Here is a 54841-nt window from a genome sequence, read left to right on the forward strand (position 1 = left end):
GTGAAACCTGCCGGGATGCGGTCCCTCGTTCCTCTTGAGCCACTTGAGCCAGCAGGCATTCCGCCTGCGCGGGCCCGCGAACAGGTCAGAACCCGGGCGGCGTGTGGTTAATCCTCGAACGGGTCCTGCGGATAGCCTACGCCGCACAGATACAGCCCCTGCGGCGGGCAGACCGGCCCGCAGGCCGCGCGGTCGCAGGCCTCCAGCGCCTCTTTCACGCGCGAAGGCTCCCATGCGCCGCTGCCGACTTTTTCCAATGTCCCGACAATCGAGCGCACCTGATTATGCAGGAAGCTGCGGGCGCGCAGGAAAAAGCGGAATTCCTGCCCGTGGGGGATGGCGATTTCCTCGATGGTGATCTCGTCGATGGTTTTCACCGGAGATTTCGCCTGACAGATCGAGCTGCGGAAGGTGGTGAAGTCATGCAGGCCGATCAGATGGGAGGCGCCCTCGCGCATGGCCTCCAGATCCAGCGGGTTCAGCACGCGCCAGACCTGCCCCGCCTCATGGGTCATCGGCGCACGGCGCACCACCAGCCGGAAAAGATAGCGCCGCTCGATCGCGCTGAAACGGGCGTGGAAATCATCCGCCACCCGCGCGGCCTTCAGAATGGCCACAGGTGCGGGTTTCATATGGAAATTCAGCGCCTCGGACAGGCGGAAAGGGTCCCAGTCCTTCTCCAGATCGAAGGTCGCCACCTGCGCCGTGCCATGTACGCCCGCATCGGTGCGCCCTGCGGCGGCGATGGTGTGGTCGCGCTTTTCCAGCTTGGCCAGCGCGGCCTCGATGGTGCCTTGCACCGAAGGCTGGTCGGCCTGTCGCTGCCAGCCCGCGAAGGGCTTTCCGTCATATTCGATCTTGAGTGCATATCTGGGCATGGCGCTTTCCCTAGCGAGGCCCGCGTGCCCTTGCAAGCGCCGTGATGGTCAGGGCGCGGTTTGACCGATATGGCGGAACCTGGCCCGACGTTGCGTTGCGTGCTAACCTTACTGTGAGCTAGGGCTGGCAAATGGGGGGAGGATGCCTATCTTTGCAGCGCGACCAGAAGGGGAGGAACCAGACATGAAGCTTAGCCGCATACCATCCGTCAACGAGGCCCTGCCCGGTCGGGAGATGCCGATGCCGGTCACCGAGCCGCATTTTCTCACGGGCCGCAATCTCGAAGCGCAGCGCCCCGAGGGGATGAAAGTCGCCATGTTCGGGATGGGGTGTTTCTGGGGAGTCGAGCGTCTGTTCTGGCAGTTGGACGGTGTCTGGTTGACGATGGTCGGCTATGCGGGCGGCCATACGCCCAACCCGACCTATGACGAGGTCTGCACCGGCATGACCGGCCATAACGAGGTCGTGCGGCTGATCTTCGATCCGGACAAGATTTCCTATGAAGAGCTGCTACGGGTGTTCTGGGAGGGGCATGATCCGACGCAGGGGATGCGGCAGGGCAATGACCGTGGCACGCAATACCGGTCGGGGATCTATACGTTCTCGAACGAACAGGCGCAGGCCGCCGAAGAGAGCCGCACGGTTTATGCCGCGCGCCTTGCCAAAGCGGGCTATGGCGCGATCACCACAGAAATCTATCCCGCGCCGTCCTTCTTCTATGCCGAGGGCTACCACCAGCAATATCTGGCCAAGAACCCGCGTGGCTATTGTGGCATTGGCGGCACCGGTGTCAGTTGCCCGATCGGTCTGGCGGTCTGATCCGGCCATAGGATCGCAACGGGAGGGGCGCGCGGGCGCCCTTTTTCTTTGGCGCTTTCGTGCGGGCCCTGCGGAGCCTGCGCTTGACGGAGGCCGCAAACCCCGCCAAAGCAGGACAAAACCCGCAAGGGGTCGAAAGGAGACAGCCATGCCGACATATACCGCTTTCACCACGCTGGCCGACCGTGCCGAGGCCGATGCACTTGAGGCGCATGTGGCCGAGATCGATCCCGCGCCCTATGGGACAGGGGTTTTCGAGATCGAGGACGGGTCGGGCCGCTACGAGATCGGGGCCTATTTCACCGAAAAGCCCAACGAGGTCGCGCTGGCCATTCTGGCGGCTGTGCATGGCGCGCAGGATTTCGCGGTTTCCGAATTGCCCGATCAGGACTGGGTGGCGCATGTGCGCCGCGAGCTTGCGCCGGTCGCGGCGGGACGGTTCTTCGTCTATGGCAGCCATGATGCCGATAAGGTGCCCGCGGAGGCGATTGCCCTGAAGATCGATGCGGCGATGGCCTTTGGCACGGGCCATCATGGCACGACGCTGGGCTGCCTGCTGGCGCTGGATGCGCTGGAAAAGGCGGGGTTCCATGCCAAGAACACCGTTGATATCGGCTGCGGCACAGCGGTGCTGGCTATGGCGGCTGCCAAGATCTGGCCGGAGACGGTTCTGGCCTCTGATATCGACCCGATCGCGGTCGAAACGGCGCAGGCCAATGTCGACAGCAATGATCTTGCCGGACGGGTGGTCTGCCTAGAGGCGGCTGGTTTCGGCAATCCGAGCTTGGCGCAGGCGGCCCCTTTCGACCTGATCTTCGCCAATATTCTCAAAGGGCCGCTTCTGGCTCTGGCACCCGATATGGGGCGGAGCTGTGCCGAATCGGGCTATGCCATCCTGAGTGGTATCCTGCATGAACAAGCCGATGATGTGATCGCGGCCTATGAGGCCGAGGGCTTCGGTTTGCAGCATCGAAACGAACATGGCGACTGGACGACATTGGTTCTGAAGAAGAGCTAATTGCCAAGAATTTAAGGCGCATTTCTCTAAAAATGCTCGCAATGCTTTAACACAATCTTCATAACTGACTTAGCGGCACAGCGCCGCTTGGCCGGTTATGGAGCGCGTCGTGGCATCGCATGTTTCGAAAGAGTTCGAGGATCGCCTCGGTCGTATCGCCCGCCGCCATAAAGCCGGTGGCGGGTTCGAGGCCGCAGGCGCTCTGGGGCGGCTGGACCACGCCAAACCGCCGGTCCATCGCCGTTTGGCCTTTCCGCTACAGGCCAGCCTGTTCCTGCTTCTGGGCTTTTTCCTGTTCAAGGCCGCGTTGATGATGCAGGCGGGGGCCGATGGCTATGCCCTGCGTCTGACGCATTTGCGGATGGATGGGGGGATTGATGCGGCGGTGGCGGTGCTGATGGAACCCGATGTGATCAGCCGTAACCTCTCGGGGCTTCTCGCGCAGGTTCTGCGCTAAGCATTGCGGGCGCGGGGCGCTTTTTTCACAGACAGTGTTTGCACAGGTTCTGCCAATGGCGTGCCTGATGGCCTGCAGGGCTATTCCGCCGTGGTACAAAGAAAAAAGCCGTGCACTCAGCGTTGCACGGCTTGTCTTTCTGTATCGCTGGCGACCGGCGGGAGGGGGAGCACCCGAGCGGCCATTCTCAGCGGATATTCGAGATATCGATGCGGGTCAGGCCGATATCGTTCAGTTCACGGTCGGTCAGTTTCGACAGTGCGATACGGGTCATGCGGCGGTCATTCCAGTTTGCGACCAGATCAATGATCTGTTGGAAGAAGCCCGGACGGACGGTGCGCAGTTCGATACGGTTGGTGGATTGCAGCGACATGGGTCACCTTTTCTTTTCGTGCTAGTTGTTGATCTTTTCTCTTACGAGGATGCACATAATGTGGGCGGTTTACGAAAACAAACGTAGCTTTGGCAGTCCCGTCATGCGATTTTTGCATGGCAGGAATCCTTCTTTGTAGGCTTTATTTCTTGCCATTTATTGCGTTACGGCGCGCAAGCCCTTCCGGATGTTCCTGTTTCGTGCTAGGAAGTGTAAAAGAATGGTAAAAGGGCAGGCCATGCGGGTGATCGGAATCGATCCGGGATTGCGGAATCTCGGTTGGGGCGTGATTGAGGTGGACGGGTCGCGCCTGCGCCATCTGGCCAATGGTACGCTGCATTCGGCGGGTGATTCGCTTGCGCGCCGGTTGATGGAGCTGCATGCGGGGCTGACGCGGGTCTTCGAGATCCATACCCCCGAAGCCGCCGCCGTCGAGCAGACCTTTGTCAATAAGGACGCGGTGGCCACGCTGAAACTGGGGCAGGCGCGGGGGATTGCGCTGCTGGTTCCGGCGCAGGCGGGGCTGGAGGTGGGCGAATATGCCCCCAATGCAGTCAAGAAGACGGTTGTGGGCGTGGGCCATGCCGATAAGGTTCAGGTGCAGCATATGGTGAAGCACCAGCTTCCGGGGGTCAGCTTTGACAGCCCCGATGCGGCGGATGCTTTGGCGATTGCGATCTGTCATGCCTTGCATCTGCAATCGGCGCGCCGCATGACGGCGGCGCAGCTGTCCCGTGCCGCCACAACGGGCGGGCGGATCAAAAGGAGCGCATCATGATCGGACGTTTGGCCGGAACCATCATCCATCGCGGGTTGGATCAGGTGATGATCGATGTGCGCGGCGTGGGCTATGTGGTGCATGTCAGCGCGCTGACCTCGCAGAGCTTGCCGCGGGTGGGCGAGCCCTGTGCGCTTTATACCGATCTTCTGGTGCGCGAGGATCTGTTGCAGCTGTTCGGGTTTTCAAGCCTGCTGGAGAAAGAGTGGTACCGTTTGCTGATTTCCGTGCAGGGGATCGGCTCGAAAGCGGCTCTGGCGATTTTGGGGACCTTGGGGCCGGAAGCTTTGGGGCGCTCGATTGCTTTGGGGGATTGGTCTGCGGTGAAGGCCGCCCCCGGAGTTGGTCCGAAGATTGCCCAGCGGGTGGTGAACGAGCTGCGCGACAAGGCGCCTTCGATCATGGCGATGGGCGGGGATCTGACGGTGGAGGCCGCGCCGGTGATCGAGACGGAGGAGGGGGCGGTCGCGGTGCCCAAAGCCCCGCGTCCCGCACCGGCGGCCACGCCCAAGACGAATTTTACCGCCGAGGCGCTATCGGCGCTGACCAATCTGGGCTATTCGCCCACCGAGGCGGCAGGAGCTGTGGCGCAGGCGTCGGAGGATCCGGCGGCGGTGGATACCGCCAAGCTGATCCGTCTGGCGCTGCGTCTGCTGGCCCCGAAAGATTGAGGGGCGTGCGATGCTTGCGGGCATTGAGCCCCCTTCGCATCGCGGGCGGCGGGGCCGCCCATGGACAGACCTCCGAGGTTGCGCGAGAATGACGAAATGAGTGATCCAGATCCCACCCTACGCCCCGACCGTCTGCCCGAGGATGCGGATCGCGCTTTGCGGCCGCAGGGGCTTGATGAATTTGTCGGCCAAGCCGAGGCGCGGGCCAATTTGCGGGTGTTTATCGCTTCGGCCAGGATGCGTCAGCAGGCGATGGATCATACGTTGTTTCATGGCCCGCCCGGTTTGGGGAAGACCACGCTTGCGCAGATCATGGCGCGCGAGTTGGGGGTGAATTTCAAGATGACCTCTGGCCCCGTGCTGGCCAAGGCGGGGGATCTGGCGGCGATCCTGACCAATCTGGAAGCGCGGGATGTGTTGTTCATCGACGAGATCCACCGACTTAATCCGGCGGTGGAAGAGGTGCTTTACCCCGCGATGGAGGATTTCGAGCTGGATCTGGTGATCGGCGAGGGGCCTGCTGCGCGCACCGTTCGGATCGAGTTGCAGCCCTTCACGCTGGTCGGTGCCACGACGCGGTTGGGTCTTTTGACCACGCCTTTGCGCGACCGCTTCGGCATTCCGACGCGGCTGCAATTCTATACCGAGGACGAGTTGGACCAGATCGTGACGCGGGGCTCGCGGCTGTTGGGTATTCCCTCTGATCCCGAGGGCACGCGCGAGATTGCCAAACGCGCCCGTGGCACGCCACGGATTGCGGGGCGGCTCTTGCGCCGCGTGGTGGATTTCGCTTTGGTCGAGGGCGATGGCCGTTTGACCCGCGAGATTGCCGATGGTGCCTTGACGCGGCTGGGGGTGGATAACCTTGGTCTGGACGGGGCGGATAGGCGTTACATGATGCTGATGGCCGAACATTACGGTGGCGGTCCGGTGGGCGTAGAGACGCTTTCGGCGGCGCTGTCGGAAAGCCGTGATGCGATTGAAGAGGTGATCGAGCCCTACCTTCTGCAGCAGGGCCTGATCCAGCGCACGCCGCGCGGGCGGATGCTGGGGCAGCGCGCGTGGCGTCATCTGGGGCTGGCCGAGCCGCAGGTCGCCCCGCCCGCGCAAAGCGATATGTTCGAGTGAGGCACTGATGACCGAACCTTTAGCCCGTTTCCCGATCACCGGCCCCGAGATCGACCGCGTTGTGACGGCCTTTTACGCCCGTGTGCGCGACCACCACATGCTGGGTCCGGTCTTTGCCGCCCATGTCACCGACTGGCCCGAGCATGAGGCCAAGGTGGCGGCGTTCTGGAAGGGGTCCATTCTGCACGAAGATGGCTATGACGGCTCCCCCATGCGCGCCCATCGGCAGGCCGGAGATGTCAGACCCGGCATGTTTCCTGTCTGGTTGGGGCTGTTTGATGATACGCTCAGGCGCGAGCTGGACCCGCTGGCGGCGGCTGGCTGGTCGGCGCTGGCGCACCGGATCGGCACCAGCCTGCGGGCGGGTGTGGTGGATCGCGAGAAGCTGCCGGGCGGTATCCCGAAGCTGCGGTGAGACGCGAGAAACAGAAGATGCTGGCGGGAGAGCTGTATCGCGCCGATGATCCCGAATTACAGGCGGATATGGTGCGGGCGGCGCAGGTGCTGGCCGCCTTCAACGCGCGGCTGGATGCGGGTGCCTGTGCCGAACTTCTGGGGCCGCTTCTGGGGGCTTTGGGCGAGGGCACCCAGATCAAGCCGCCTTTCCGCTGTGATTACGGCCAGCATATCCGCGTGGGCGCGCGCAGCTTCATCAATTACAATTGCACCATTCTGGATTGTGCCTTGGTCACGATCGGCGAGGAGGTGCTGATCGGCCCCAATGTGCAGATCTATGCCGCGACCCATCCGCTAGAGGCCGCGCCCCGTCGCGCCATGCTGGAATCGGGCAAGCCTGTGCGTATCCATGACGGGGTCTGGATCGGCGGCGGGGCGATTATCTGCCCCGGTGTGACCATTGGCGAGAATGCCGTGGTGGGGGCAGGCGCGGTCGTCACCCGCGATGTTGCGCCCGCCACATTGGTCGCAGGCAATCCCGCCCGTCTTATCCGTCAGCTTTGATCCTTCTCGCGGGCAAAGAGGCCGGTCAGGCTGCGCGAGAGGATATTGGTGACTTTCGGCTTGCGCAAAGCGGTGAAGGGCATCGGGCGGCAGACTTCCATCGCGGCAATGCCCACACGGGCGGTCAGCGCGCCATTGACCACGCCCTCGCCAAAGCGGCGCGAGAGTTTCGCGGCCAGATGCCCGCCTGCCACCGTCTCGATCAGGTCATCGCCTGCGGCCACAGCGCCCGTGGCCACCAGATGGGTCATCACCGACCGCGCCAGCCGGATGGATCCCAGACTGCCCGCGCGGCCCCCGTAAATCTCGGCAATGCGGCGGATCATCCGCACATTGGCAATCAGTGCCGAGCCCACATCCGCCAAGGCCAGCGGCACCAGCGCCGTGGTGGCGGCGACCGTGCGCGAGGCGGCCTCGATCTCCAGACGCACGGCTTGGTCCAGAGGCTCCATCAGCGTGGTCTCGGTCAGGCCCAGAAGCGTCTGCACATCCAGCTGGTCGGGTGCCTGTTCGGCCAGACGCGCGCGCGACCAGTCCATCTCCTTACGCGCGGCGTAAATGGAGGACACGCGGGCCGAGACCTTGCGGGCGCGGGCCAGATCCTCGGCCTGCAGGCTTTGGGTGACCTCGTGATGCACCGTATCCAGCCGTTTCAGCCGCGAAAAGGCGGCGATTTCGCGCATGGCGACCAGAAGGGCGGCCAGCACGAACAGCCCCAACAGCCCCGCACCGACCCAGCCAAGGAGCGGATTGGCGGCAAAGAGCCCCTCGATAAAGCGCCAAGCCGCAACCGAGGCCAGAAAGCCGATCAGCGCCACCAGTGACCTCCAGAAGAACCGCCCGATCTTTGAGGGCGGGCGTGCCGCAAGCCGTGCCGCAATCTGCATCGCGCGCCCTTCCAGCTGTTCGGTGGTGGCTTCGGGCAGATCCGTTACCGGCGGCGCATCGGCGGGGCTTTGCGGAGCCTCGTCCAGCTCGATCATCACGGGTTTTCTCACAGGCGGTCTCCCAGCAGGAATTCGGCGGCGCGGTCAAGGCGGATATGGGGCGGGCCATCGCCCGGACGCAGGGCCAAGGGGGCAGGGGCGAAGTTCATGATCGAATAATCGCCCGCCAGCCAATCCTCGCGCCCGCGCCGTGCGGCCGACAGAAGCTGCGCGGGGTCTTCAGGCAGCTCCCCCGGATAAAGCGCCACATTCCGCCCGTCGGGCAGCCGCCCGCGCACGGCAGGCAGCATATTGTCACCTTGGGGGATTTCAGCCTCGGTGGTGGCGCGCAGGGCGGCAATGGCAAGCGCCTGCGTCTTGGCGCCTGCGAAATCGGCACGGTCCTTGGCCTCGCGCAAGAGCGCTTGCATGATCTGGCTCAGCCGCGCGTGCTGGCTGTGGTGCAGATGGTCTGCCTTGGTCGCGGCAAAGAGGATACGCTCCACCCGATGCCCGCCAATCAGGCTGGTCAGCCAGCTGGCCCTGCCCGGACGGAAGGCGCCTAGAATATCGGCCATGGTCTGGCGCAGATCCTCCAAGGCGGCAGGCCCCGCATGGATGGCGCTCAGCACATCCACCAGAACCACCTGCCGGTCGATACGGGCGAAATGGTCGCGGAAGAAGGGGCGCACGATCTCGCGCTTATAGGCGTCATAGCGGCGCTCCATCTCGCGGGCCAAAGATCCGCGTGGCGCTTCCGCGGGCGGCAGCGGCGCGAAGGTTAGCGCGGGCGATCCGGCCTTTTCTCCGGGCAAGAGGAACCGCCCCGGAGAGCAATCGGAAAAGCCCGCAGCCTTCGCCGCCTGTAGATACTGCGTAAAACTGCGTGCCAAAGCATCGGCCACAGGCTCGTCATGGCGCTGGTCGGGGTCGGTCTGACGGGCCAGTGCCAGATAGGCCTCGCCCCCGCGCATGGCGAGGCGGTTAAAGGCCTCATCCGCCCATTGTCGGTAGCTCTTTTCCATCAGCCCCAGATCCAGCAGCCATTCCCCGGGATAGTCGACAATATCCAGATGCACGGTGCGCATCCCCCGCATCCCCGCCAGCATCCCGCTGGGCGCGACACGGAAACTCAGCCGCAGCTGCGAGACAGCCCCCGTGCCCTCGGGCCACTGCGGGTCTTGGCCCGTCAGGTCGGCCAGATGGCTCTCATAGGCAAAACGCGGCAGGGTATCATCGGGCTGGGGCTGCAAAAAGGCGGCCCGAATGCGCGACTGTCCGGTTAGCGCGGGCATCTTCCCACGGTCCAGCAGATTGGCCACCAGCGAGGTGATGAACACCGTCTTGCCCGCACGCGACAGGCCGGTCACCCCCAAGCGGATGACAGGTTCGAACAGGCTTTCGCTGACCGAGGACCCCAAGCCATCGATCCGCCGCGTCAGCCCGTCTGCAAGATCGGAGATACCCAAAAATCCGCACCCCTATGCGATTGATCTCGCGTAGATATAGGAGGAGGCCGGAGGGGGTTCAATCGTCGTGGCCCGCATTCCATCAGGCGCTTGCGCGGGACGGGCGGTTGATGGGCGTGCCGCAGGCCGCCCATCCGCGTGCGAGGGGGTTCGATGCCCCCGAGCGCGCGGCTCCCCCTCGCACCATCGCAGCCCGAGGCTCAGCGGCAGTCTCAGTCTGGCAGGCCATTTGCAGACGGGGCCGCCATTTCGGGGGCGGGGGCCTCCTCGGCGGGGGTGCTGGGCTGGGCCGGCACCGCCTTGGCCTCGCCGCCCGCTTCGGTCAGAGTGTTATCCGACCAGCTGCCCGAGGCCGTCTGCCCGTCGGCATATTTCATCACGCCCGCGCCCTGACGCTTTCCTTGCGCGAAATGGCCCGTGTAGACATCGCCATTGGCATAGCTTGCCACACCTTCACCATCGATCTCGCCCTCGCGCCAGTCGCCCTCATAGGTAAACCCGTCCGGCATCGTCAAACGCCCCTTGCCCGAGCGCTGGCCGTTCTCGAACGTCCCCTCATAGACCGTGCCGTCGGCATAGGTCGCGCGGCCTTGGCCCTGCCGTTGCCCGCCTTTCCATGCGCCCTCATAGACATAGCCGTCGGGATAGGTCATCCGGCCCTGACCCTCGTTGCGGGCATTGACGAAATCGCCCTCATAGGTCAGCCCGTTGGCATAGGTGGCGCGCCCACGGCCCTCGATCTGGCCCGCAGCCCATTGGCCCTCATAGCTGGACCCGTCGGGATAGGTGATCTTGCCCTGACCATAGGGCAGGTCATTGACGAAGGCGCCCTCATAGACTGACCCGTCGGGATAGGTCACGCGGCCCTGACCCTCGATCCGGCCCTCGACCCAATCGCCCGAGTAGACATAGCCATCCGTCCCGCGAAAGGTCCCTTTGCCCTGACGGCGGTCCATGACGAAAGTCCCCTCGTAGACGTCGCCATTGGCATAGGTCACCTTGCCCTGACCATTGCGCCGCCCGTTCTCCATGCCGCCTTCATAGAGATCGCCATTGGCCTGTGACAGATGGCCCGTGCCATTCATCTGGCCCGCTTTCCACATGCCCGAATAGCTCAGCCCGTCAGCCATGGTCAGCGTGCCCTGACCGTCGCGCTGGCCCGCCTTCATGCCGCCCTCATAGGTGGCACCATCGGGATAGGTGATCTTGCCGGTGCCTTCCTTGACGCCATTGACCCAGTCGCCCTCGTAGCGATAGCCGTTCTCGCCGGTCAGCACACCTTTGCCATCATGGCGGGCATTCCTGAAATGGCCTTTATAGGTTGTGCCATTGGCATAGCGTGCCACACCCTCGCCGGTAATCTCGCCTGCCTGCCACTGGCCCTCATAGGTGCCACCGTCGATAAAGGTGATCTTGCCGGTGCCATCGGGCTTTCCGGCGGTGAACTGGCCTTCATAGACCGAGCCATTGGGAAACCGCGCCCGACCCTCGCCCTGAATCTGGCCGGCCACCCACGCGCCTTCATATTCATAGCCCGAGGGCAGGCTATATGTTCCGTGCCCGTCCTGTTTGCCGTTGCGGAAGGTCCCCGTATAGATGCCGCCATCGTCATATTCCTTGGTGGCGACATCGCCTGCCTCTTCCTGTGCCACCACCACGCTGGCCGTGCCAAGACCGATCGCGATGACAAGGGCAAGATTGCGAAGCTGGGGCAGGGTCATGGAAGCGGCTCTCCTGAAGATAGGCGTTCGGGTGGTCTGTTTCCCGACCGGCCTGCCCAAACTACGTGGATGTGCATGGTGAGACAAGGGCAGGCGCGGCCTGCAAGCCATTGTGATTTTGCCCCATACTCTTTCCCGATGCTCTTCCCCTTGCGCGCGCTTCCCGATACACCATCCCCCGTACTTTATGAGGATCTGTCCTATGGCCGCGACCTTCCGTCTGACCCTTGCCCAGCTGAACCCCACGGTGGGGGCGCTTGATGCCAATGCCGCCAAGGCCGTGGCCGCTTGGGAGGAAGGCCGTGCCGCAGGGGCCGATTTCGTGGCGCTGCCCGAGATGTTCCTGACCGGCTACCAGACGCAGGATCTGGTGATGAAGCCCGCCTTCATTGCCGATTGCATGGCGCGGATCGAGGCTCTGGCCGCCCGTCTGGCCGATGGTCCGGCTCTGGGGATCGGCGCGCCCTATCAGGACGCGACCGGCCATTATAACGCCTATTGGGTGCTCAAGGGCGGGAAGGTTGCGGCGCGGGTTCTCAAACATGACCTGCCGCATAAGGAGGTCTTTGACGAGCATCGTATCTATGATGTGGGTCCGATCTCCGGCCCCGTGCAGATTGGCCCTGCGCGTATCGGCCTGCCGATCTGCGAGGATGCATGGCATGCGGATGTCGCCGAGACGCTGATGGAGACCGGCGCGCAGATCCTGATCGTGCCCAATGGCTCGCCCTATCATCGCGGCAAGCACGAGGTGCGGCTGAACCATATGGTGGCGCGGGTCGTGGAAACCGGCCTGCCGCTCGTCTATCTGAATTCGGTTGGCGGGCAGGATGATCAGGTGTTTGACGGTGCGACATTCGTTCTGAATGCCGATCGTTCGCTGGCGGCGCAATTCGCGCCCTTCGACGAGATCATCGACCATATCACCTTTACCGAGACCCCTTCGGGCTGGGTCGCCGCCGAGGGCCGCTTTGACCCGCAGCCCGACGCTTGGGAGCAGGATTACCGCGCGATGGTGATGGCGACCCATGATTATCTGGCGAAATCGGGGTTCAAAAAGGCGGTGCTGGGCCTGTCGGGCGGGATCGATTCCGCGATTGTCGCCACCATTGCCGCCGATGCTTTCGGCCCCGAGAATGTGCATTGCGTGATGCTGCCCTCGGAATATACCAGCCAAGGGTCTCTGGATGATGCGGCGGAACTGGCGCGGCGCGTGGGCACGAAGCTTGATGCCGTGCATATCGAACCCGCGCGGGACGGCGTGACCAAGGCGCTGGCCCATGTGTTCGAGGGCATGGCCCCCGATGTGACCGAGGAAAACATCCAGTCGCGACTGCGCGGCACGATCCTGATGGCGATTTCCAACAAGTTCGGTGCCATGCTGCTGACCACCGGCAATAAATCCGAGATGGCCGTGGGCTATTGCACGATCTATGGCGATATGAACGGCGGCTATAACCCGATCAAGGATCTCTACAAGACCCGTGTGTTCGAGACCTGCCGCTGGCGCAATGCCAATCACCGCCCGTGGATGAAGGCGCCCGAGGGCGAGGTGATCCCGGCCGTCATCATCGACAAGCCGCCCTCGGCAGAGCTGCGCCCCGACCAGAAGGACGAAGACAGCCTGCCACCCTATCCGGTGCTGGATGATATCCTTGAACGTCTGGTCGAGGGCGATCAATCCGTGGCCGAGATCGTGGCGGCAGGGCATGACCGCGAGACGGTCAAGCGGATCGAGCATCTGCTGTATATTTCCGAATGGAAACGCTTCCAGTCAGCGCCTGGCACCAAGCTGACGCGCAAAGCCTTCTGGCTCGACCGCCGCTATCCGATGGTCAACCGCTGGCGCGACCAGTCGGGCCAGTAGCCGACGGACAGCAGGCGATAGGGTGCGCGCCTGCGCGCCCTGTCCGCTTCGGGTCTGCTGCGCGGTGCAGGCGGATGGCCGCTAGAGGGCCGATACCTCCAGATCCAGAAGCGCCTCGACATCCGTGCCACGGCAAAGCTCCGTTGCAGGGGTCATCACAGCGGCCGCTGCGGCTGCGGCACCATATCTCAGGGCGTCGGGCAGGGGGGCCCCGCGAGATAGCGCAAGGGTGAAACCTGCCACGAAGCTGTCGCCCGCGCCGACTTTCGACACGACCGGCACCTTTGGCGCTGTGGCAAACCAGCGATGGCTGGCCGTTGCCAGCACATTGCCCTCTGCACCACGGGCAATCAAAACCGCATGGGCCAAGCCCTTGGCCACCAGGTGTTGTGCGAAATCTGCGGTATCCGTGCGGGCGGGAAGGGGGTGGCCTGCAAGGTCTTCGGCCTCCAGATCATCCATCCGCAGCAGATCCGCTGCCTGATGCCGCCCGTCCAGAAGCTGGCGCAGGGCAGGGCCGGAGGTATCCAGAAACACGCGCGCATGATGTGGTGCAACCAGCGAGGCAAGGCGGGCGGGAAAGTCCTCGGGAAAGCCCGGCGGTTGGCTGCCCGACAGCACGATAATGCCGCTCTCGGGCATGGCTCGGGCGATCTGTTCCAGCACCTGCCCCACATCCGCCGCCGACCAGTCCGGCCCCGGCATGACAAAGCGGTATTGCTCGCCGGTGCTTTCATCCGTGACCGTCAGGCTCTGGCGCGTTTCCCCCGGCGCGGCAAAGGGCACCAGCCCGATGCCTTGTGCCGCCAGAAGCGCGGCGACCTTCGTGCCGGTTGCCCCGCCAAGCGCGACAAAGGCCGTGCTCTGGCCGCCCATCGCGGCAATCGCGCGGCTGACATTGATGCCGCCACCCCCCGGATCTTCGGCAGGGTTGGTGCAGCGCAGCTTGCGTTCGGATTGCACATGGGCCGTGGCGATGGACAGATCCACGGTGGGGTTAAGCGTCACGGTCAGGATCGGGGTCATGGCAATTTCCTGATGATTGAAGCGTTTACCTTAAAACAAGAAAACCCTCTGGGAAATGGGGCGATTCATAGCTGAGCTTACCTTGCGAAAGCAAAACTTAAGAGTGTGTGGTTTACATGGCGGCATAAGGTTGAGGAGAGACGTTATGATCCCTGATACGAATGACCCGCGCTGGAAGCGCGTTCTGACTTCCGAGTCCGATTTGTCTGCGACCTCGTTGGCGACCCGTCTGATGGTCTCGCGGTTGCGTCGTGAAGTTGCCGCAAGTCCCGCTGCTCTGGCGGCCAAAATCGGGGAACTGCGTGATTTCGTCGCGAAGAATCCCTTTGCTACTGCCGATATGGCGAAATTCTGAAGCTGGAGCCTCCCATGAAAAATGAAATGCTGACTGTGGCGGATGTTGCCGCACGGATCGAAGACGGTGCCACGATGGTCATCGCCGGGGCGGAAGAGCTTCTGCGCGAGTTGCCCAAGGGGAATTGGATCGGCGGGACGACGGTGTATTTTGTCACCGATCAAGGCGGCGCCGTGGTGCGTGACAAGCTGTTCTGCACAACCTTCGATCGCGCCGCCGAAGTGGCTGTGCGCTATGTCGGGGTCGACGGGCTGAACACCATTGCCGAAGGCTATAAGCCCAATGGGTTCACGATGATCATGATTCCGGCCTTCTCGGTGGCGCATTCGAACTTTGCCGTCGAAGGCCAGACCTATGACAACCTGTTCAACCAGCCTCTGGCGGGCTGGATTACCGGCGTGCATCTGGATGATCTGGGCAAGAAGGCCCCGATGATTTTCGATGGTAGGACGGGTAAGGGCTATGACGAAGGGGCGGTGCTGCTGCATGTGGGCCTGCCGGCGGATGCCAAGGCCGATCTGGATATCCTCAATATCTTTGCGCAAGGCGACCAGAAAGACCTGACCTTCCGCTTCCAGAAAGACGGGTTCTCGGCGGTAACCGCTGAGGTGAACGGTCAGCAGGTCGATTTCGCGCAATATATCGAAGACAATAAAATCGATACCCGTCTGCCTCTGGTGGCCAATTATTCCGGTGCGATGGTCAATGTCTCGATCCAGTCGGTCGATACGCAAAGCGGCGAGGTGAAGTTCTACGCGCCGGTGGTCGAAGGGGTGGAATACCGTATGGCCAATGCGCTTGGCAGCTATGCGCAGGCCTTTGCCGATGGCGCGGGCAATGCGGGAGAGGGGCAGTATTCCTGTAATTGCATCCTCAACTATCTCTATGGCGAGCTGGAAGGCCAGCGCACCGGCAATTTCACCGGTCCGGTCACCTTCGGCGAGATTGCCTATATCCTTCTCAACCAGACACTGGTGCGTATGGATATCACCGATACCGACGCTGCCTGAGAGAAAACGTAAAGAAGGCCCGCCGGACTGGCGGGCCTTTCGCATTGGCTCCTGAAGTGCCCCTTACCTTTCGAGCGGGGGATTCCGGCCCATAAGGCTGCCCCCAAGGCCATCGGGTTCAGACGTCCTTCGGCAGGTTGAACTGGTAACTCGCAGGTACGAATTCGTAGCCTTCGTCCTTGGGGTGTAAAAAGCCCAAGCCGGGGAAGGGCATGTGGTAGCCGATAAACGGGACACGGGCTTCGGCCACGCGTTTGAGCAGCCGGTCACGGGTTTCTTTGGCCTTTTCCTTGTCCATATCAAACCGCACCTCCCAGTCGGGGCGTTGCAGGGACCAGACATAGTGATTGGCCGTGTCCGCCGTCAGGACAAGCTGCTGCCCGCCGCTGGTGATCCAATAGGCCAGCATTCCGGGCGTATGCCCGTAGGCGTTGACGGCCTTGAAACCGGGCAGGAATTCATCGTCAGGATTGATGAACTGGAAGCGATCCTCTAGCGGGCGCAGCTTTGCATCAAATCCGGCATTTTTGGTCTGCGACCAGTAATCCCATTCGACCTGACCGGTGATATGGGTTGCATCGGGGAAGGTCGGTCCGTCTTCTCCCATCAAGCCGCCGATATGGTCGCCATGCATATGCGTGATCACCACATGGGTGATGCTTTGCGGTGCAACTCCGGCGGCCTTCATGGCGCCGGTCAGGCCCTCGGCGTCCAGCCCCGTGTCAAACAGGATCTTTGCATCACCTGTTTCCACTACGACCGGCGTAAAGCTGTTCAGCGCGCGGTCCGTGGGCAGGAAATTGGCTTCGGACAGGGCGGTGAATTCCCCATCCGAGGCATTCAGGCCGAAGGTGCCATGCGGCTCCGGCAGCAGCTTGGTGCCTGCCAGAAGCGTGGTGACGGTCAGATCGCCGATCACGAAGCGGCGATAGGCCGGAATGGCCGCAGGTTGGCTGGGCATGCTGGCCTCGTCTGTCTGGGCAAAGGCTGTTGTGGAGGTGAGTGTTGCACCAACAACCGGCGCTACCGCGACCGTCAGCAAGGCGTTGCGGCGTGTCAAATGGGTGCTCATGGGTCTTTTCCTTCAAAACCAGTTGCATGACCAACTTAGAGGCGCGGCGCTGAATTGCGACTCACGCCTGCGTGACGCATTCAAAAAGGCGAAGCCTTTCCGGAGCGCTTAGCCCTGGGTGGTCTGGATGTCTGTTAGGGCGTGGGGCGCAGGGCGGGTTTGAGCTATGGTTTGTCTTGAGGATATGGACAAATTCGTACTTTTATGGAAGACGGAGGCCGCATCAGGAGACTTTGAATGACCGTTACACGTTTCGCCCCGTCGCCCACCGGCTATATCCATGTCGGCAACCTGCGCACCGCGCTGATGAACTATCTCATCACCCGCAAGCAGGGGGGCACGTTCATTCTGCGCCTTGATGACACCGATCAGGAACGGTCCAAACAGGAATATATCGATGGTCTGAAAGAAGATCTCGAATGGCTGGGCTTTACCTGGGACCGCGAGGAATACCAGTCCAAGCGCTTCGACCGCTATTATGCCGTGGCCGAAGAGCTGAAGGCCGCAGGGCGTCTGTACGAATGTTTCGAAAGCCCGACCGAGCTGGACCTCAAGCGTAAGAAGCAGCTCAATATGGGCAAGCCGCCGGTTTATGACCGCGCGTCGATGAATCTGACCGAAGCCGAGAAACAGGCCTATCGTGACGAGGGCCGCCAAGGCTATTGGCGCTTCCGGTTGGATCTGGAACGCATCGAATGGCATGACGGCATCTTGGGCGATCTGTCGATCGACGCGGCGTCGGTCTCGGACCCGGTGCTGATCAAGGCCTCGGGGCAGATCCTTTATACGTTCGCATCCTCGGTCGATGACACCGATATGCAGGTCACCGATATCGTGCGCGGGGGCGACCACGTCACCAATACGGCGACGCAGATCCAGATCATCCGTGCCATCGGTGGCACGCCGCCGAATTTCGCGCACCACTCGCTGCTGACCGGTCCGCATGGCGAAGAGCTGTCCAAGCGTCTGGGCGCGCTGTCGATCCGCGATCTGCGGGCATCCGGTGTGGCCCCCGAGGCGCTTCTGTCCATGATGGCGCGTCTGGGCTCCAGCCAGCCGGTCGAGTTGAAAATGTCGATGGAAGAGCTGATTGACGGCTTCGATCTGAGCCATTTCGGGTCGGCACCGACGAAATTCGACAGCGCCGATCTGATCCCGCTGACCCGCGCCCGCAATCAGCAACTGCCCTTTGCGGATGTGAAGGACCAGATCCTTGCGCTGGGCATTCCTGCCGAGCAGGCTGAGCAGTTCTGGAAGGTCGCCTCGCAGAATATCGACAAGCTGTCCGATCTGGCGGGTTGGGCGGATCTGTGTCTCAACGGTGCCGAGCCGATGATTGCCGAGGAGGATCGCGCGTTCGTGGCCGAGGCACTGGCTGAACTGCCCGAAGGCCCCTTCACCGAGACCACTTGGAAAGAGTGGACCGGCGCGATGAAGGAGAAATCGGGCCGGAAGGGCAAGGGCCTCTTCATGCCGCTGCGCAAGGCGATCACCGGCATGGATCATGGTCCCGATATGGGCGAGCTGATGCCGCTGCTGCACAAGGTGCGCGCCCGCGCGTAAGCGTAACGACCGCATGGATGTTTCTGAAAGCCCCCGAACAGGTTTCGGGGGCTTTTGCATGTGCTACGGCCTTGTGCATCGGGCGGGTCCCGTTCGGCCAAAGCCGAAAGGGGCGATGTTTCAAACGGGGCACGAAAAAGTGACAGGCGCTCTGATCCTGTGTCGTGCTGGTGATGCGCCGCGTGGAACCCTGGCGTGTTCCGTCAGGCGGAGAGGTGGCGGATTCGTCACAGGCGAATCGGCAAGCTTTTGAAGTTTCATAAAAAAACGATTCGGTGGTTGCGAATCCCCCGCGAGTCAGGCGATCCCTAGTCCCGTGAAACATTCCGGAGAAGGCCGCGTGGAGTTATCCACAGGTTCGCACCGGGATTCGTCCAGATATGCGGGGGGTAAGGGTTTTTATCCCCAGATATCGTAGGCGGAGCAGAAGTTATCCACTACTATCTCGTTTACACCCTGTTTCACACAAGTCACGATATCTGGTATGAATAGGAAACGGCCCCGCCGCTTCTAGTATGCACGACAACCCGTTGCGGTTCATCGCAGGGGAATGAACAAGAGCAGAAGGACCAGACATATGGCACTCAGCGACGATTATATCGGCGACGACGCCCACCCGATCGATGTGGTCGAGGATCTGGCCGAGGCCCATGCCTGGGAATTCAATCGTGTGACGGATGACCAGATCGCAATGGTCGTCGAGGGCCAATGGCGCAGCTATTCGCTGACGCTGGCATGGTCCGATCAGGACGAGATGCTGCGCCTGATCATGACCTTCGAGATGGACCCGCCTGCCGAGCGTCTGCCGGTGCTTTACGACATGCTCAACCGTGCCAATGATCAGGTCTGGTCGGGGGGCTTTGTCTATTGGCCCGAACAGCGTCTGATGGCATGGCGCTATGGTCTGGTGCTGACCGGCGGGCAATGCGCCTCGATCCAGCAACTCGACGAGATGATCGGCACCGCGCTGATGTCGGCCGAGCGTTTCTATCCGGCCTTCCAGTTGGGGTGCTGGGGCAATCGCACGGCGGCAGATGCCATTCAGGTGGCCATTGCAGAGGCCTACGGACGCGCCTAATCTTTGCCCCGATAAAGAAGGGGGCAAAATGGATTTTTCCGATATTTCCGAACGTGGTCTGGTGCTTCTGGGCTGTGGCAAGATGGGGTCGGCCATGCTGGCGGGCTGGCTGAAAGGCGGGCTTGATCCGCAATCGGTCACCGTGATCGCGCCGCGCCCTTCGGACTGGGTCAAAAGCACCGGTGTGCGGATCAATGCGCCGCTGCCGGCCGCGCCCGCCGTGGTGCTGCTGGCGGTGAAGCCGCAGAAGATGGGTGAGGCCTTGCCGCAACTGGCCGCGCTGGGAAATGGCCATACGCTGTTTCTCTCGGTCGCGGCGGGGCTGACCTTGGCAAAATATGAGGCGATTCTGGGGGCGAAGACCCCGATCGTGCGGGCGATGCCCAATACGCCTTCCGCCATCGGGCGGGGGATCACCGCGATTTGCGGGAATGCGATGACGCAGGACGCCGATCTCCGGATTGCCGAAGGGTTGCTCGGGGCAATCGGGCAGGTCGTCCGGCTGGAGAGTGAGGGGCAGATGGATGCGGTGACGGCTGTGTCCGGATCCGGTCCGGCCTATGTCTTCCATCTGATCGAAACGCTGGCGGCGGCGGGGGTGTCGCAAGGGCTTCCGGCGGAGCTGGCCATGACGCTCGCCAAGGCAACCGTTGGCGGGGCAGGGCAACTGGCAGAAGACTCGCCCGAGGATCCGGCCCAGTTGCGGGTCAATGTGACCTCGCCGGGTGGTACGACGGCGGCGGCTCTGGCTGTGTTGATGGACGAGGCGCAGGGGTTTCCGGCATTGCTGGAGCGGGCGGTCAAAGCCGCTGCCGACCGTGGGCGGGAACTCGGCGCATGAGCGCGACCTTCGACGATTTTCTGAAGCTTGATATCCGTGTGGGGCAGATTACCCGCGCGGAGCCTTTCCCCGAGGCCCGCAAGCCCGCGATCAAGCTCTGGATCGATTTCGGGGCAGAGCTCGGGGAAAAACGGTCTTCGGCGCAGATCACCAAATATTACGAGCCACAGGATTTGGTCGGCAAGCAGGTTCTGGCGGTTGTCAATTTTCCGCCGCGCCAGATTGGTCCGGTGAAGTCGGAGGTGCTGGTGCTCGGGGTGCCGGATAAGGAGGGCGGCGTGGTGCTGATCGGGCCGGATCTTGCTGTGCCTCTCGGGGGGCGTCTCCACTGATCTTTGGCTTCGAGTGCATGGTCTGCCAAAGGGTTGCGCGCCGCGAAGCGGCGCGCCCCGGGGCGCGCGAGGCGCGGCTTCGCCGCGCTCGCGCGCAACCTGCCGGAGGCGTTTGTTTTATTGGCCCATCTTTTCGCGCCAATGGCGTCGGCAGAGGGAGACATAGGTTTCGTTGCCCCCGACCTGTACCTGCTCGCCGCCCTTCAGCGCCTGTCCATCCGGTCCCATCCGCACCACCATCGTCGCCTTGCGCCCGCAATGACAGATTGTCCGGACCTCGCGCATGTCGTCGGCCAGAGCCAGCAATGCAGCCGAGCCCGGGAAAAGCTCCCCCATGAAATCAACGCGCAGTCCGTAGCACATGACCGGAATGTCAAGATCGTCGCAGGCGCGGGCCAGTTGCCAGACCTGATCGCGGGTAAGAAACTGCGCTTCGTCAAGAAAAACGCAGGCACAGGGCCCCTCTTCGAGGCGGTCGCGGATCAGGGTGAACATGTCGGTTTCGGGCGTGAAGCAGGCGGCATCCGCGCCGATGCCGATGCGGCTGCCAATACGGCCCTGACCTGCGCGGGTATCCAGCTTGGCCGTTACCAAGAGCGTCTGCATCCCGCGTTCGACATAATTGTAGGAGGCCTGCAGCAGCATCGTGCTTTTGCCGGCATTCATGGTTGAATAATGGAAATACAGCTTGGCCATAGTTGGGGGATAGCCCTGTGGGGGCTGCGGGGCAAGAGGACGCAGGGCGGTGCCGGGCGGCGGATGCGGGGCCGCGCGGGTATCGAACCCCCGCGGCCCCGCCACATCCCTGCAGGGATGTGTGACCCGTGTGGCGTGTTTCAGCCGCGATCCGCCGTGTCGAGCCAGATGGTAACGGGTCCGTCATTTGTAAGGCTGACCGCCATATCGGCGGCAAAGATGCCGTTTTCCACCGGCAGCCCCAACGCGCGCAGTGCCTTGCTGAAATGTTCGTACAGATGTTTGCCGGTGTCGGGGGCGGCTGCCGTCGAAAAGCCCGGGCGATTGCCTGTGCGTGTATCGGCAGCCAGCGTGAACTGGCTCACCACAAGGCAGGCCCCGCCGATATCGCTGACGGAACGGTTCATTTTGCCCGCCTCGTCCTTGAATATCCGTAGCTTGGCGACACGCGCGGCCAGTTTCTCGGCCTGGATTTCGCCGTCCCCCTCCATCGCGCAGACCAGCACCAGCAGGCCGGCCCCGATTTCGCCGGTGATCCGGCCTTCCACTTCGACTTTGGCTTGGGTGACACGTTGCAGCAGGGCGCGCATGGGTTTGACCTTCATATAGGTGTGTTCTGGGATATACTGCAGGGCGCGCGCCGTCACGCGTGCCCTGCATGCGGCATTCGGCAGCCGGATGCGACAGGCTAGCGCGAGAAATAGAGCACCAGCCCCGCAATCACTGCAACCGCGACGGCCGCAAGCGCGATTTTCCACACCGACCACGGCCGGTCGCCCGAGACGCATCCGGTTTGGCCATTGACGATGAACCGGTAGCTTTTGCCTTGGAACCGGTAGGCGGCGGACCAGATTGGCAACAGGATATGCTTGAAGGTCTCGTCAGAGAATTGCGGGTCCATTGCCGCGATCCTTTGTGTGTCACCGCCGATATCGCGACGGATATCGCTCTGGATCACCTGCAGCATCTTTGCTTGGGCCTGATGATGCGCTTCCGGCACTTCGACGGTATAATTCTCGGCAGAAAACCCCGCCAGAAAGCTCGCATCATAGCCTGCTACATGCGAGAGGTTCCAAGGCATCAGCTTTCCCACATGCGGGGCGGGCAGGGAGCGTGCCGCATAGACCAGCACGTCGTCGAAATCGCGCCCCACCTGACCGGCCACCGGTGTCCAGCGGATACGGCGCTCCTGTTGCTCGCGGCGCACGGTCTGGCCGTTCTCGTTGACGGTAACTAGACGGGTCTCGTAATAATAATCGCCGCGTTGTCCGGAATAACGGGTGCGGGTGCGGGCATCGAAGGTCCAGAACGGCGCGTAGACGCCGGTCATCTTACGCCCTTTTCGCGCAAATTCGGCCAGACCATTGGGGGCAAACCAGCGCCCCTTCAGCCATTTGGTCAGGGCTGCGCGGGCTTCCGTTTCGGTGACGGCAAAGGGCAGGACCCCCTGTGGGCGGAATTGTCGGATATCGCCGGCATCCGTCACGATCGGGGTCGCGCAGAACGGACATTCCGTGGCGTGCTGGTCCGGCCCCAGCTCGATCTGGGCCGAGCAGTTGGGGCAGGACAGATGGCGGCTTTCATGGCTTTGGGTTTCGGGCAGACCATTGGCCAGCACCGGTGCCAGCGGTAGCTCACGAAGACCGCTCTCCCCGCGATGGAGAATGGCGGGAATGTCCTGCATGTGGCCACAATGGTCACAGACCATCCGTGTCTCGCCGGGATTGAAGCGCAGATCCGCGCCACAGGCCTCGCAGGGATAGATCTGGGGGGGCTTTGCACGCGGCTTGTCTGCCGTCGGGCGGGCCACTCGGGGCAGTTTCATCGGCTCGGGCCTTTTCTCTTGGCAGGACGTTCGCTCAGTGACCGGGCGGGGGAGGTGGCGGCTCGATCGTGAAAAGCTGCGCCAGTTCGGCGATCTCTTCTGCCGTTTTCCAACCATCCTGTCCGGGGGCCCAGACAAGCGAGCTGCGTGAGAATTGTCCGTCCGTTTTCATCTGGGCCAGCTGTCCGCGCCCGTAAGGCCCGAGTGTCTGTCCGTTGACGGCCATATGCCACACCTTCTCTACGGCGGGAGGTGGGGGCGGAGGCGGCGCGGCGACAGCCGCGCCGCCTCCGCCCTGGGGCGCGCGGGCTTGCCCGGGCGCAACCCCTTGCTGCGATACTGGCATCTGGCCCCACGGCCCCGTTTGTGTCTGCGCCGGCCCTGCCTGAAGCTGCCCGGCCTGAAGCTGCCCTGCCTGCCCGTATCCCCAAGGTCCGGCCAAAGGCTGGCTGCCCAGTTGCTGGCCCATCGCTATGCCCATTCCCGCGCCAAGGCCCGCCCCCATGGCCGCGCCCATGCCGCTTGCGGCCCCCGAGCCCGGCTGCCCCATCGCCTCGGCCGCGTTAAACTGCATATAACGGTTCAGATCGCCCACGATGCCCATCGAAGTCCGCTTGTCGAGCACCTTCTCCACTTCGGACGGCAGCGAGATATTCTCGACATAGAACTCGGGCAGGCTCAGCCCGTATTCGGCAATGGTCGGGGCAATCGCCTCGGCCACAAGCTGGCCCAGATCCGCCGTATTGGCCGCCATGTCCAGCACCGGAATATTGGACCCCGCGAGTGCGCGCGAAAACTCCTGAACGATGATATTGCGAAGCTGATAGCTCACCTCGTCCGAGGTGAATTCGCCATCCGTCCCCACGATCTCGGTGATAAACTTGCCCGGATCGCTCACTCTGGCGGCATAGGTGCCGAAGGCGCGCAGCCGCACCGGCCCGAATTCGGGATCACGGGTGATGACAGGGTTCTTGGTGCCCCATTTCAGATCGGTGAAACGGGTCGTATTGACGAAATAGATCTCGGACTGGAAGGGTGATTTGAACCCGTGATCCCAATGCTGGAGCGTGGTCAGGATCGGCAGGTTGTTGGTTTCCAGCAGATAGAGACCGGGGGTGAAGACATCGGCCAGCTGGCCTTCATGGATGAAGACGGCGGCCTGTCCCTCGCGCACCGTCAGCTTGGCACCATATTTGATGGCATGGCCCTGACGTTCAAACCGCCAGACCATCGTGTCGCGGGTGTCATCCACCCAGGAGATGACATCGATGAATTCGCCGCTGAGGAAATCGAGAATACCCATTATCCGGTCTCCGGTTCATAAAATCGACGGGGCGGGCGAACGGCCTGCCCCGATAGGTCAGTCATTCGGGGTCAGCTCTGCCGCGATCTCGCGGATGGCGGGCATCGCCTCGTCCTGTGTCATGCCCGGTCGTAACCGCGGGTCATAGAGCATCTTCAGCATCAGCTCGTCCTGATGGGTCAGCCGTGCAAATTCCTCGTCATCATTGAAAATCGAGGGACGGGCGCGGGGATAGTCATTGGCCAGCCCCAGGCCCTGCGCAAGCTCTTCGTCAAAGCAGCTCTCGCGCAGCGCATCGGGATGTTCGCCGCGGATGATGGCCACTGCGCGCGAATAGGCGGATTTGTCGCCCTCGGAAAAGGCGAAGACCACGCAGAAGGTGGTGGTGGGCAGATTGGTGATCGCATTGACCGAACTGTCATCAATGCCCGGCACCATCTTGCGCAATAGCGCGGCAGAGCCCTCGCGTTCGTCCTCGTTCAGCACCAGCACCGAGAAATTGCCCCGATCGGGCACAAGGCTGACCGGATGGCGGGTGATCTGCGCCAGCTTTCCGGCATAGGCGCGCACGGTGGCGGTGTCTTTCTGGCGCTGCGCCTCGGGGATCGAGGCCCCGAAATGCAGATCCATCCGCACCGGTTCTTCCCAGCGGCGCAGCTTCGAAGCGGTCTGCTTTGCAACAAAGGCGCCATTGCGATGCTCGTATTCATCATAAAGCGCGATATTGACAAAATTGTCGATCAGCTGCCTGCGGTGGAACGGGGCATCGCGGGGGGCCACATCGGTGCGCATCAGCCCTTGTGACAGCAGATTGTCCTGCACCTGCTGGAAATAAGCGGCCAGCGCGATGCTGTCGGGGGACCGCGGGGCGACCTTCGCGCCGTTCAGGTCCTGCGGGGCGGTTTGCGGGCGGGGCGTCTTGCGCGGGCTCTGCGCGGCAGGGCCGGAAAAGGGTAGGGTCGAACATCCGGCGACGGCCAGCAGGCAAAGCCCCACACCCATCGCCCGCAACATGCGGCTATGGCGCGAAGAGACCACCGCCCCGAGCGGATGGGGCAGGCGGGATAGGGCACCGCGCCGGAAGGTCTCGCTTGCGCCGCCGGTCATTCTTAACGCGCTCCCTGTTGCGCGGCGGGACGCGGGCTGCGGGCCGAGGCCAGCGTGTCACGCAGACGCCCCTCCATCTCCACCAGTTCCCGTTCGGCCTCGGCGCGCTGGCGCTTGCCCTCATCGGCAATCGAGAGGCTGTCCTCGATGGTGGCAATCAGGGTCTCGTTGGCCTGTTTCACGGCCTGAATGTCAAACACGCCGCGTTCCATTTCCTGCCGCACGGTCTGGTTGGCCTGACGCAGGTTCTCGGCATTGGCGGTCAGCAGGTCATTGGTGAGGTCATTGGCGGCCTTCACCGCGCCTGCGGCCTCCGCCGAGCGCTGGATCGTAACGGCCTGTGCCAGTTGGGTTTCCCACAGCGGCACGGTATTGACCAAGGTCGAGTTGATCTTGGAGACCAGTGCCTTGTCGTTTTCCTGTACCAGCCGGATCGAGGGGAGCGACTGCATGGTGACCTGACGGGTCAGCTTCAGGTCATGCACGCGGCGCTCCAGATCATCGCGTGCGGCACGGATGTCGCGCAGCTCCTGGGCACGGATCAGCTTGTCGCCCTCGGCGGCCTGCGCCACTTCCGCCTCTTTGGCGGGAATGATCGTGGCATCGGCCTCGGCCAGCTTGGCTTCCCCGGCCGCGATATAAAGCGCCAGTTCATCATAGAATTTCAGCGTTTTGGTATAAAGCAGATCAAGCGATTTGACATCCTTGAGCAGCTTCGTTTCATGCGAAAGCAGCACATCGCTGATCTTGTCGATCTGGCTTTGCACCTGTTCATAGCGCGCAAGGAACGAGGCAAAGGGCGCCGCGCGCCCCATCAGCCGTTCCCACCAGCTTTGCTTGCGGCGCACATCCAGCTCGCTGACCGAAAACCCGCGCAACGTGGTGACGATCTGGCGCAGGCTATCACCGGCAGGGCCGGTATCCTTGTTTTTCACATCCACCAGCATCGCCTGACTGATCTCCTGCAACTCCGACTGGGCGCGGGTGCCAAAGCGCAGAATGGTGTTGGAATCGGTCAGGTCGACCTCGTTCATCCGTGACCGGATCTCGATGGCGGTGGGGGCCTCGGCCTTGTCGAGCGCCAGACCGACCTCTTGCGGATCGGGGAGGCGCAGGGCCGCAACCTGTTCGATCTCGCTGATATTCTTGGCGGCCGCTTCGCGGGTCGTGTCGCTCATCTTATCGGTCTCCTTGGCAGGACGTAATAGCGTCAGTCATGATGTCGGGAAAAGGTCGGGGCGATGCCGTCGCGTTCCAGCCGTTCGCGCAGCACGTCGATCTCGATCTCCAACCCTTCGCGCCCGCTTTCGATCAGCTGGCGCGATTTGGCCGTGAAATTGCGTTCGAGATCGTCGAGCAGGCTCTCGTAGCGGCTGCGGGCGGCGGGATCGGGGCTTTGGGCGTAGAGATCGGCAAAGCGGATGGTCGCATCACGTGCGCCTTCCAGATAAAGGGTCAGGTAGCGGCGTGCGGCGCGCAGATCGTTGGGGTCTTCCTCGACCGCACGGAACAGATCGCGGGCGCGGGTGGCAAACATTTCCACACGGGCCTCAAGCTGGGGGGCATGGGCGCGGGCAATGGCCGCCCGCATGGCCGCCAGATGCTCCTCGCCAATCGCCACCGCCTCGGCGGCGCGTTCCTGCTGGAACGGGTCTATACCATCCATGCCCTTGTTTTTCAAAGGGTCCAACCCGAAAGCCACGATCCCCAGCGCTGTGCCGATAAGGCCGCTGCCAAGCGCACCCAGCAGGCCCATCTCCTGCGCCCCGAGCGCCAGACCCAGCCCGATGCCCATCGCGCCAAGGATCTTGCGCGGCAGGGCGGGACGGCGGGCCACACGGCGCGCCTCATAGGCGGCCTGCGCCCGTAATCCTTCGCGGATCAGGAACGCGGCGCCTGCACATAGGCCGAATGCCATGATCGCGCGCGCCAGAGCCACAGGCCCCGCCCCGAATGCCCCGAACAAAAAGGGCAGGGCGCAGATGGCCACCCAGAACGGACGGCCCTCATAGGGGTGTTCCGGTCTGGGCAGGCGCTCGGTCGGAATGTCTTCCTGCCCGTTCAGACGGTCGGGATGGTGCGGGGCTTCGGGGCTGTATTTGCCAGAGAAACGGCGGGCCATCGTCAGACGCTGCCTGTCATCGCAATTTTCAGCGTCAGCGCCAGCATCAGCAGGAATGCGATGCGCTGAATGGCTTTGTGCGACATAGGGCCCCCTTTTCTTCGGTTCAGCAGGTTCGGTCAAGCGATCATCAGCGACGCTCATCTTAAGCGAAGAATAGGTATAATGGCACGGCTCTGCCAGAGGGGGGTGGCAGAAAAGCGCGTATCGGGGCTGCAAGAAACCGGCATTGCGGCGTGGCCCCAGCGCTTTGTCTCAAAAGAACCTGCGCTTTGCCCAAAAAGAAACGGCGCCAAATCGGGTTTGGCGCCGTAACAGGATTATTCGCTACGCGGTTTGCGCGGCCCTTTGGGGCCATCGCCGCGCTGGCCGTCGCGTTTGGGGCCGCCCTTGAAGCCACCCCCCGACTTGCCGCCAAATTTGCTTGCGCCCGGCTTGCCACCGAAGTTGCGCTCGCCGCGCTGGCCGTCACGTTTGGGGCCGCCCTTGAAGCCGCCGCGCTCGTTGTCGCCGCCGCCGAAGCTGCGCGGCTTGTTGCCACCATCGCGGTTGCCGTCACGGCGCGGACCACGGTCGTCGCCGTTGTCGAAACGCGGTTTGCGGGGCTTGTCCCCGAAACGGGCCTCGCCTTCTTCGCGACGCGGCTTGCCAAAGCTTTTGCCATCGCCGCGCGGGCCACGATCCTCAAACGTCTTGTCGCCAAACTTGCGCTCGCCGAATTTCTTCTCACCGAAGCTGCGGCCTTCGCCTCCGTCGCGGCGCGGGCGATCCCCGAATTTCTTGTCCCCGAATTTCTTGTCGCCAAACTTGCGATCGCCGAACTTGCGGTCATCGCCGTCGCGGCGCGGGCGGTCGGCGCGGTCTTCGCGCGGTGCGTTCCGCTCTTCCTGCCGCTTGTCGGGAGACCAGCGCTGCTTGCGGGGACGGTCTTCCCCTTCGGCCCGCAGGCCACGGTCCGCGCGTTCGAAACGGTCGCCGCGCTCGGGGCGGTCCCCACGGGCGCTGAAATCTTTCTGGCGGCCAAAGCTGCGTTCGGGTTTGCCGCGCCCGTCGCCGCGCCCGTCTTCGTTGTCCCGCGGTGCACGGTCGAAGCGTTTGCCACCCCGTTCCCCGCGATCGCCCCGCTCCCCGAACCGGCCACGCGGGCGCTCGCCGTCGTCGCGGCGGCCTGCGGGCTTGTTGCGGTCGGCAGGTTGTGCGCCGGGCGTATCCTCCAGCAGGCTGCCCAGCTGGTCATGCAGGACGCGGCGTTTGATTTCCATCACATCGCCGGGCTGCATTTCGTTGAGGCGGAAGGGGCCGTAGCTGACGCGGATCAGGCGGTTCACCGTCAGGCCGATTTCGGCCATGGCGCGGCGGATCTCGCGGTTCTTGCCTTCGCGCAGGCCGACGGTCAGCCATGCATTCGCGCCTTGCTGGCGGTCAAGCGTGATGTCCATCGGCTGGAATTCGGTGCCGTCGATGGTGATCCCCGCGCGCAGCGGGTTGAAGGTGTCGGGCGTGGGGCGTCCATTGACCCGCACGCGGTATTTGCGCAGCCAGCCGGTTTCGGGTAGTTCGAGGCGACGTTTGAGCGCCCCGTCATTGGTCAGCAGCAGCAGGCCTTCGGAGTTGAGATCGAGGCGGCCGACATTCAGCACGCGCGGCATGCCTTCGGGCATCTCGTCAAAGATAGTGCGGCGGCCCTGCTCGTCTTTCTCGGTGGTCACCAGACCCAGCGGCTTGTAATAGAGCCAGACGCGGGTTTCCTGCGGTGCATCGATCGGCGTGCCGTCGATGGTGACCTTGTCTTTGGGGGTGACATCCAGCGCCGGAGATGCGGCCTGTTTGCCATTGACCGCCACACGGCCTGCAAGGATCAGTTTTTCGGCATCACGGCGCGAGGCGACGCCCGAACGTGCGATGACCTTGGCAATACGCTCGCCCCCAGAGCTTGCGGCAGAGGGCGTATTGTCCGGTTTCGGCGTATTGTTGGAATCATTGGTCATGGCAGGCGGCTCCCGAGGCGGTCTTGAAGGCGCCTCTCTATAGTGTCTTATCTCCTGTGGGAAGAGCCTTGCATATAAGAAGCTTCGCGTCCAAGAGGAGATATGTTCAGAAGTTTCATGGATCAGGCGCTGGAAGAGGCGCGGGCGGCGGCTTTGCGTGGCGAGGTTCCGGTGGGAGCCGTGATCGTTTCGCCTGCGGGCGAGGTGGTGGCGCGCGCCGGAAACCGCACGCGCGAACTCTGTGACCCTACCGCCCATGCCGAGATTCTGGCTTTGCGCGCGGCCTGTCATGCCGTCGGGTCGGAGCGGCTGGTGGGGTATGATCTCTATGTCACGCTGGAACCCTGCCCGATGTGCGCGGCGGCGATTGCGGCGGCGCGTGTCGGGCGGCTGTATTATGGTGCGGCGGATGTGAAATCGGGCGGGGTGGCGCAGGGCGCGCGGGTGTTCTCGCATCCGCAATGCCATCATGCGCCCGAGGTTTATGACGGGATTTCGGCGGCACCCGCAGAGGCGCTGTTGCGTGCTTTCTTTGCCGCGCGGCGATAGGGGGCGGGGCAAGGGGCTTTGCCCCTCTTCGACTGCGTCGAATTCACCCCAGGATATTTCGGGCAGCTGGAACGCAGGCGGTTTTGCTTGACGCTGTTGCGCGATCCGGCATATGGCGGGCTTGCGCAGGGGGTCGGATGACCGCGGCGATTACGTAGCTCTGTATCTGCAGACAGCCGGATCGCCGAGGAAAGTCCGGACTCCATGAAGTGACGGTGCCGGGTAACGCCCGGCGGGGGTAACCCTAGGGAAAGCGCCACAGAGAACAGACCGCCCTGCTTTGGCACGGGTAAGGGTGAAACGGTGGGGTAAGAGCCCACCGCGGGACTGGTAACAGGACCGGCATGGCAAGCCCCACCGGGAGCAACGCCGAATAGGGATCGCGTGCCGCAGGCATCTGTCTGACGGTAGGGGAGCTTCGCCCCGAGTGATCCGGGTTGGCAGCTTGAGCCTGCAGGCAACTGCAGGCCTAGAGGAATGGTCATCGACGGGGGTAACCCCTGAACAGAATCCGGCTTATAGACCGCCTGCGCAAATTCTGCCCTTTTCCGCCGTCTGCCAGAGGGGGCATGTCGTGAGAGAGCGGCTTTGGGGATGTGTTATGTCGAATTTCGGGAAGATCGCGCATTTGGCTGTTGACTCTGGGGTGAGTCTGACTAAAAGGCGGGCTTCAAGGATTTCGATGGTGGTCGCGCGATGCTGGCTGCCTGGCTCAGGAGATGAAACATGGCGAAGCCGACGACGCAAAAGATCCGTCTGACCTCGACGGCGGGCACCGGGCACTTCTATGTGACCAAGAAGAATGCCCGTACCATGACCGAGAAAATGGTCGTGAAGAAATACGACCCGGTTGTGCGTAAGCACGTCGAATATAAAGAAGGCAAGATCAAGTAAGATCTGTCTTTCTGACGAAGCGAAGGCCGCCCTCGGGCGGCTTTTTGCTGTTTGGCGGGGCGGGGTCTTGCGGGGGCGGGCCTTTGGTCCAGTCTGGCAGGATGCCCGACGCCTTTGCGCCATTTTCTGGATGCCCGTAATGCGTGTGGCGCGGCGCGGGAGCCGATTCTATCGGCGCTGGTGCAGGCCGAGGCGCTTTTGGCACCATGCGGCCGGTTTCTTCGGCGGATGTCGTCATGCGTGTGGTTGACTGGCTGCCGGAGCGATTCCGTTGCAGTGGCTTTGCTCCGGCGTCCGGTCTGATCGAGGTCTATCTGCATCCCCAAGTGTTACAGGATCCTGCGGCCTTGCGGGGCGATCTTTTGCGGGTGCTCTTGCATGAATATCACCACGTCCGACGCGGGGACTGGTCCGGGCTATGGCCGCAGTCTGGAGGAAGCTCTGGTGAGCGAAGGGCTGGCGCAGCTTTTCGTGCATCAGGTGCTGGATGTGCTGCCTGCGCCGTGAGAATTTGCAGTGAGTGAGGCCGAGCAGCGACCCTATATTCCGCGGGAACTGGAGGGGTTTGGCCGTGCCTATGATCCTTCGGAGTGGTTCATGGGGAGGGGGCTGCCGCGTTGGCTGGGCTAGGCTTTGGGACGGCGGATTGTGGCGGCGGGGCTGGGCCATGCCACGCCCTACGAGGCACGACCTCGGGGGGCAGGCACATTCCGTCCGGAGGTGCTGGCGCTTCCCGAGTAAAATAATCGGATTTACAAAGCTGACAAAATAGGTCACTTATGCGTGAAGTAGAAGTTTCACTGATATGAGGAATCCTATGTCCTGTCGTCTGCACGCGCTGATCACCAGTACTGCTCTTGTTGTGGCCCCTCTTATGGCTCCGGTGACGGCCTATGCGGACGCGCCAAGCGCGGAGGCGGTGATCAAGACCTATGCCGATATCGCACAGGCGGGCTATGAAGACAGTTTGTTGACGGCTCAGGCATTGGAAGCGGCTGTGGACACGCTGGTCAAGGCCCCCACGCAGGCGCATCTGAGCGCCGCGAAAGAGGCGTGGATCGCCGCCCGTAAGCCCTATCAGCAGACCGAGGCCTTCCGTTTCGGCAATGCGCTGGTGGATGACTGGGAGGGCCGTGTGAACGCCTGGCCGCTGGACGAGGGGCTGATTGATTATGTCGATGAGGATTCCGCCGCCAATAACGAGGAAAACGATCTGGCGCTGGCCAATGTGATTGCAAATAAATCGCTGACCATTGGCGGGCAGCCGGTGGATGCCAGCACGATCTCGCCCGAATTTCTGGCCGAGACCCTGCAGGAGGCCGAGGGCGTCGAGGCCAATGTGGCCACCGGCTATCACGCCATCGAATTCCTGCTTTGGGGGCAGGATCTGAACGGCACCGAGGCAGGGGCCGGTGCGCGCCCCTATACCGACTATGTTCAGGGCGAGGGCTGCACGGGGGGGAATTGCGACCGCCGTGCCGATTATCTGCAGGCCGCTTCCGCCTTGCTGGTCGCGGATCTGAAAGAGATGGTCGGTCATTGGGACGAGGACGGGGCGGCGCGCAAGGCCCTGACCGACGATGCCGAGGCGGGGATCACGACGATTCTGACCGGCATGGGGTCGCTGTCTTATGGCGAGTTGGCGGGCGAGCGGACCAAGCTGGGCCTGATGCTGCATGATCCGGAAGAAGAGCATGATTGCTTCTCGGATATGACCCATCTGTCGCATTACTATGATGCTGTCGGGATTCGTAACGTCTATACCGGCCAGTATACCCGCGTGGATGGTTCGGTTGTGGAAGGGGCATCGCTTTCGGGGCTGGTTGCGGCCAAGGATGCGGATGTGGATGCGCAGCTGACCAAGGATCTTGATGCGTCGGTGGCGGCCGCTGCCGCGATCAAGGCCAAAGCCGAAAGCGGCATGGCCTATGACCAGATGATCGCTCTGGGCAATGACGAGGGGGCGGCATTGGTGACCGGCCTAGTGGATGCGCTGGTTGCCCAGACCCGTACCATCGAACGGGCGGTGACGGTGCTAGGGGCCGAGGTCGAGATCGAAGGGTCGGACAGTCTCGATAATCCCGATGCGGTGTTCCAGTAAAAGGGCAGGGTTGCCGGAAGATAGGCCCATATTTTCCGGCATCACGGTCCTGAATGTCCCGCGGCAGCGATGCCGCGGGCTTTTGTGATGTGAGGGTCATGATCAGGTCTTTGTTGTCCGCTTTTATTGCACCGGCCGTGCTTGTGCCCGTTCTGTGTCTGCCGGTGGCCGCCTGTGCGGGCGGGACGGAGGCGATATCGGTTGTGCAGCCTGTCCGCCAGTTCACGACCGCCGAGCGTTACGAGGCCAATCCGGGCGGGGCGGGCAGCCTTGCGACCCGCCGTTTTGACAGGCCTGCAGCCAGTCTGCCCGCTGCGCAGCGCATGACCTTCACCTTGGGCGAGGCGCTGTTTGAAAAGCTCTGGGTGCCCGCGCCCTCCAGCACGCGCGCCTCGGACGGGCTGGGGCCGCTGTTCAATGCCCGCGCCTGTGCCAACTGCCATCCGGGCAACGGGCGGGGCCGCCCCGAGGACGGGCAGGGGATTTCGGGCATGGTGCTGAAACTCTCGCGGCGTTACCGCGCGGAAGACGGGGCCTTCGGGGTCGAGGGCTGGCACGGGATGATCCCCGATTATGACTTCGGCTGGCAGTTGCAGGATCGGGCGGTGCCATCGCTGCAGCCCGAGGGGCGGCTGGAGCTGGAGTGGATCGAGGCCCACGGCCTGCGCTATCCCGCGCCGCGCATTGATCTGCCGCCCGAGGTGCTGACCTCGCTGCGGGTGGCACCGCAGATCATCGGCTTAGGGCTGCTGGAGGCGATCCCCGAGGCGGATATTCTAATGCATGCCGACCCCGAGGATGCCGATGGCGACGGGATCTCGGGGCGGGCGCAATATGCCCCTGGCCCCGATGGTGCGGTCCGGTTGGGGCGGTTCGGGCATAAGGCAGGCATGGCGCGGCTGGTGGATATGACGGCGCAGGCGTTCAGTCAGGATATGGGGCTGTCGAGCGTGCTTTTCCCCGAAGGCTCGGGCGATTGCACCCTGACGCAGACGGACTGTCTGGAGCTGCCCGACGGCATCGATGTGGGTCTGCGCGACAATGCCGAAGTCTCCACCGAGGCGCTGCGAGCGGTCACTGATTACGTGACTTGGCTGGGGGTACCCAAGCGCCGCGATGTGGCGGACCCGCAGGTTCTGCGCGGCAAGCAGGCCTTCTATCAGGCGCAATGCCATGCCTGCCATGTGCCGAAATTCGTCACCGCGACCAGCGAGGATCCGGTGACCTCTCATCAGCTCATCTGGCCCTATAGTGACCTGCTGTTGCATGACATGGGCGAGGAGCTGGCCGATCACCGCCCCGAAGGGGTCGCCTCGGGGCACGAATGGCGCACGGCCCCGCTTTGGGGGATCGGGCTGACACAGGAAAATACCGGCCATGCGCCGCGCTTTCTGCATGATGGCCGTGCGGCCACATTGGACGAGGCAATCCGCTGGCATGGTGGCGAGGCAGGGGCTGCCCGTGATAGATATCTGGCGCTGCCTGCCGCATCCCGCGCCGACCTGATCCGTTTTCTGGAGACCCTGTAATGCGTTCTGTCCTGCTTTCCCTGCCGTTTCTTGCCTTGGCGCTGCCTGCTGTGGCCGATGTGCGCGCGACGGTTACCGATGATGTGCTGCCCGCATATGCCGCGCTGTCGGATGCGGCGGTTGCCCTGCAGAAAGGGGCCGAGGCGGATTGCTCGATTGCGGCGATGCAACCGCTCTGGAACACGGCCTTCGATGCATGGATGGGGGTCAGTTTCCTGCGTCTGGGGCCGGTGGAAGAGCAGGGGCGGGCGCTGGCCTTTGCGTTCTGGCCCGATGCCAAAGCCACGGGCCGCCGCCAGCTTTCGGCGTTGATCAAGGCGCAGGATCCGCAATTCACCGATGCCACCGCCTTGGGCAAGGCCTCGATCGGGGTGCGGGGGTTCTTCGGGTTGGAACATCTGCTTTATGGCCCCTTGGCAAGCGATGAGGCGTATACCTGCAAGCTGCGCGCCGCGATGGCCTCCGATCTGGCGCAGATGGCGATCGACACCGAGGTCGGCTGGCAGAACGGCTTTGCCGACGAACTGCTTACCCCCGGTGCCGAGGGGCACAGCCTGTATCTGACCGAATCCGAGGCGCGGCAGGCGCTCTATACCCAGCTGGTGACGGGGCTCGAATTTGACAAGGATATCCGCTTGGGGCGTCCTTTGGGCAGCTTCGAGCATCCGCGCCCCGAACGGGCCGAGATGCTGGCCTCGGGGCGGTCTTTGCGCAATGTGATCCTGTCGCTGGAGGCGCTCAAAGGTTTTGCCGATAAACTGGCGCAGGGCATGGGCGAGACCCCCAAGACCGATGCGGCCTTCGCAAGGGCGATCGAGCTGGCGCAGGATCTGGATGATCCGGTTTTTGCCGGTGTGGATGACCCGATGACGCGGCTGAAGGTCGAGATCGTGCAACAGCAGATCGGGCTGACGGTCGATGCCATGCAGGCCGAGCTGGGGCCTTTGCTGGGGGTGAATGTGGGCTTTAACGCAGCGGATGGAGACTAGGATGAAACGGCGTCATTTTCTTGCAAGCCTTGCCGCAGCGGTGAGCGTTCCACGTCTGAGCTGGGCCGATGCGGGCAATCCCGCCTTTCTGGCCGCCGCGAAATCGCCCGATGGCAGCTATGCGATCTGGGGGCTGACGGCAGAAGGCGCACCGCTTTTCACGCAACCGCTGCCCGGTCGTGGTCATGCCGCCACCGCCCATCCCGACCGCCCCGAGGCCGTGGCGTTTGCCCGCCGTCCGGGGACCTTCGCGCTGGTGATCGACTGTGTGACGGGCGGGCTTGTGGCGCGGCTGACCCCGCCCGAGGGGCGTCAGTTCAACGGTCATGGGGCGTTTTCGGGGGATGGCTCGCGGCTTTATACCTCCGAGGTGGTGGCCGAAGGCTCCGCAGGACGGATCGGCATCTGGGATGTGGCGCGCGGCTATGTGCGGGTGGGGGAGTTCGCCTCGAACGGGATCGGCCCGCATGAAATCCTGCGCCTTCCCGGCCAAGAGGTTCTGGTGGTGGCCAATGGCGGGATCCAGACCGACCCCAGCGACCGCACGCCGCTGAATATCGACACGATGCGCCCGAACCTGAGCTATCTTTCGCCCGAGGGGGAGGTGCTGGAGGTCGTCGAGCTTGAGCCCGAGCTGTGGCAGAACTCGATCCGCCACCTGTCGGTGCGCGGTGACGGGCGGGTGGCGTTCTGCATGCAGTGGCAGGGCGATCTGATGGAGCCGGTGCCTTTGCTGGGCCTGCATGACCGCGGCCAGAAGGTGGTTCTGGCCGACCCCCTGCCGGGCGAGGAATTTGCCATGAAGGGCTATGCCGGATCGGTGGCTTTCGGGCAGGGCGGGCGCGAGGTGGCGATCACCAGCCCGCGTGGCGGCATGGTGCAGGCCTATTCGGCGGAAGGCGAGGCGCTTTGGTCGGTGCGCCGTGCCGATGTCTGCGGCCTTGGGGTCTGCAAGCAGGGCGGGTTCACCGCAACCGATGGCGCGGGGCTTGTGTCGCAGATCACCGCTCAGGGTATCGTGCCGCTCAAGCGCTCGGATGTGGCATGGGATAACCACCTGATCCCGATCGGGGTCTGATTACAGCTTGCGCTCGAATTTCAGCGAGAGGTGGATCTGGTCGGTCAGATCCCCCTCGACCCCGTCCAGCCCGATGCGGGTGCTCAGATTGCCCAGCCCCTTGCGGTCCAGATCCAGCCCCAGCTCGACGCGCGAGGTAAACCAGTCGGTCGAGGGGTAGGCCTCGTCCAGCAGACCGGTGCCGACACTGTGCTGGGCCACAAGCGCGAATTGTCCGGTCAGCCCCATCTTGGCCCAGTTGCTTTCGAGCGGATGCGAGAACTCCACCCCTGCCGAAAGCTGTGACAGGGACAGCCGGTCACCATCCACTAGCGCACCGCTGGCAATCTTGAACTGGTGGGCCACCTCATTGACATGGCTGGCGAAAATATTCGGCGTCAATTCTGTTGTGCCCATTTCAAAGCGGCCTTCCATACGGGCCTGAAACAGCGTGCGTTCGGCGCGGGCACGGCGCTGGATCGAACCGTCGGGCGCGAACTGGTTGTTGGTGGCCCCGTGCAGCAGCCGCATCGACCAGTCCAGCTCGGTCTGTGGCACCTTGCCCGCCAGATAGGGGCCGACCAGAAAGCCATAGCCTTCGCCCGAGGCCCCATCATCGATACGGCGCTCTGCCGCATCCAGCTGGGCCATCGCGCCGACATAGATCTGCTCGTTCAGCTTGGTATGCCCGCCAAAGGCGACAAAGCTGTATTGCAACGCGGTCTCATCGCTGCGGGTCCAGTTGGACTCGACCACCGCCCAGCTGCGCTGCCCCTTGGCGGTATTGAATTTCAGATTGCCGAGATCATCGGTCAGATGGGCATCGAAGATCCGGTCCTTGCTGTTTTCAAACATGAAATCCAGCACATTGGGCTGGCGCGCCAGAAGCCTGTCCTGACGCATCTTCTGCAATCCCGCAAGCGCGACAGAGGTTTCGCGCGCCGTCGGCCAATCGGCCTCGCTGGCTGTCGCCCCGAAAGGAGCAGCCATGATCCCGAATATGATCGCGGGCAAAAGAATGCCGCGCGCAAGCGTCCGTCCGTTCATGGAACGCCTCACTGGTTGCTTCGTGCCTGATAACGGATTGCGCAGGGCATGATGCCGAAATCTCTGCCACGCGCATGGCAGATCTGCGGGTCCGTTTTGTTATCGTCTTTTGGTATAAGCAGAAGGTAACAAAAACTCGGGGTAGGTGGCAAGTTTTCGCCGGACCGGAAGGGAAATTGTGATCGCGGCTGGTGATCTTTTGGGCGCGGCGTCGCATTTTCTGCGATGATTCACGTGAAATGGCCGCACGGCACCGCCGCACGGCCTGACAGGTTGATCTGCCGTTGCTCAGGCCCTCAGGCCTTCAGGCGTCAACAATGACATGCCCGCGCGGATTGGAGCAGCAGGCGAGAATGTAGCCTTCGGCAATATCGTCTTCGGTGATGCCGCCATTATGGACCATATGCACCTCGCCCGAGACCTTCTTGATCTTGCAGGTGCCGCAGACGCCGAAGGTGCAGCCCGAAGGAATATTCAGCCCCGCCTGACGGGCAACCGCCAGAACCGTATCGGTCTCGGCGCATTTCTGTGTCACGCCGGAGCCGGAGAACTCGATTTCGGCGGTGGCCCCTTCCTCGGGCAGCTCGTCTTCGGGGATGTCGCGCACTTCCTCGATCGGGGCGCTGAAGCTTTCCTGATGGTAGTGGTCCATATCGAAGCCAAGGCCCGCCAAGGCTTCGCGCACGGCGGTCATAAAGGGTTCGGGGCCGCAGCAGAAGACCTCGCGTTCGAGATAGTCGGGCGCCATAAGGCCCAGCATCAACTGGTTGAAAAAGCCCTGATATCCGGTCCAGGGTTCGTATTTATCCGCCCCTTCGACAACCCATTTCAGGTCGATCCCGTGTACCCGCGAGGCCATATGTTCCAGCCGTTCGCGGAAGATGATCTCTGACGGGCGGCGGGCGCAATTCACAAAAACAATGTCGCAATCGCGGCCAAGGTCATACATATGCGTGGTCATCGACATCATCGGCGTGATGCCCGAACCCGCCGAGATAAAGAGATATTTTTCGGCAGGGTAATTGGCGTTGGTAAAGCTGCCGGTGGGGCCGATCGCCTTGATCCTCATCCCCGGTTTGAGGTTGTCGAACATCCAGCGGGTCCCGATGGACTCGGGCTGGGCCTTGACCGTCACGGTGATCGACATCGGCCGCGAGGGCGAGGACGAGATCGTATAGGTGCGGTACAAAGGCCCACCCGGCACCGGAATTTCCAAGGTCAGGAACTGGCCGGGCTGGTAGTCGAAGATCGCCCGTGAAGGTGCCTGAAAACAGAAGGTCATCACATTGGGCACCTCGGGCAGCACCGAGACGCATTCCAGCTCTTCTGAATCGTTCCAGATCTTGATCGCGGTTTCGCCGGGGATGAGGGTCATTAACTTACTCCGCTGCGAGCTTCACGGGGCCCACCCGCGAAGTCATGGTGTCACAATACCAATTCACGAACTGGATCACGCCATCCTCATGGGTTGGCGAATAGGGGCCGGGCTCATAGGCGGGCGAGTTGATGCCCTGCTGGTTGTCTTCAACCACGCGGCGATCCTCGTCATTGGTATGTTCCCAGACGGTGGTGAGGTTCTTGATGTCATAATCCTGCCCCTCGACCGCATCTTTATTCACCAGCCAGGTGGTGGTGACCTCGGTCTCGGTCGGGCTGATCGGCGTCACGCGGAAGGTGATCGAATGGTCCGACAGGAAGTGGTTCCACGTGGTGGGGTAGTTGAACAGCAGCAAAGTGCCCGCATCCAGCACCGGCACGCGGCCCAGACGTTTTTTCACGGCGATCTTGCCATTCATCGTATAGCTTTCGGCACCATCCAAGAGCGGCATACGCGCCACGCGATATTCGCCGTTATCGGCCATCTTGAAGCGCGAGGGCGCACCCATGCCTTCCAGACGGTTGAAGTGGTTTTCAACCTTCTCTGGGAAGGTGCCATCGGCGCTGACACCGGTGATCGAGGGATCTTCGGGATAGGTGCGGCACAGGTCGGGATGGTTGCCCGCGCAGTGATAGCACTCGCGGTTGTTTTCCCACACCAGCTTCCAGTTGCCATTCTCGATGATGGTGGACTGGAAGGCGACCTTGGCATTGGACAGGTCATGCACCTCCAGATAGGGGGTGACGGTCTCGGCAAACGTGTCGAAATCGGGCGCATTCTCGGCCAGACAGATATAGATCAGCCCCGAGACCTCACGGCAGTTGACGGGCTTCAGCCCGTGTTTCGAGGCATCGAACTCCGGCCCCATATCGCGCGCCCATAGCAGGCGGCCATCCAGCTCGTAGGTCCATTGGTGATAGGGGCAGACCAGCTTGGCAGCGGTGCCCTTCTTGTGCTGGCAGATCACCGAGCCACGGTGGCGGCAGGTGTTATGGAAGGCGCGGATGACATCATCCTGACCACGCACGATCACCACCGTATAGGCGCCGACCTTATGGGTGACATAGGCGCCTTTCTTCGGCAGCTCGGCGCGCGAGGCGGTAAAAAGCCATTCCTTGTACCAGATCTGGTCGAGATCGGTCTGGAAGATCTCGGGAGAGGTGTAGAAGGCCTGTTCGAGCGCATGGCCGGGTTTGCGGCGGGCGAGAAGCTCGGGAAGGGAAGCGGAGGGTTGCATGGCCTTGTCTCCATGGCACGCTAGTGCTGCGCGGCTGTGGGTTTCAATGGACCCAGAGTAGTCACGATTAAGATTTGGCGAAGGCGCATTTGCGACCCCTGCGACGGGGATTTGCGACATAAGGGAAAAACTTGTCGTAAAAATTGCAGGATCGACCCTGTCGGGCAGGGGGCTGGCACGTGCCGCCGACTCAGGGGGGCGTCGCCTCAAGCGGTTGAAGTTCTTGGAAGAACAGCGGGCCGCAAAAAGCCGCGCAAAGCGGGGCTTGCGCGGCTTTGTCGTTTTGAGAGCGGGGTCACAGACCCAGCGCGTCTTTCACAACCGGCAGGCCCTCTTTGCCGTCAATGGTTGTCACGCCGTCCAGCCACGGGGTGACGACATCGGGATGCGCTTTCAGCCATGCCGGAACCGCCTCGTCGGGGTCTTTGCCGTCATTGAGGATCGCCCCCATGATCTCGTTTTCCATCGGCAGGGTGAAGGTCATGTTTTTCAGCAGCTTGCCGACATTCGGGCATTCGGTCGCATAGCCTTTACGGGTCACGGTCTGCACCGTGCCTTCGCCGCCAAAGAAATCCTCGCCGCCGGTCAGGTATTTGATGTCATAGGTCGAATTCATCGGATGCGGGGCCCAGCCAAGGAACACCACCGCCTTCTTTTTCGGATAAAGACGCCCCACCTGCGCCAGCATGCCCTGTTCCGAGCTTTCGACAATCTGGAACCCCTCCAGAACCTTGCCTTTCTCGGTCAGGTCCATCAGGTAGCCATTGCCTTCATTGCCCGGCTCGATGCCGTAGATCTTGTGATCCAGCTCGTCGGCGAATTTCGGGATATCGGCATAGCTATGCAGCCCCTTGTCGTAAAGATAGGTCGGAACGGCCAGCGTGTAGTTGGTGCCGGTCAGGTTGGTGGTGACCACATCGATCGTGCCTTTGTCGAGATAGGGGCCGATGGCGGCCTGCTGCGCGGGCATCCAGTTGCCAAGGAAGACGTCGATATCATTCGAGGCCAGCGACGAGAAAGTGACCGGCACGCCGAGCACATCGACATTGACCTTATAGCCAAGAGCGGTCAGCACTTCTTTCGCGGTTTCGGTGGTGGCGGTGATATCCGTCCAGCCGACATCGGAAAACCGCACGGTGCCACAATCGGCAAAAGCGGCAGCGGCATTGAGGGCGATGACAGAGGCGGTCACACCGCCCAGAAATTTGGCTTTCATTGTTACTCCCGGTTGCTTTGTGTTTTTTTGATTGACGAGTCAATTAGTGCATTCCTACCCTAACATGGCAATCCGTTTTTGTCATGCACATGGGTGGAACTGCGCAATCCGGTCAAAGAAAGCCGGTTCAAGCCTGCTTTCTGGGCAGGTCTGATGAGATTTTCAAATCAACGAGGAGTGGCCCCCGCGATGTCGCAACCGAATATCCTGATCTTTATGGTGGATCAGCTCAACGGCACCCTGTTCCCCGATGGTCCGGCCGAGTGGCTGCATGCGCCGAATCTCAAGAAGCTGGCGGCACGGTCGGTGCGCTTTGCCAATGCCTATACGGGCTCGCCGCTTTGCGCTCCGGGGCGGGCGGCCTTCATGTCGGGGCAGCTGCCCAGCTCGACGGGGGTCTATGACAATGCCGCCGAGTTCCGCTCGGATATTCCGACCTTCGCGCATCACCTGCGTCGGGCAGGCTATCAGACCTGCCTGTCGGGCAAGATGCATTTCGTAGGGCCTGACCAGCTGCATGGGTTCGAACAACGCCTGACCACCGATATCTACCCCGCTGATTTCGGCTGGACGCCGGATTACCGCAAGCCGGGCGAGCGGATCGACTGGTGGTATCACAATATGGGCTCGGTCACTGGCGCGGGCGTGGGTGAGATCTCCAACCAGCTGGAATATGACGACAATGTCGCCCATGAGGCGAAGATGAAGGTCTATGATCTGGCGCGCGGGTTGGACAACCGCCCGTGGATGCTGACCGTCAGCATGACCCATCCGCATGACCCTTACGTGGCGCGCAAGAAATACTGGGACCTCTATGAGGAATGCGAGCATCTGATGCCCACGGTCCCCGATATGGGCTATGACAATCAGGACAACCACTCCAAGCGCATCTTTGACGCCAATGACTGGCGCAATTTCAACATCACCCAAGAGGATATCCGCGACAGCCGCCGCGCCTATTTCGCCAATATCTCGTATTGCGACGATAAGATCGGCGAGATCATGGAGGCGCTGGAAAGCACCGGCCAAGAGGCGATCATCCTCTTTGTCTCGGACCATGGCGATATGCTGGGCGAGCGCGGGTTGTGGTTCAAGATGAACTTCTACGAGGGCTCGGCGCGGGTGCCATTGATGATGGCGGCCAGCGGGGTCGAGCCGCGCTTGGTCGAGACGCCTGTCTCCACCATCGATGTAACGCCGACGCTGTGCGATCTGGCGGGGATCGACCTGCAGGAGATCGCGCCTTGGCTGGATGGCGAAAGCCTGCTGCCCTTGGCCAAAGGCGGCACGCGCGAGACGGCGGTGAAGATGGAATATGCCGCCGAAGGGTCCTACGCGCCGCTGGTCAGCCTGCGGCAGGGAGATTACAAGCTGAACCTGTGCAAGCTGGACCCCGACCAGTTCTTCAACCTTAGCGCCGACCCGCATGAGCTGGTGAACCTAGCCGAGGACCCCGCCCATTCTGAGGCCTATCACGCGATGAAAGCCGAGGCTGAGGCGCGCTGGGATCTGGACCGCTATGACGCGGATGTGCGGGCCTCTCAGGCGCGGCGCTGGGTGGTCTATGATGCGCTGCGTCAGGGCGGCTATTACCCGTGGGATTACCAGCCGCTGAAGGATGCCTCCGAGGCCTATATGCGCAATCACATGGACCTCAATGTGCTGGAAACCAACAAGCGCTTCCCGCGCGGCGACTAGGCGTCTGAAGCCAACGTGAAGGCGAAGGGGCGGCGGACCGCCCCTTTTTCATGGCGCTCGGGGCGCGCAGGCCTATCCTGAGCATAGGACACAGGAGGATTTCCCGATGACGCAATTCTTTACCGCCGCCGATGGTGCGAAACTGGCCTATCGTGACGAGGGGCAGGGGGTGCCGGTACTGGCGCTGTCGGGGCTGACCCGCAATATGGCCGATTTCGACTATGTGGCGCCCTATCTGCTGGACATGGGCGTGCGGTTGATCCGCATGGATTACCGCGGGCGCGGGCAGTCGGAGTTTACGGGGGCTACCACCTATACCGTGCCGCAGGAGGGGGCTGATGCGTTGGCGCTTCTGGACCATCTGGGGCTGCAGAAGGCGGCGATTCTGGGCACCTCGCGCGGGGGGCTGATTGCGATGTATCTGGCGGCTGTCGCGCATGACCGGCTGCTGGGGGCCTGCCTGAATGACGTGGGGCCAAAGCTTGAAACGGCGGGGCTGAATGCGATTTTCGACTATCTCGGGCGCAATCCTGCTGCGAAGACCTATGATGCTATGGCCGCGCGTCTGCCCGATCTGATGGTGGGCTTTGCAAATGTTCCCGCCAGCCGCTGGGCGCAGGAGGTGCGTCACCATTATCTGGAAACCCCCGAAGGCCTGCGCCTGCGTTACGACCCTGCGTTGCGCGAGCCTTTCCTGAAGGACTTCAAAGGTGATCTGCCCGAGGCTTGGCCGTTCTTCGAAGCTTTCGCAGAGCTGCCGCTTTGTCTGATTCGCGGAGCGAATTCGGTGCTGTTGAGCGCGCAGACCGCAGCAAAAATGCAGCAGCTCAGGCCGGATATGATCTTCGCGGAAGTCGCGGATCGGGCGCATATTCCGTTTCTGGACGAGCCAAAATCGCTTGCGGCGCTATCAACATGGGTTGCCAAGCTGGCTTAACGTAACCCTGATAAGTAACTGAAAATTAAGCATTTTAATTGTTTTAATTTTACAAAACTTGTTTGCAGATGCTAAAACAAACATGCCTCGGAAATATATCGGGGCGGCGGCGGAGGCAATGTTTCAAGTGTTAACGAGTAACGCCTCCGCCGTGTGTCACGAGTAGACCGGTATATGTGTATGTAGCCAGTGCAGGGGAAGATATCGCCCCTGAAGGTTAAAGCTGCTCGAGCGTGCGAGGGCAGCGGCTGCCATTGTAAAAAGTGACAAGAACACGAGTGAATATGGCACCGCTGTCCGACTTTGCGTCGGTTTCAGCCATTTCGAACAGCGTCATGCAGGAGCGTAACTTGCGCGCATCGACCGTTCCTAGAATGTCGTCTATATCTTTTTCTGGATGTTGCAGCACGGCTTTGCAAGCGGCGCTGAGCCGTGTTTGCAAAGTCTGGTTGTCCAGATAGGCGCGGGCTTCCGACATATCGGCCAACCCGAATTCCTTTGATCGCGGCGATATGCCCAGACTGGCCAGTTGCGGAAAAATCCACCACATCCAGTGGCCGCGCTTGCGACCGGCCTGCAATTCCGAAAGCGCGACCGGAAAGTCGCGCTCCTGTTCTTTCAGAAAGCGTTCAAGCCCCGCCATCAGCCCCAGATGGCTTCGAATTCGCGCCATTCGCCTTTGGACATGCCCGAAGTCTCGGCGGTGACGGTTTCGCCCGCAAGGCGGCGCTTGAGCACCTCGACCGCGCGGCCAGACAGGTTGACCCCGCCCAGACGGTAATCCTCGAAGGCCTCATAAGCGGCAGGTACCCAGTCCTTGACGATATCGCACATGGTCTCGGCATAGACGCGGATCTCATATTGCGCATGGGCATCGGCACGCAGGCGCAGGAAGTGGAAGAGATTGTGCAGATCCACCTTCCAATACCATTGGGTATAGATATTGGTGGGCAGGTTCATCCGCGCCAATTCGCGCGCCAGCCCCTGTTTGCCGGCGTCCTCATCGGCGGTCAGCATGTCCTCATAGTGGTCGTAGGACCGCATCGCATCCTCGCGCAGCATGTCCAGCACGCGTGCTGCCTCGGCCCCTTGCAGAACCGCGCCACGGCCCTGATGGTTGACGGTGGATTGCGCCGCCAGCTGGTCGGGCTCGGGGATATAGAACTCGCGGTCGAGGATCGAATAGCGCGCCGAATATTCATTCACATTGGCAGTGCGGTGGCGGATCCACTGGCGCGCGACAAAGACCGGCAGCTTCACATGGAATTTCACTTCGCACATTTCGAAGGGGGTCGAGTGCCAGTGGCGCATCAGATAGCGGATCAGCCCGCGGTCATCCGAGACCTTCTTGGTGCCACGGCCATAGCTGACGCGCGCGGCCTGCGTGATAGCATTATCATCGCCCATATAGTCGATGACGCGGATCAGCCCGTGATCGAGCACCGGATGCGCGGTATACAGGCGCTCTTCCATTCCCGGCGAGACCGCGCGGCGGGTCGGCTGCGACAGCGCGCGCTGTTCCTCGATATCGGCAAGCTGTTCGGGGGTAAGCGTCATGGCGGTCTCCGTAAACTCTACAGGCGGATTCGATTGGCTCTCTGTATCGCGGGAAAAGCCTCGGGGGGCAACTGCTTGCTCTTTCAAAGCTGTGGATTACCTTGCATCCAAACGAAAGGAGGCCGCTATGAAGGTCGAATATCTGCACACTATGGTCCGCGTGCTGGATCTGGAAAAGACGATCGGGTTTTTCAAACTTCTGGGTCTGATCGAGCGCCGCCGTGTCGAAAATGAAAAGGGCCGTTTCACGCTGGTCTTCATGTGCCCGCCGGGCCAAGAAGATGGCCGTGCCGATGTCGAGCTGACGTGGAACTGGGATGGTGATAGCGGTCTGCCCTCGGACAGCCGCCACTTCGGGCATCTGGCCTATCGGGTCGAGAATATCTACGACATGTGCGCCAAGCTGCAAGAGGCGGGTGTGACCATCAACCGCCCGCCGCGCGATGGCCATATGGCCTTTGTGCGCTCGCCCGATAATGTGTCGATCGAGCTGCTACAAATGGGCGATGCCCTCGCCCCCGCCGAGCCTTGGGCAAGTATGGAAAACACGGGTCATTGGTAAGTTTACACTCAAGGCCTCCGGATGTTGCGTCGGAGGCCTGATATTCGGGGGCTATTTTCAAATACGATGTTCGTGATTAATTTTCATTGGTGACATTAGGTATGTGAACTTCTTCGGGAATAAGTGTAGTTCGTCGAGCCTGTTTGCAAACGCTCTATGCCGACTTAAGAGGATTAGGTATCGGCTCCCGTCCCCAAGTATCTTATCGTATTGCGAGGCTGCTAAAAAAAGGGTCACGTAGCCAGTAGATAGCTTCGTCGCTGCCTCGACTAGGGCAAGTTGGGAGGCCACTTCCCTTGGCGTGCCGGATATTTTTTCAGTTGGACCTTTTAAAAGCGCTGGTGAATTGCTGAGAGAAGCTCGAGCTAATTCCTTGGCAAGCGTTGTGTCCAGAGGCTCTTTGCTGTTCGCAACAAATATTTTGTGGTTGGCTGATAAAATGGCTTCAACATGCAATTCGGCGTTATTAAGAAGATCTTTCGCTTCTGAAACTGCCTGAGCCTGTTTCAATGAAAGCCAAGCGAGGATGCCCGCAATCAGCGTGGCCCCTGCGCCGATGAAGGTTGCCCATTGAGAGAAGAGTTCTGACTGGAAATGGCTATCTGCCAGCGCATAGGTGGTGATGGCCAGCAAAAAGCCAATCAGAAGTCCGCTGACAAAGGGCGGGGTGTCTTTCAACGCTTTGAGAAAATGCACTTGGAGCGATCCTTTTTTCTAACTGCTCCGAGCATAGATCAACGGCAGTCCTTGTCTGAGGACTATCTCCCGAACTTGTCTTTCAGCTTTTCCAGCGGCGAGCGGGTGTCTTCCGGCGCGGCGGCAGGTTTGGCGGGGCGCTCGGTCTGGATCTTTTCGGGGCGTGTGCCCGTTGAACTGCGGGGGGGCGCAGTGCGCAGGCTGACGGCGTTGAGGAATTTCTGCCCGTCGCCCGAGGCCAGAGCTGTGGCGCCGTCGGAGAGGCCGCGCATCAGGTCATCCAGCATCTGCTCTTCGGATTTGGCAAAATCGGCCAGCACATAGCCCGCCACGCGGTCCTTATGGCCCGGGTGGCCGATGCCCAGCCGCACGCGCTGGTAATCGGGCGAGAGATGCGCATGGATCGAGCGTAGCCCGTTATGGCCTGCATGGCCTCCGCCCTGTTTCAACCGGCATTTCCCCGGGGCAAGGTCGAGTTCATCATGGAAAACCGTCAGATCCGCCACGGTGAATTTGTAGAAATCGGCTGCCGCGCGGACCGACTGGCCGGAATTGTTCATGAAGGTCTCGGGCTTGAGCAGCACGATACGCTCGGAGCCCAAGCGGCCCTCGCTGATCTGGCCTTGGAATTTGGATTTCCACGGGCCGAAGCCGTGGTCTTCGGCGATGCGGTCAAGCGCCATGAAGCCGATGTTATGTCGGGTTCCGGCATATTTCGCACCGGGATTTCCGAGGCCTACCCAGAGTTGCATGTGTTCTGTCCTTCGGTTCATGCGGCCCGTTGCCGTGGCGGGGCTGGGGGCTCTGCCCCCTCTGGCGCGGTGCCCGCGCCATTCACCCCCGGGATATTTCGGGCAGCTGGAAAATAAGCGTCAGGCGCTTTCTATCTGGCCGAAGCGCTGACGCCAAGTGGCAGGGGCCACGCCATAGCGTTTGCGGAAGTGGTGGCGCAGGAGCGCGGCGGAGCCGAAGCCGCAGCGCTCGGCGATCTGGTCGATGCTTGGGGTGGGGGCTTCGAGGAGGAGGGCGGCCTGTCTGAGACGCTCTTCGTTGAGGAAACGGATCGGGGTGGTGCCTGTGGCGTCGAGGAAGCGCCTGAGGAAGGTGCGCTCGCTCATGGCGCAGGCGTTTGCGAGGCCGCTGATGGTGGGGGTATGGGTGAGGTTCTGGCGCAGCCGGTCCAGCAGGGGCGCAATCCTGTCGGCCTCGGTGGCGCGCGGGACAGGGCGGGGCAGGAACTGGTTCTGCCCGCCATCGCGATGGGAGGCGATGACGAGGCGGCGGGCGACCGAATTGGCGGCCTCCGCGCCGAAATCCTGCCGTACGATATGCAGCCCCAGATCCAGCCCCGCCGCCGAGCCCGCAGAGGTATAAAGCGGGGCATCATCGGTATAGAGATTGTCGGCCCGCAGGGTGACATCGGGATAGCGGGCCGCAAAATCTTTGGCATAGCGCCAGTGGGTGGTGGCGCTGTGGCCGTCGAGCAGCCCCGTCTGGGCCAGCACAAAAGCGCCCGAACAGATCGTGGCAATCCGCGCGCCGCGCGCATGGGCTGCAATCAGCGCGGCTGTCAGTGCGGGCGGGGCGGGGGTATGCGCGCCGCGCCAGCCGGGGATGACAATCAGGCCTGCCTCCTCCAGCAGTTCCAGCCCGCCATCGGTACTGACCCTCAGCCCGCCATGCGCGCGGAGCGGGCCCGGCTCGATCGCCGCTGTGCGGAACCGGTACCAATGCGGGCCCATCTCGGGACGCGGGAGGCCGAAAATCTCGGCGGTGACACCGAATTCGAAGGTGCATAGCCCGTCATAGATCAGCGCCACGACACGGTTATTGGCGATCGGCTGCAAAGGCAGAAGTGGCAGGATATTGTCTTGCGTTGTCATTTCGCCATCTTACGCGATGGGGCAGGGTCTGGCAATCTGGCCTTATCGAGAAAAGGAGTTTCGAAATGAATGCTGTTCTGTCCCGTCCGCCTGTTGCTGCCGCCGATGTCGTGGCGCTGCTGGAACCCCAATGCGCGCTGCATACCGATTGCCATGATGTGCACGACGCCGATGGCGGCTTCGTCCTGTTGCATGTGATGGGGATGCCGGACACCTATGCCCGCCGCCATATCCCGAACGCGGTGTTCATGCCGCATCGCATGATCACGGCAGAGCGGCTGGCTGACTGGCCGCAAGACACCCTTTTTGTGGTCTATTGCTCTGGTCCGCATTGCAATGCAGCCGAGCAGGCGGCGCTGGCGATTGCGCGGCTCGGGCGGCCCGTGAAGATCATGCTGGGCGGCTTGATGGGCTGGGAATATGAGGGGCTTGCCTTTGCGGGCGAGGCAGCGCTGGCCTGATCGCCTTCTCTTGCAATGCAAAACGCGGAGCCATTGGCCCCGCGTTCCGTCAGACAGATGTCTGCGCGCAGATTATTCAGCTGCGGCTTCGCCTTCGGCTTCCTCTTCGTCGTCACCACCGCCAAGGCCTTTGGGCGCTGCGATGTTTGCGATGACGAAGTCGCGGTCGATGGTCGGTTTCGCGCCATTGGGCAGCGAGACTTCGGAGATGTGGATCACGTCGCCGATTTTCTTGCCGGTCAGATCGACAACGATCTGCTCGGGGATATCACCGGCCAGAACTTCCAGCTCGACTTCCTGACGTACGATGGTCAGAACGCCACCGCGCTTGAGGCCCGGTGCGGCTTCGTGGTTCACGAACTCGACATGCACGAAGAGTGCGATGCGCGAGTTGCGGTGGGTGCGCATGAAGTCGACGTGGGTCGGCAGGTCTTTGACGACGTCTTTTTGAACGCCGCGGCAGATCACGCGGACGTCTTCCTGACCTTCGACCTTCAGGTTGAACAGGGTCGACAGGAAGCGGCCTTTGCGCAGACGGGTCAGAAGCGGGTTGAACTCGAGGTTCAGTGCCAGCGGTTCTTTACCATCGCCGTAAACGATTGCAGGTACTTTGCCCTCACGACGTGCTGCGCGAGCGGCCCCCTTGCCCGTCCCCGAACGCACGACGGCTTCGATCGTTTCGATCTCTTTTGCCATTTTGCTATCTCCGAATATGGAATGTAAAAGGGCCGCCTCCAAGGGTGCGACCCATGAGCGCCTGCCATTAGGCGAGAATGCCCTTTATGGCAAGCCCCAAATCGGCCGTCTCAGGCGTATTCGTCCAGGAAGCCCGTGGGCAGAAGCACGTTGTGACGCCCCAGATCGTGCACGTTCTTCTCGCCGCACAGGGCCATGGTGATATCCAGCTCCTTGCGGATGATCTCCAGCGCCGTGGCCACGCCCTGCTCGCCCATCGCGCCCAGCCCATGAATGAAGGCGCGACCGATGAAGGTGGAATTGGCCCCCAAGGCCAGAGCCTTGAGCACATCCTGCCCCGAACGGATGCCGCTATCCATAAAGATTTCCATCTCCGGCCCTACGGCCTCGCGGATCTTCGGTAGCATACGGATGGCGCTCAGCGCCCCGTCCAGCTGACGCCCGCCATGGTTCGACACGATCATCGCATCGGCCCCGAAATCGCGTGCCAATCGGGCATCATCCTCATCAAGGATCCCCTTCAGGATCAGCTTGCCGCCCCATTGGTCACGAATGCGGGCGATTTTCGACCAGTCGAGCTTGGGGTCGAACTGCTCGGCGGTCCAGCTGCCAAGGCTCGAGGCATCGCTCACGCCCTTCGCATGGCCCACGATATTGCCGAAGAAGCGCCGCTTGGTCTGCAGCATCTCGAAGCCCCATTGCCATTTTGTGGCCAGATCCAGCAGAACGGGCAGGGTCAGTTTGGGCGGGGCGGTCAGACCGTTTTTCAGATCCTTGTGCCGCTGGCCGAGGATCTGGAGATCCAGCGTCAGCACCAGCGCACTACAGCCCGCCTTTTTGGCGCGCTCCAGCGTGGCATCCACGAAGTCTTCGTCCTTCATCACATAAAGCTGGAACCAGAACGGATCGGTCGTATGGGCGGCCACATCCTCGATCGAGCAGATCGACATCGTCGACAATGTGAAGGGGACGCCGGCCTTTTCCGCTGCCCGGGCCGCCTTGATCTCGCCATCGGCGCGCTGCATCCCCGTTAGCCCGACAGGGGCCAGGGCGACAGGCATCGCGACATCGCGCCCGATCATTTTGGTCGCGGTCGAGCGCCCCTCCATATCTACGGCCACTTTCTGGCGCAGACGGATCTTCTGGAAATCGGTGGTGTTCTCGCGAAACGTCTGCTCGGTATAGGAGCCGCTCTCGGCATAATCGTAAAACATCTTCGGCGTGCGGCGTTTGTGAAGACGTTTAAGATCGTCGATGCAAGTGATAACGGCCATGGAAAACACTCCGAAAGTTAATTTTGCTCATGGCTTAGCAATGCCGCTCGGAGATGGCAATTGAACAATGCTGCATGGCAGAGATGTTGCGAAAGGGGGCTGTCTGCCCCCTTCTTGCGGCTGAAGCCGCAATTCATCCCCCGAGGATATTTCGGGCAGCTGGAAACATTAGGGTAAATTTAAGACTATTGTTTCAAAGTTGAGAGGCGGAACAGGCGGGGACGCCGATGGCCGTGCAGATGGACAGACGGGAGGCGCATGGGATTGCACCGCCGATATATCAATTAGGCGGCCGATACGCCCATGCGTCTTTCCTGTTTTCCAGCTGCCTGAAATATCCCGGGGGAGGCGCCGTCAGGCGCTAGGGGCAGAGCCCCCTTTTCCGACGCGATGGATCAGGCGGAATGGGCACCCGCAGCGAGCGCTGCGACAAATGTTGCGATGTCTTCAGTGCCTTTGCCCGCGGCAACTTCCTTGACAATAGCTGAACCGACCACACAGCCGTCTGCAATAGCGGCAATGTCGCGGGCGGCATCGGGGGTGTTGATGCCAAAGCCCACGATCACCGGCAGATCGGTCGAGGCTTTGATGCGGGCCACTTCGGGGGCTACGTCGCGCGGTTGGGCTGCCGCGGCACCGGTGATGCCGGTAACCGATACGTAATAGACAAAGCCGGAGGTGTTCTGCAGCACTTTGGGCAGGCGCTTCGCGTCAGTTGTGGGGGTGGCCAAACGGATGAAGTTGATCCCGGCTTTCTGCGCCGGAATGCACAGCTCTTCATCTTCTTCGGGCGGCAGGTCCACGACGATCAATCCGTCAATCCCTGCCGCTTTGGCGTCGATCAGGAACTTGTCCACGCCGCGCGAATAGATCGGGTTGTAATAGCCCATCATCACGATCGGGGTGGTATCATCGGTTTTGCGGAATTCCGTTGCCATATCCAGCGTTTTCTGCAGCGTCATGCCGCCATCCAGCGCGCGTTGGCCGGCAAGCTGGATGGTGGCCCCATCCGCCATCGGATCGGTGAAGGGCATGCCCAGTTCGATAATATCCACGCCGGCGGCGGGCAGGGCTTTCATGACCTCGAGAGAGTGTGCCATATCTGGGTCGCCGCCCATGATATACGCGACAAAGGCTTTCTTCCCTTCGGCTTTCAGGGCCGCGAACTTGGTATCGATGCGGGTGGTGGTCATGACATGCTCCCTAAGCTTTGCGCCTCTTTTCGCGCAAGGCGCGGGGCTTGTCTAGCGCCCGCAAGGCCGGATTGCCTTCAAGCGCGGGTCAATCTTGCATGAAATGCGCCTGCGCTTTACTAGGGGGCGAGAATTTCAGGACCGTTTTGCCAAGGAGAGCGTGATGGGCTTCAAGATGGGTATCGTGGGTCTGCCGAATGTCGGCAAGTCGACCCTGTTCAACGCGCTGACCAAGACGGCAGCGGCGCAGGCGGCGAATTTTCCGTTCTGCACGATCGAACCGAATGTGGGCGAGGTCGCAGTTCCCGATCCGCGTCTCGATAAGCTGGCCGAGATCGCGGGGTCGAAAGAGATCATCCCGACCCGTATGACCTTTGTCGATATCGCGGGTCTGGTGAAGGGCGCGTCCAAAGGGGAAGGTCTGGGCAATCAGTTTCTGGCCAATATCCGCGAGACCGATGCCATTGCGCAGGTGCTGCGCTGTTTCGAGGATGACGATGTGACCCATGTCGCTGGTCGCATCGATCCGGTGGCCGATGCCGAGACCATCGAGACCGAGCTGATGATCGCCGATCTCGAGTCGATCGAGAAGCGTCTGGCCAATCTTGTGCGCAAGATCCGCGGTGGCGATAAGGAAGCGAAAGAGCAGGAGAAACTGCTGCTGGCCGCGAAAGAGGCGCTGGAGGCGGGCCGTCCGGCACGCACGGTGCAGGTTTCGGAAGACGACCAAAAAGCGTGGCGCATGCTGCAGCTATTGACCTCGAAGCCGATCCTCTATGTCTGCAACGTGGAAGAAAGCTCGGCCTCCACCGGCAATTCTCTTTCAGCCAAAGTGGCCGAGATGGCCGCGGCACAGGGCGCGGGCACGGTGGTGATTTCGGCCAAGATCGAGGAAGAGATCAGCCAGCTCGAGGCCGAGGAAGCCGAGATGTTCTTGGGCGAAATGGGGCTTGAGGAAGCGGGTCTCGACCGTCTGATCCGCGCAGGCTACGAGTTGCTGGGGTTGCAGACCTATTTCACCGTTGGGCCGAAAGAGGCGCGTGCATGGACGATTCCGCAGGGCACGCTAGCGCCGCAGGCGGCGGGCGTGATCCACGGCGATTTCGAGCGTGGTTTCATTCGTGCCGAGACCATTGCCTTTGATGACTATGTCGCGGGCAAAGGCGAGGCGGGGGCCAAGGAGGCTGGCAAATTCCGCGTCGAGGGCAAGACCTACGAGGTCAAGGACGGCGACGTTCTGCATTTCCTTTTCAACGCCTGAGTGAAGTGCGCTGGCGGTTGGGCGATCGTCCTTGTGAAATCACCCGCGTAATTTTGCCATTCGGGGGTTTTCGGCTGTCACTTGACGGGGTCTGCTCTGTCATCGCTGGCGAAGCTATCGGTTTCGGGTGAACCAGAAAACGCCGCTCCGGTTGGGGCGGCGTTTTGCTTGAAGGCGATCTGTGTTGGCCACGCCCGCCTGAGGGCCATTGGTCCGTGCTGGGGGCAGAAGGAGAAGGCCGGAGATGTTCCGGCCCTTTGGTTCAATGGGCCAGCATATCCTGCACGATCTGCGCACCGCTGAGCGCGGTGGGATAGTAGGTCGGCCAATTTGTCAGCTCCTTGAGGACGCTGGCGCGGTCATTGCCCCAGAACAGATGGAAATGGACCGCGTTCTGCGGTGCAATGGCATGGTCGGAAAACTGGATGTAGTCAGGGGCTTGCATATCACCTGCGGCTTTCTTGAAAATGAAGCGCACACCGCGATTGCCCTTTGCATAGGTCAGGGTTTCATGCCCATCGGCGCGATAGGTGCCGCTATAGGACGAGGTGCCGGTATGGAAGGTCACGGTGTCGCCCTTGATATCAATTTGTTCGACGTCGGTCTTATAGCCTGTATCGTAATAGGCGCGGTATTCGGCGGCGGATTTATCTCCGCTTTCGGCTTTATGGGCAATGACGGGATCCAGTGTGCCATCCTTGAGATAGGGGTAAACCGATTGCCAGCTTCCGTCCCAGTCCGAAAGATTGCGATCTGCAATTTGCGAATCCTCGAAATAGCCATGATAAATATCATCCGAGGCATGGGTATGCATATGGCTCTCGGCGGCGGCTGTATGGGCAAGGCCCAAGGCGAAGATGCCAGTGAGGGCGAGGCGGAAGAGGGTCATGAAAAGCTCCGTTGGTCAATATTTTGCAATGTAATTACATTACTAAAATTTGACGTAAGGATCCGCAATGTGCAAATAGTGCCAAGGCGTGCTTTGCTATTGTTTTCATAGTGGTGAGAGTGAAATGCGCTGGCAGCCCGTAGGGGAATCGAACCCCTCTTTCCAGGTTGAAAACCTGGCGTCCTAACCGATAGACGAACGGGCCACTCTGGCGTGTTCGGCGGTGTCAGTGGCAGCCCGTAGGGGAATCGAACCCCTCTTTCCAGGTTGAAAACCTGGCGTCCTAACCGATAGACGAACGGGCCATTTCTGACACGCCTGCGTTGCAAGTGGCAGCCCGTAGGGGAATCGAA

Annotated in this window: 55 protein-coding genes, 3 tRNA genes and 1 other RNA gene (1 of these 59 running past the window's edge); 28 read left to right on the top strand and 31 right to left on the bottom strand. The window is 61.9% G+C overall.

Annotated features, from left to right (window positions below; all coding sequences use genetic code 11):
• Positions 1–107: 107 nt before the first annotated feature.
• Positions 108–878 (bottom strand): tRNA pseudouridine(38-40) synthase TruA, encoded by a 771-nt coding sequence (truA, locus tag WDB86_RS13525; RefSeq protein WP_339107986.1) that lies wholly within the window; start codon positions 876–878, stop codon positions 108–110.
• Between the two features lie 184 nt (positions 879–1062).
• Here truA and msrA point away from each other — a divergent pair, with 184 nt between their 5' ends.
• From msrA to WDB86_RS13540, 3 genes are all read left to right on the top strand, one after another.
• The gene (msrA, locus tag WDB86_RS13530; RefSeq protein WP_339107985.1) at positions 1063–1698 is read left to right on the top strand and encodes a peptide-methionine (S)-S-oxide reductase MsrA; all 636 of its coding nucleotides are present in this window, start codon (positions 1063–1065) and stop codon (positions 1696–1698) included.
• 148 nt (positions 1699–1846) lie between these two features.
• Positions 1847–2716 (top strand): 50S ribosomal protein L11 methyltransferase, encoded by an 870-nt coding sequence (locus WDB86_RS13535; protein ID WP_339107984.1) that lies wholly within the window; start codon positions 1847–1849, stop codon positions 2714–2716.
• Between the two features lie 109 nt (positions 2717–2825).
• Positions 2826–3173: a hypothetical protein gene (locus WDB86_RS13540; protein WP_339107983.1), complete on the top strand. Its 348-nt coding sequence runs from the start codon at positions 2826–2828 to the stop codon at positions 3171–3173.
• A gap of 187 nt (positions 3174–3360) precedes the next feature.
• Here the strand turns inward: WDB86_RS13540 and WDB86_RS13545 are convergent, their stop codons facing one another.
• Positions 3361–3546, bottom strand: coding sequence for a DUF1127 domain-containing protein (locus tag WDB86_RS13545; protein WP_339107981.1), 186 nt, complete (start codon positions 3544–3546; stop codon positions 3361–3363).
• Between the two features lie 238 nt (positions 3547–3784).
• On the opposite strand from WDB86_RS13545, the gene ruvC reads away from it, so the two are divergent.
• The 5 genes from ruvC (at position 3785) to WDB86_RS13570 (ending at position 7083) form a co-directional block, all read left to right on the top strand.
• Complete coding sequence (gene ruvC / locus WDB86_RS13550; protein ID WP_406736150.1) at positions 3785–4324, top strand: crossover junction endodeoxyribonuclease RuvC; 540 nt, start codon at positions 3785–3787, stop codon at positions 4322–4324.
• Positions 4321–4995 carry a Holliday junction branch migration protein RuvA gene (gene ruvA, locus WDB86_RS13555; protein ID WP_406736151.1) on the top strand — a complete coding sequence of 225 codons (675 nt, stop codon included), beginning with the start codon at positions 4321–4323 and terminating at the stop codon, positions 4993–4995. Before ruvC ends, ruvA begins: the two co-directional genes overlap by 4 nt.
• A 96-nt stretch (positions 4996–5091) precedes the next feature.
• Positions 5092–6123, top strand: a complete 1032-nt coding sequence (gene ruvB, locus WDB86_RS13560) for a Holliday junction branch migration DNA helicase RuvB (RefSeq protein WP_406736152.1) — start codon at positions 5092–5094, stop codon at positions 6121–6123.
• Between the two features lie 7 nt (positions 6124–6130).
• Complete coding sequence (locus WDB86_RS13565) at positions 6131–6538, top strand: group III truncated hemoglobin (RefSeq protein ID WP_406736153.1); 408 nt, start codon at positions 6131–6133, stop codon at positions 6536–6538.
• Positions 6535–7083, top strand: coding sequence for a sugar O-acetyltransferase (locus tag WDB86_RS13570; RefSeq protein WP_406736154.1), 549 nt, complete (start codon positions 6535–6537; stop codon positions 7081–7083). The genes WDB86_RS13565 and WDB86_RS13570 overlap by 4 nt, the downstream gene beginning before the upstream one ends.
• Here WDB86_RS13570 and WDB86_RS13575 read toward each other — a convergent pair.
• From WDB86_RS13575 to WDB86_RS13585, 3 genes are all read right to left on the bottom strand, one after another.
• Positions 7074–8066, bottom strand: coding sequence for a YcjF family protein (locus tag WDB86_RS13575; RefSeq protein WP_406737054.1), 993 nt, complete (start codon positions 8064–8066; stop codon positions 7074–7076). The two genes, WDB86_RS13570 and WDB86_RS13575, sit on opposite strands and share 10 nt — an antisense overlap.
• 11 nt (positions 8067–8077) lie before the next feature.
• On the bottom strand, positions 8078–9478 hold the full coding sequence (locus WDB86_RS13580; protein ID WP_406736155.1) for a YcjX family protein: 1401 nt from the start codon (positions 9476–9478) through the stop codon (positions 8078–8080).
• 212 nt (positions 9479–9690) lie between these two features.
• Positions 9691–11199, bottom strand: coding sequence for a 2-isopropylmalate synthase (locus tag WDB86_RS13585; protein WP_406736156.1), 1509 nt, complete (start codon positions 11197–11199; stop codon positions 9691–9693).
• Positions 11200–11401: 202 nt separating this feature from the next.
• On the opposite strand from WDB86_RS13585, the gene WDB86_RS13590 reads away from it, so the two are divergent.
• Positions 11402–13066 (top strand): NAD+ synthase, encoded by a 1665-nt coding sequence (locus WDB86_RS13590; protein WP_406736157.1) that lies wholly within the window; start codon positions 11402–11404, stop codon positions 13064–13066.
• Positions 13067–13147: 81 nt separating this feature from the next.
• Here WDB86_RS13590 and WDB86_RS13595 read toward each other — a convergent pair whose 3' ends face one another.
• Positions 13148–14092 carry a 1-phosphofructokinase family hexose kinase gene (locus tag WDB86_RS13595; protein ID WP_339107970.1) on the bottom strand — a complete coding sequence of 315 codons (945 nt, stop codon included), beginning with the start codon at positions 14090–14092 and terminating at the stop codon, positions 13148–13150.
• A gap of 145 nt (positions 14093–14237) precedes the next feature.
• Here WDB86_RS13595 and WDB86_RS13600 point away from each other — a divergent pair, with 145 nt between their 5' ends.
• The gene (locus WDB86_RS13600; RefSeq protein WP_339107969.1) at positions 14238–14447 is read left to right on the top strand and encodes a hypothetical protein; all 210 of its coding nucleotides are present in this window, start codon (positions 14238–14240) and stop codon (positions 14445–14447) included.
• A gap of 14 nt (positions 14448–14461) precedes the next feature.
• Entirely contained in the window at positions 14462–15457 is a 996-nt protein-coding gene (locus WDB86_RS13605; RefSeq protein ID WP_406736158.1) for a DUF6976 family protein, read from the top strand.
• Positions 15458–15575: 118 nt separating this feature from the next.
• On the opposite strand, the gene WDB86_RS13610 is transcribed toward WDB86_RS13605, so the two are convergent.
• Positions 15576–16529, bottom strand: coding sequence for an MBL fold metallo-hydrolase (locus tag WDB86_RS13610; RefSeq protein ID WP_406736159.1), 954 nt, complete (start codon positions 16527–16529; stop codon positions 15576–15578).
• A 237-nt stretch (positions 16530–16766) separates the two neighbouring features.
• On the opposite strand from WDB86_RS13610, the gene gltX reads away from it, so the two are divergent.
• The 4 genes from gltX to WDB86_RS13630 all read left to right on the top strand — a co-directional run bounded on the left by gltX (position 16767) and on the right by WDB86_RS13630 (position 20343).
• Entirely contained in the window at positions 16767–18092 is a 1326-nt protein-coding gene (gene gltX, locus WDB86_RS13615) for a glutamate--tRNA ligase (protein WP_406721180.1), read from the top strand.
• Between the two features lie 577 nt (positions 18093–18669).
• Entirely contained in the window at positions 18670–19170 is a 501-nt protein-coding gene (locus tag WDB86_RS13620) for a YbjN domain-containing protein (RefSeq protein WP_339107965.1), read from the top strand.
• A 28-nt stretch (positions 19171–19198) separates the two neighbouring features.
• Positions 19199–20011 (top strand): pyrroline-5-carboxylate reductase, encoded by an 813-nt coding sequence (gene proC / locus WDB86_RS13625; RefSeq protein ID WP_406736160.1) that lies wholly within the window; start codon positions 19199–19201, stop codon positions 20009–20011.
• The gene (locus tag WDB86_RS13630) at positions 20008–20343 is read left to right on the top strand and encodes a tRNA-binding protein (protein WP_339107963.1); all 336 of its coding nucleotides are present in this window, start codon (positions 20008–20010) and stop codon (positions 20341–20343) included. Before proC ends, WDB86_RS13630 begins: the two co-directional genes overlap by 4 nt.
• A gap of 117 nt (positions 20344–20460) precedes the next feature.
• On the opposite strand, the gene WDB86_RS13635 is transcribed toward WDB86_RS13630, so the two are convergent.
• The 8 genes from WDB86_RS13635 to WDB86_RS13670 all read right to left on the bottom strand — a co-directional run bounded on the left by WDB86_RS13635 (position 20461) and on the right by WDB86_RS13670 (position 29384).
• On the bottom strand, positions 20461–21039 hold the full coding sequence (locus WDB86_RS13635; RefSeq protein ID WP_339109535.1) for a thymidine kinase: 579 nt from the start codon (positions 21037–21039) through the stop codon (positions 20461–20463).
• Between the two features lie 140 nt (positions 21040–21179).
• Entirely contained in the window at positions 21180–21629 is a 450-nt protein-coding gene (gene dtd / locus WDB86_RS13640; RefSeq protein WP_406737055.1) for a D-aminoacyl-tRNA deacylase, read from the bottom strand.
• A gap of 98 nt (positions 21630–21727) precedes the next feature.
• Positions 21728–22864, bottom strand: a complete 1137-nt coding sequence (locus WDB86_RS13645) for a primosomal protein N' (replication factor Y) - superfamily II helicase (protein WP_406721178.1) — start codon at positions 22862–22864, stop codon at positions 21728–21730.
• Between the two features lie 34 nt (positions 22865–22898).
• Positions 22899–24167 (bottom strand): SPFH domain-containing protein, encoded by a 1269-nt coding sequence (locus tag WDB86_RS13650; protein WP_406736161.1) that lies wholly within the window; start codon positions 24165–24167, stop codon positions 22899–22901.
• Positions 24168–24224: 57 nt separating this feature from the next.
• Positions 24225–25274 carry a DUF2927 domain-containing protein gene (locus WDB86_RS13655; RefSeq protein ID WP_406736162.1) on the bottom strand — a complete coding sequence of 350 codons (1050 nt, stop codon included), beginning with the start codon at positions 25272–25274 and terminating at the stop codon, positions 24225–24227.
• A 2-nt stretch (positions 25275–25276) separates the two neighbouring features.
• Positions 25277–26452, bottom strand: coding sequence for a toxic anion resistance protein (locus tag WDB86_RS13660; RefSeq protein WP_339107959.1), 1176 nt, complete (start codon positions 26450–26452; stop codon positions 25277–25279).
• Between the two features lie 32 nt (positions 26453–26484).
• Complete coding sequence (locus tag WDB86_RS13665) at positions 26485–27396, bottom strand: 5-bromo-4-chloroindolyl phosphate hydrolysis family protein (protein WP_339107958.1); 912 nt, start codon at positions 27394–27396, stop codon at positions 26485–26487.
• 320 nt (positions 27397–27716) lie between these two features.
• Positions 27717–29384, bottom strand: a complete 1668-nt coding sequence (locus tag WDB86_RS13670; RefSeq protein ID WP_406736163.1) for a pseudouridine synthase — start codon at positions 29382–29384, stop codon at positions 27717–27719.
• 102 nt (positions 29385–29486) lie between these two features.
• Here WDB86_RS13670 and WDB86_RS13675 point away from each other — a divergent pair, with 102 nt between their 5' ends.
• The 8 genes from WDB86_RS13675 (at position 29487) to WDB86_RS13710 (ending at position 36524) form a co-directional block, all read left to right on the top strand.
• Positions 29487–29933, top strand: coding sequence for a nucleoside deaminase (locus tag WDB86_RS13675; RefSeq protein ID WP_339107956.1), 447 nt, complete (start codon positions 29487–29489; stop codon positions 29931–29933).
• A 125-nt stretch (positions 29934–30058) separates the two neighbouring features.
• Positions 30059–30468, top strand: an RNA gene (gene rnpB / locus WDB86_RS13680) — RNase P RNA component class A.
• Positions 30469–30659: 191 nt separating this feature from the next.
• Positions 30660–30827: a 50S ribosomal protein L33 gene (gene rpmG / locus WDB86_RS13685; protein ID WP_339107955.1), complete on the top strand. Its 168-nt coding sequence runs from the start codon at positions 30660–30662 to the stop codon at positions 30825–30827.
• Positions 30828–31205: 378 nt separating this feature from the next.
• The gene (locus WDB86_RS13690) at positions 31206–31334 is read left to right on the top strand and encodes a hypothetical protein (RefSeq protein WP_406736164.1); all 129 of its coding nucleotides are present in this window, start codon (positions 31206–31208) and stop codon (positions 31332–31334) included.
• A gap of 310 nt (positions 31335–31644) precedes the next feature.
• The gene (locus WDB86_RS13695; RefSeq protein WP_406736165.1) at positions 31645–32928 is read left to right on the top strand and encodes an imelysin family protein; all 1284 of its coding nucleotides are present in this window, start codon (positions 31645–31647) and stop codon (positions 32926–32928) included.
• 113 nt (positions 32929–33041) lie between these two features.
• On the top strand, positions 33042–34457 hold the full coding sequence (locus WDB86_RS13700; RefSeq protein WP_406736166.1) for a di-heme oxidoredictase family protein: 1416 nt from the start codon (positions 33042–33044) through the stop codon (positions 34455–34457).
• Entirely contained in the window at positions 34457–35446 is a 990-nt protein-coding gene (locus WDB86_RS13705) for an imelysin family protein (protein ID WP_406736167.1), read from the top strand. Before WDB86_RS13700 ends, WDB86_RS13705 begins: the two co-directional genes overlap by 1 nt.
• A 1-nt stretch (position 35447) precedes the next feature.
• Entirely contained in the window at positions 35448–36524 is a 1077-nt protein-coding gene (locus WDB86_RS13710; RefSeq protein WP_406736168.1) for a DUF1513 domain-containing protein, read from the top strand.
• On the opposite strand, the gene WDB86_RS13715 is transcribed toward WDB86_RS13710, so the two are convergent.
• The 4 genes from WDB86_RS13715 to choX all read right to left on the bottom strand — a co-directional run bounded on the left by WDB86_RS13715 (position 36525) and on the right by choX (position 41381).
• Entirely contained in the window at positions 36525–37550 is a 1026-nt protein-coding gene (locus tag WDB86_RS13715) for a hypothetical protein (RefSeq protein ID WP_406736169.1), read from the bottom strand.
• 304 nt (positions 37551–37854) lie between these two features.
• Positions 37855–38925 (bottom strand): hybrid-cluster NAD(P)-dependent oxidoreductase, encoded by a 1071-nt coding sequence (locus tag WDB86_RS13720; protein ID WP_339107949.1) that lies wholly within the window; start codon positions 38923–38925, stop codon positions 37855–37857.
• A gap of 4 nt (positions 38926–38929) precedes the next feature.
• A complete protein-coding gene (locus tag WDB86_RS13725; protein ID WP_406736170.1) occupies positions 38930–40165 on the bottom strand; it encodes an aromatic ring-hydroxylating dioxygenase subunit alpha in 1236 nt (411 codons plus the stop codon).
• A gap of 295 nt (positions 40166–40460) precedes the next feature.
• Positions 40461–41381: a choline ABC transporter substrate-binding protein gene (choX, locus tag WDB86_RS13730; RefSeq protein ID WP_339107947.1), complete on the bottom strand. Its 921-nt coding sequence runs from the start codon at positions 41379–41381 to the stop codon at positions 40461–40463.
• Positions 41382–41570: 189 nt separating this feature from the next.
• On the opposite strand from choX, the gene betC reads away from it, so the two are divergent.
• Positions 41571–43079 (top strand): choline-sulfatase, encoded by a 1509-nt coding sequence (betC, locus tag WDB86_RS13735; protein WP_406736171.1) that lies wholly within the window; start codon positions 41571–41573, stop codon positions 43077–43079.
• Between the two features lie 106 nt (positions 43080–43185).
• Positions 43186–44016, top strand: a complete 831-nt coding sequence (locus WDB86_RS13740) for an alpha/beta fold hydrolase (RefSeq protein WP_406736172.1) — start codon at positions 43186–43188, stop codon at positions 44014–44016.
• 217 nt (positions 44017–44233) lie between these two features.
• Here the strand turns inward: WDB86_RS13740 and WDB86_RS13745 are convergent, their stop codons facing one another.
• A complete protein-coding gene (locus WDB86_RS13745) occupies positions 44234–44659 on the bottom strand; it encodes a DUF1810 family protein (RefSeq protein WP_339107944.1) in 426 nt (141 codons plus the stop codon).
• Entirely contained in the window at positions 44659–45573 is a 915-nt protein-coding gene (gene thyX, locus WDB86_RS13750; RefSeq protein ID WP_339107943.1) for an FAD-dependent thymidylate synthase, read from the bottom strand. Before thyX ends, WDB86_RS13745 begins: the two co-directional genes overlap by 1 nt.
• 127 nt (positions 45574–45700) lie before the next feature.
• On the opposite strand from thyX, the gene WDB86_RS13755 reads away from it, so the two are divergent.
• Entirely contained in the window at positions 45701–46135 is a 435-nt protein-coding gene (locus WDB86_RS13755) for a VOC family protein (RefSeq protein ID WP_406736173.1), read from the top strand.
• 57 nt (positions 46136–46192) lie between these two features.
• On the opposite strand, the gene WDB86_RS13760 is transcribed toward WDB86_RS13755, so the two are convergent.
• The 3 genes from WDB86_RS13760 to ftrA all read right to left on the bottom strand — a co-directional run bounded on the left by WDB86_RS13760 (position 46193) and on the right by ftrA (position 48714).
• A complete protein-coding gene (locus WDB86_RS13760) occupies positions 46193–46831 on the bottom strand; it encodes a hypothetical protein (RefSeq protein ID WP_406736174.1) in 639 nt (212 codons plus the stop codon).
• A 62-nt stretch (positions 46832–46893) separates the two neighbouring features.
• Positions 46894–47583, bottom strand: coding sequence for an aminoacyl-tRNA hydrolase (pth, locus tag WDB86_RS13765; RefSeq protein WP_406736175.1), 690 nt, complete (start codon positions 47581–47583; stop codon positions 46894–46896).
• 120 nt (positions 47584–47703) lie between these two features.
• Positions 47704–48714, bottom strand: coding sequence for a transcriptional regulator FtrA (gene ftrA / locus WDB86_RS13770; RefSeq protein WP_406736176.1), 1011 nt, complete (start codon positions 48712–48714; stop codon positions 47704–47706).
• Positions 48715–48779: 65 nt separating this feature from the next.
• Here ftrA and WDB86_RS13775 point away from each other — a divergent pair, with 65 nt between their 5' ends.
• Complete coding sequence (locus tag WDB86_RS13775; RefSeq protein ID WP_406736177.1) at positions 48780–49175, top strand: rhodanese-like domain-containing protein; 396 nt, start codon at positions 48780–48782, stop codon at positions 49173–49175.
• A 72-nt stretch (positions 49176–49247) separates the two neighbouring features.
• Here the strand turns inward: WDB86_RS13775 and WDB86_RS13780 are convergent, their stop codons facing one another.
• The 3 genes from WDB86_RS13780 to trpA form a co-directional block, all read right to left on the bottom strand.
• Positions 49248–49871 carry a 50S ribosomal protein L25/general stress protein Ctc gene (locus WDB86_RS13780; RefSeq protein WP_406736178.1) on the bottom strand — a complete coding sequence of 208 codons (624 nt, stop codon included), beginning with the start codon at positions 49869–49871 and terminating at the stop codon, positions 49248–49250.
• Positions 49872–49981: 110 nt separating this feature from the next.
• A complete protein-coding gene (locus WDB86_RS13785; protein WP_339107936.1) occupies positions 49982–51145 on the bottom strand; it encodes an alpha-hydroxy acid oxidase in 1164 nt (387 codons plus the stop codon).
• Between the two features lie 395 nt (positions 51146–51540).
• Complete coding sequence (gene trpA / locus WDB86_RS13790) at positions 51541–52338, bottom strand: tryptophan synthase subunit alpha (protein ID WP_406736179.1); 798 nt, start codon at positions 52336–52338, stop codon at positions 51541–51543.
• A 163-nt stretch (positions 52339–52501) separates the two neighbouring features.
• Here trpA and ychF point away from each other — a divergent pair, with 163 nt between their 5' ends.
• Positions 52502–53599 (top strand): redox-regulated ATPase YchF, encoded by a 1098-nt coding sequence (gene ychF, locus WDB86_RS13795; protein ID WP_406736180.1) that lies wholly within the window; start codon positions 52502–52504, stop codon positions 53597–53599.
• A 262-nt stretch (positions 53600–53861) separates the two neighbouring features.
• On the opposite strand, the gene WDB86_RS13800 is transcribed toward ychF, so the two are convergent.
• From WDB86_RS13800 to WDB86_RS13815, 4 genes are all read right to left on the bottom strand, one after another.
• On the bottom strand, positions 53862–54413 hold the full coding sequence (locus WDB86_RS13800; RefSeq protein ID WP_406737056.1) for a metal-binding protein ZinT: 552 nt from the start codon (positions 54411–54413) through the stop codon (positions 53862–53864).
• A 205-nt stretch (positions 54414–54618) separates the two neighbouring features.
• Positions 54619–54693: transfer RNA gene (locus tag WDB86_RS13805), tRNA-Glu, on the bottom strand.
• Positions 54694–54718: 25 nt separating this feature from the next.
• Positions 54719–54793, bottom strand: a tRNA-Glu gene (locus WDB86_RS13810).
• A 25-nt stretch (positions 54794–54818) separates the two neighbouring features.
• A tRNA-Glu gene (locus WDB86_RS13815) sits at positions 54819–54841 on the bottom strand; it runs 52 nt beyond the window's last position.

It is taken from the genome of Thioclava sp. GXIMD4215 (assembly GCF_045291555.1).
GTDB classification, from domain to species: Bacteria; Pseudomonadota; Alphaproteobacteria; order Rhodobacterales; family Rhodobacteraceae; genus Thioclava; species Thioclava litoralis.

What these genes read in the sequence shown, in the direction of transcription:
- WDB86_RS13600 (WP_339107969.1), top strand. Translation starts at nt 14,238, where the DNA reads ATGATCCCTGATACGAATGACCCGCGCTGGAAGCGCGTTCTGACTTCC.
- WDB86_RS13575 (WP_406737054.1), bottom strand. Translation starts at nt 8,066, where the DNA reads ATGATCGAGCTGGACGAGGCTCCGCAAAGCCCCGCCGATGCGCCGCCG.
- WDB86_RS13710 (WP_406736168.1), top strand. Translation starts at nt 35,448, where the DNA reads ATGAAACGGCGTCATTTTCTTGCAAGCCTTGCCGCAGCGGTGAGCGTT.
- WDB86_RS13660 (WP_339107959.1), bottom strand. Translation starts at nt 26,452, where the DNA reads ATGAGCGACACGACCCGCGAAGCGGCCGCCAAGAATATCAGCGAGATC.
- WDB86_RS13585 (WP_406736156.1), bottom strand. Translation starts at nt 11,199, where the DNA reads ATGACCCTGCCCCAGCTTCGCAATCTTGCCCTTGTCATCGCGATCGGT.
- choX (WP_339107947.1), bottom strand. Translation starts at nt 41,381, where the DNA reads ATGAAAGCCAAATTTCTGGGCGGTGTGACCGCCTCTGTCATCGCCCTC.
- WDB86_RS13705 (WP_406736167.1), top strand. Translation starts at nt 34,457, where the DNA reads ATGCGTTCTGTCCTGCTTTCCCTGCCGTTTCTTGCCTTGGCGCTGCCT.
- pth (WP_406736175.1), bottom strand. Translation starts at nt 47,583, where the DNA reads ATGCAACTCTGGGTAGGCCTCGGAAATCCCGGTGCGAAATATGCCGGA.
- WDB86_RS13695 (WP_406736165.1), top strand. Translation starts at nt 31,645, where the DNA reads ATGTCCTGTCGTCTGCACGCGCTGATCACCAGTACTGCTCTTGTTGTG.
- WDB86_RS13620 (WP_339107965.1), top strand. Translation starts at nt 18,670, where the DNA reads ATGGCACTCAGCGACGATTATATCGGCGACGACGCCCACCCGATCGAT.
- trpA (WP_406736179.1), bottom strand. Translation starts at nt 52,338, where the DNA reads ATGACCACCACCCGCATCGATACCAAGTTCGCGGCCCTGAAAGCCGAA.
- WDB86_RS13630 (WP_339107963.1), top strand. Translation starts at nt 20,008, where the DNA reads ATGAGCGCGACCTTCGACGATTTTCTGAAGCTTGATATCCGTGTGGGG.
- WDB86_RS13725 (WP_406736170.1), bottom strand. Translation starts at nt 40,165, where the DNA reads ATGCAACCCTCCGCTTCCCTTCCCGAGCTTCTCGCCCGCCGCAAACCC.
- WDB86_RS13610 (WP_406736159.1), bottom strand. Translation starts at nt 16,529, where the DNA reads ATGAGCACCCATTTGACACGCCGCAACGCCTTGCTGACGGTCGCGGTA.
- WDB86_RS13565 (WP_406736153.1), top strand. Translation starts at nt 6,131, where the DNA reads ATGACCGAACCTTTAGCCCGTTTCCCGATCACCGGCCCCGAGATCGAC.
- WDB86_RS13740 (WP_406736172.1), top strand. Translation starts at nt 43,186, where the DNA reads ATGACGCAATTCTTTACCGCCGCCGATGGTGCGAAACTGGCCTATCGT.
- WDB86_RS13780 (WP_406736178.1), bottom strand. Translation starts at nt 49,871, where the DNA reads ATGGCAAAAGAGATCGAAACGATCGAAGCCGTCGTGCGTTCGGGGACG.
- WDB86_RS13645 (WP_406721178.1), bottom strand. Translation starts at nt 22,864, where the DNA reads ATGAAACTGCCCCGAGTGGCCCGCCCGACGGCAGACAAGCCGCGTGCA.
- msrA (WP_339107985.1), top strand. Translation starts at nt 1,063, where the DNA reads ATGAAGCTTAGCCGCATACCATCCGTCAACGAGGCCCTGCCCGGTCGG.
- WDB86_RS13605 (WP_406736158.1), top strand. Translation starts at nt 14,462, where the DNA reads ATGAAAAATGAAATGCTGACTGTGGCGGATGTTGCCGCACGGATCGAA.
- ftrA (WP_406736176.1), bottom strand. Translation starts at nt 48,714, where the DNA reads ATGACAACGCAAGACAATATCCTGCCACTTCTGCCTTTGCAGCCGATC.
- WDB86_RS13650 (WP_406736161.1), bottom strand. Translation starts at nt 24,167, where the DNA reads ATGGGTATTCTCGATTTCCTCAGCGGCGAATTCATCGATGTCATCTCC.
- betC (WP_406736171.1), top strand. Translation starts at nt 41,571, where the DNA reads ATGTCGCAACCGAATATCCTGATCTTTATGGTGGATCAGCTCAACGGC.
- WDB86_RS13800 (WP_406737056.1), bottom strand. Translation starts at nt 54,413, where the DNA reads ATGCATACCCATGCCTCGGATGATATTTATCATGGCTATTTCGAGGAT.
- ruvC (WP_406736150.1), top strand. Translation starts at nt 3,785, where the DNA reads ATGCGGGTGATCGGAATCGATCCGGGATTGCGGAATCTCGGTTGGGGC.
- WDB86_RS13545 (WP_339107981.1), bottom strand. Translation starts at nt 3,546, where the DNA reads ATGTCGCTGCAATCCACCAACCGTATCGAACTGCGCACCGTCCGTCCG.
- rpmG (WP_339107955.1), top strand. Translation starts at nt 30,660, where the DNA reads ATGGCGAAGCCGACGACGCAAAAGATCCGTCTGACCTCGACGGCGGGC.
- WDB86_RS13785 (WP_339107936.1), bottom strand. Translation starts at nt 51,145, where the DNA reads ATGGCCGTTATCACTTGCATCGACGATCTTAAACGTCTTCACAAACGC.
- thyX (WP_339107943.1), bottom strand. Translation starts at nt 45,573, where the DNA reads ATGACGCTTACCCCCGAACAGCTTGCCGATATCGAGGAACAGCGCGCG.
- ruvB (WP_406736152.1), top strand. Translation starts at nt 5,092, where the DNA reads ATGAGTGATCCAGATCCCACCCTACGCCCCGACCGTCTGCCCGAGGAT.
- dtd (WP_406737055.1), bottom strand. Translation starts at nt 21,629, where the DNA reads ATGCGCGCCCTGCTGCAACGTGTCACCCAAGCCAAAGTCGAAGTGGAA.
- WDB86_RS13590 (WP_406736157.1), top strand. Translation starts at nt 11,402, where the DNA reads ATGGCCGCGACCTTCCGTCTGACCCTTGCCCAGCTGAACCCCACGGTG.
- WDB86_RS13665 (WP_339107958.1), bottom strand. Translation starts at nt 27,396, where the DNA reads ATGGCCCGCCGTTTCTCTGGCAAATACAGCCCCGAAGCCCCGCACCAT.
- gltX (WP_406721180.1), top strand. Translation starts at nt 16,767, where the DNA reads ATGACCGTTACACGTTTCGCCCCGTCGCCCACCGGCTATATCCATGTC.
- WDB86_RS13715 (WP_406736169.1), bottom strand. Translation starts at nt 37,550, where the DNA reads ATGAACGGACGGACGCTTGCGCGCGGCATTCTTTTGCCCGCGATCATA.
- WDB86_RS13720 (WP_339107949.1), bottom strand. Translation starts at nt 38,925, where the DNA reads ATGACCCTCATCCCCGGCGAAACCGCGATCAAGATCTGGAACGATTCA.
- WDB86_RS13690 (WP_406736164.1), top strand. Translation starts at nt 31,206, where the DNA reads ATGAATATCACCACGTCCGACGCGGGGACTGGTCCGGGCTATGGCCGC.
- WDB86_RS13755 (WP_406736173.1), top strand. Translation starts at nt 45,701, where the DNA reads ATGAAGGTCGAATATCTGCACACTATGGTCCGCGTGCTGGATCTGGAA.
- WDB86_RS13745 (WP_339107944.1), bottom strand. Translation starts at nt 44,659, where the DNA reads ATGGCGGGGCTTGAACGCTTTCTGAAAGAACAGGAGCGCGACTTTCCG.
- proC (WP_406736160.1), top strand. Translation starts at nt 19,199, where the DNA reads ATGGATTTTTCCGATATTTCCGAACGTGGTCTGGTGCTTCTGGGCTGT.
- WDB86_RS13775 (WP_406736177.1), top strand. Translation starts at nt 48,780, where the DNA reads ATGAATGCTGTTCTGTCCCGTCCGCCTGTTGCTGCCGCCGATGTCGTG.
- WDB86_RS13595 (WP_339107970.1), bottom strand. Translation starts at nt 14,092, where the DNA reads ATGACCCCGATCCTGACCGTGACGCTTAACCCCACCGTGGATCTGTCC.
- ruvA (WP_406736151.1), top strand. Translation starts at nt 4,321, where the DNA reads ATGATCGGACGTTTGGCCGGAACCATCATCCATCGCGGGTTGGATCAG.
- WDB86_RS13535 (WP_339107984.1), top strand. Translation starts at nt 1,847, where the DNA reads ATGCCGACATATACCGCTTTCACCACGCTGGCCGACCGTGCCGAGGCC.
- ychF (WP_406736180.1), top strand. Translation starts at nt 52,502, where the DNA reads ATGGGCTTCAAGATGGGTATCGTGGGTCTGCCGAATGTCGGCAAGTCG.
- truA (WP_339107986.1), bottom strand. Translation starts at nt 878, where the DNA reads ATGCCCAGATATGCACTCAAGATCGAATATGACGGAAAGCCCTTCGCG.
- WDB86_RS13670 (WP_406736163.1), bottom strand. Translation starts at nt 29,384, where the DNA reads ATGACCAATGATTCCAACAATACGCCGAAACCGGACAATACGCCCTCT.
- WDB86_RS13635 (WP_339109535.1), bottom strand. Translation starts at nt 21,039, where the DNA reads ATGGCCAAGCTGTATTTCCATTATTCAACCATGAATGCCGGCAAAAGC.
- WDB86_RS13655 (WP_406736162.1), bottom strand. Translation starts at nt 25,274, where the DNA reads ATGACCGGCGGCGCAAGCGAGACCTTCCGGCGCGGTGCCCTATCCCGC.
- WDB86_RS13675 (WP_339107956.1), top strand. Translation starts at nt 29,487, where the DNA reads ATGTTCAGAAGTTTCATGGATCAGGCGCTGGAAGAGGCGCGGGCGGCG.